Annotated in this window: 56 protein-coding genes and 1 pseudogene (2 of these 57 cut by a window edge); 44 read left to right on the forward strand and 13 right to left on the reverse strand. The window is 42.1% G+C overall.

The features are described 5' to 3' along the window. On the forward strand, positions 1 to 259 hold the final stretch of the coding sequence (locus tag LU276_RS04345) for an ABC1 kinase family protein (RefSeq protein ID WP_284674415.1). Its footprint begins 1,028 nt before the window's first position; the window shows 259 of its 1,287 coding nt (coding positions 1,029–1,287); the start codon falls outside the window, past its left edge; it ends in the stop codon at positions 257 to 259. A 25-nt stretch (positions 260 to 284) separates the two neighbouring features. Here LU276_RS04345 and LU276_RS04350 read toward each other — a convergent pair whose 3' ends face one another. Beyond that, entirely contained in the window at positions 285 to 1,661 is a 1,377-nt protein-coding gene (locus tag LU276_RS04350; protein WP_284674416.1) for a DUF3482 domain-containing protein, read from the reverse strand. 199 nt (positions 1,662 to 1,860) lie between these two features. On the opposite strand from LU276_RS04350, the gene LU276_RS04355 reads away from it, so the two are divergent. The 7 genes from LU276_RS04355 to sodA all read left to right on the forward strand — a co-directional run bounded on the left by LU276_RS04355 (position 1,861) and on the right by sodA (position 8,078). Continuing rightward, positions 1,861 to 3,039, forward strand: coding sequence for a carboxynorspermidine decarboxylase (locus LU276_RS04355; RefSeq protein ID WP_373627345.1), 1,179 nt, complete (start codon positions 1,861 to 1,863; stop codon positions 3,037 to 3,039). 134 nt (positions 3,040 to 3,173) lie between these two features. Next, positions 3,174 to 4,412 carry a saccharopine dehydrogenase family protein gene (locus tag LU276_RS04360; RefSeq protein ID WP_284674418.1) on the forward strand — a complete coding sequence of 413 codons (1,239 nt, stop codon included), beginning with the start codon at positions 3,174 to 3,176 and terminating at the stop codon, positions 4,410 to 4,412. Between the two features lie 85 nt (positions 4,413 to 4,497). After that, positions 4,498 to 5,094 (forward strand): 6-pyruvoyl trahydropterin synthase family protein, encoded by a 597-nt coding sequence (locus LU276_RS04365; protein WP_284674419.1) that lies wholly within the window; start codon positions 4,498 to 4,500, stop codon positions 5,092 to 5,094. After that, on the forward strand, positions 5,094 to 5,522 hold the full coding sequence (tsaE, locus tag LU276_RS04370) for a tRNA (adenosine(37)-N6)-threonylcarbamoyltransferase complex ATPase subunit type 1 TsaE (RefSeq protein WP_284674420.1): 429 nt from the start codon (positions 5,094 to 5,096) through the stop codon (positions 5,520 to 5,522). The genes LU276_RS04365 and tsaE overlap by 1 nt, the downstream gene beginning before the upstream one ends. Before the next feature lie 22 nt (positions 5,523 to 5,544). Beyond that, complete coding sequence (gene miaA, locus LU276_RS04375) at positions 5,545 to 6,615, forward strand: tRNA (adenosine(37)-N6)-dimethylallyltransferase MiaA (RefSeq protein ID WP_284674421.1); 1,071 nt, start codon at positions 5,545 to 5,547, stop codon at positions 6,613 to 6,615. 60 nt (positions 6,616 to 6,675) lie between these two features. Further along, positions 6,676 to 7,302, forward strand: a complete 627-nt coding sequence (gene hfq, locus LU276_RS04380; protein WP_284674422.1) for an RNA chaperone Hfq — start codon at positions 6,676 to 6,678, stop codon at positions 7,300 to 7,302. Positions 7,303 to 7,466: 164 nt separating this feature from the next. Next, entirely contained in the window at positions 7,467 to 8,078 is a 612-nt protein-coding gene (sodA, locus tag LU276_RS04385; RefSeq protein ID WP_284674423.1) for a superoxide dismutase [Mn], read from the forward strand. A gap of 85 nt (positions 8,079 to 8,163) precedes the next feature. Here sodA and mnmC1 read toward each other — a convergent pair whose 3' ends face one another. The 4 genes from mnmC1 to lon all read right to left on the reverse strand — a co-directional run bounded on the left by mnmC1 (position 8,164) and on the right by lon (position 13,731). Further along, positions 8,164 to 10,074 (reverse strand): FAD-dependent 5-carboxymethylaminomethyl-2-thiouridine(34) oxidoreductase MnmC1, encoded by a 1,911-nt coding sequence (mnmC1, locus tag LU276_RS04390; protein WP_284674424.1) that lies wholly within the window; start codon positions 10,072 to 10,074, stop codon positions 8,164 to 8,166. Positions 10,075 to 10,091: 17 nt separating this feature from the next. Next, the gene (locus LU276_RS04395) at positions 10,092 to 10,388 is read right to left on the reverse strand and encodes a YciI family protein (protein ID WP_284674425.1); all 297 of its coding nucleotides are present in this window, start codon (positions 10,386 to 10,388) and stop codon (positions 10,092 to 10,094) included. 203 nt (positions 10,389 to 10,591) lie between these two features. Further along, positions 10,592 to 11,218 (reverse strand): inner membrane-spanning protein YciB, encoded by a 627-nt coding sequence (locus tag LU276_RS04400; RefSeq protein ID WP_284674426.1) that lies wholly within the window; start codon positions 11,216 to 11,218, stop codon positions 10,592 to 10,594. Positions 11,219 to 11,307: 89 nt separating this feature from the next. Then, positions 11,308 to 13,731 (reverse strand): endopeptidase La, encoded by a 2,424-nt coding sequence (gene lon, locus LU276_RS04405; RefSeq protein WP_284674427.1) that lies wholly within the window; start codon positions 13,729 to 13,731, stop codon positions 11,308 to 11,310. A gap of 271 nt (positions 13,732 to 14,002) precedes the next feature. Between lon and LU276_RS04410 the strand changes: the two genes are divergently transcribed. Continuing rightward, complete coding sequence (locus LU276_RS04410; RefSeq protein WP_284674428.1) at positions 14,003 to 15,325, forward strand: Na+/H+ antiporter family protein; 1,323 nt, start codon at positions 14,003 to 14,005, stop codon at positions 15,323 to 15,325. Between the two features lie 151 nt (positions 15,326 to 15,476). Here LU276_RS04410 and LU276_RS04415 read toward each other — a convergent pair whose 3' ends face one another. The 3 genes from LU276_RS04415 to LU276_RS04425 all read right to left on the reverse strand — a co-directional run bounded on the left by LU276_RS04415 (position 15,477) and on the right by LU276_RS04425 (position 18,581). Beyond that, entirely contained in the window at positions 15,477 to 16,940 is a 1,464-nt protein-coding gene (locus tag LU276_RS04415; protein WP_284674429.1) for a M16 family metallopeptidase, read from the reverse strand. A gap of 13 nt (positions 16,941 to 16,953) precedes the next feature. Then, a complete protein-coding gene (locus LU276_RS04420; RefSeq protein ID WP_284674430.1) occupies positions 16,954 to 18,384 on the reverse strand; it encodes a M16 family metallopeptidase in 1,431 nt (476 codons plus the stop codon). 62 nt (positions 18,385 to 18,446) lie between these two features. Continuing rightward, on the reverse strand, positions 18,447 to 18,581 hold the full coding sequence (locus LU276_RS04425) for a hypothetical protein (RefSeq protein WP_284674431.1): 135 nt from the start codon (positions 18,579 to 18,581) through the stop codon (positions 18,447 to 18,449). A gap of 296 nt (positions 18,582 to 18,877) precedes the next feature. Between LU276_RS04425 and LU276_RS04430 the strand changes: the two genes are divergently transcribed. From LU276_RS04430 to LU276_RS04495, 14 genes and pseudogenes are all read left to right on the forward strand, one after another. Next, complete coding sequence (locus tag LU276_RS04430) at positions 18,878 to 19,078, forward strand: hypothetical protein (RefSeq protein WP_284674432.1); 201 nt, start codon at positions 18,878 to 18,880, stop codon at positions 19,076 to 19,078. A gap of 63 nt (positions 19,079 to 19,141) precedes the next feature. Continuing rightward, positions 19,142 to 20,077: a signal recognition particle-docking protein FtsY gene (ftsY, locus tag LU276_RS04435; protein WP_284674433.1), complete on the forward strand. Its 936-nt coding sequence runs from the start codon at positions 19,142 to 19,144 to the stop codon at positions 20,075 to 20,077. A 156-nt stretch (positions 20,078 to 20,233) separates the two neighbouring features. Continuing rightward, positions 20,234 to 20,788: a methylated-DNA--[protein]-cysteine S-methyltransferase gene (locus LU276_RS04440; RefSeq protein WP_373627420.1), complete on the forward strand. Its 555-nt coding sequence runs from the start codon at positions 20,234 to 20,236 to the stop codon at positions 20,786 to 20,788. Between the two features lie 135 nt (positions 20,789 to 20,923). Next, entirely contained in the window at positions 20,924 to 21,952 is a 1,029-nt protein-coding gene (locus tag LU276_RS04445; protein WP_284674435.1) for a quinone-dependent dihydroorotate dehydrogenase, read from the forward strand. Next, positions 21,949 to 22,479, forward strand: a complete 531-nt coding sequence (locus tag LU276_RS04450) for a CvpA family protein (protein ID WP_284674436.1) — start codon at positions 21,949 to 21,951, stop codon at positions 22,477 to 22,479. Before LU276_RS04445 ends, LU276_RS04450 begins: the two co-directional genes overlap by 4 nt. A gap of 11 nt (positions 22,480 to 22,490) precedes the next feature. Beyond that, positions 22,491 to 24,014 carry an amidophosphoribosyltransferase gene (gene purF, locus LU276_RS04455; protein ID WP_284674437.1) on the forward strand — a complete coding sequence of 508 codons (1,524 nt, stop codon included), beginning with the start codon at positions 22,491 to 22,493 and terminating at the stop codon, positions 24,012 to 24,014. A 184-nt stretch (positions 24,015 to 24,198) separates the two neighbouring features. Further along, positions 24,199 to 25,536, forward strand: coding sequence for a lytic murein transglycosylase (locus tag LU276_RS04460; RefSeq protein WP_284674438.1), 1,338 nt, complete (start codon positions 24,199 to 24,201; stop codon positions 25,534 to 25,536). Positions 25,537 to 25,847: 311 nt separating this feature from the next. Continuing rightward, complete coding sequence (pheA, locus tag LU276_RS04465) at positions 25,848 to 26,954, forward strand: prephenate dehydratase (protein ID WP_284674439.1); 1,107 nt, start codon at positions 25,848 to 25,850, stop codon at positions 26,952 to 26,954. Positions 26,955 to 27,028: 74 nt separating this feature from the next. Then, entirely contained in the window at positions 27,029 to 27,979 is a 951-nt protein-coding gene (locus tag LU276_RS04470) for a prephenate dehydrogenase/arogenate dehydrogenase family protein (protein ID WP_284674440.1), read from the forward strand. Between the two features lie 252 nt (positions 27,980 to 28,231). Further along, positions 28,232 to 28,666, forward strand: a complete 435-nt coding sequence (locus tag LU276_RS04475; protein ID WP_284674441.1) for a hypothetical protein — start codon at positions 28,232 to 28,234, stop codon at positions 28,664 to 28,666. A 57-nt stretch (positions 28,667 to 28,723) separates the two neighbouring features. Continuing rightward, a pseudogene (gene aroA / locus LU276_RS04480) lies at positions 28,724 to 30,022 on the forward strand (3-phosphoshikimate 1-carboxyvinyltransferase); the annotation flags it as partial. Positions 30,023 to 30,025: 3 nt separating this feature from the next. Next, complete coding sequence (gene rarD, locus LU276_RS04485) at positions 30,026 to 30,673, forward strand: EamA family transporter RarD (protein ID WP_284674442.1); 648 nt, start codon at positions 30,026 to 30,028, stop codon at positions 30,671 to 30,673. Positions 30,674 to 30,693: 20 nt separating this feature from the next. Further along, positions 30,694 to 31,047, forward strand: coding sequence for a dihydroneopterin aldolase (gene folB, locus LU276_RS04490; RefSeq protein ID WP_284674443.1), 354 nt, complete (start codon positions 30,694 to 30,696; stop codon positions 31,045 to 31,047). Further along, positions 31,044 to 31,490, forward strand: coding sequence for a 2-amino-4-hydroxy-6-hydroxymethyldihydropteridine diphosphokinase (locus tag LU276_RS04495; RefSeq protein ID WP_284674444.1), 447 nt, complete (start codon positions 31,044 to 31,046; stop codon positions 31,488 to 31,490). Before folB ends, LU276_RS04495 begins: the two co-directional genes overlap by 4 nt. 29 nt (positions 31,491 to 31,519) lie before the next feature. On the opposite strand, the gene LU276_RS04500 is transcribed toward LU276_RS04495, so the two are convergent. Beyond that, the gene (locus tag LU276_RS04500) at positions 31,520 to 32,602 is read right to left on the reverse strand and encodes an LpxL/LpxP family acyltransferase (protein WP_284674445.1); all 1,083 of its coding nucleotides are present in this window, start codon (positions 32,600 to 32,602) and stop codon (positions 31,520 to 31,522) included. A gap of 16 nt (positions 32,603 to 32,618) precedes the next feature. Further along, positions 32,619 to 34,574: an ATP-binding cassette domain-containing protein gene (locus LU276_RS04505; protein ID WP_284674582.1), complete on the reverse strand. Its 1,956-nt coding sequence runs from the start codon at positions 34,572 to 34,574 to the stop codon at positions 32,619 to 32,621. Between the two features lie 75 nt (positions 34,575 to 34,649). Between LU276_RS04505 and LU276_RS04510 the strand changes: the two genes are divergently transcribed. The 6 genes from LU276_RS04510 to LU276_RS04535 all read left to right on the forward strand — a co-directional run bounded on the left by LU276_RS04510 (position 34,650) and on the right by LU276_RS04535 (position 38,756). After that, complete coding sequence (locus LU276_RS04510; RefSeq protein WP_284674446.1) at positions 34,650 to 34,871, forward strand: SlyX family protein; 222 nt, start codon at positions 34,650 to 34,652, stop codon at positions 34,869 to 34,871. Positions 34,872 to 35,097: 226 nt separating this feature from the next. Then, positions 35,098 to 36,651 (forward strand): hypothetical protein, encoded by a 1,554-nt coding sequence (locus LU276_RS04515; protein ID WP_284674447.1) that lies wholly within the window; start codon positions 35,098 to 35,100, stop codon positions 36,649 to 36,651. Positions 36,652 to 36,807: 156 nt separating this feature from the next. Continuing rightward, positions 36,808 to 37,491, forward strand: a complete 684-nt coding sequence (gene rpe / locus LU276_RS04520) for a ribulose-phosphate 3-epimerase (protein WP_284674448.1) — start codon at positions 36,808 to 36,810, stop codon at positions 37,489 to 37,491. 1 nt (position 37,492) lies between these two features. After that, on the forward strand, positions 37,493 to 37,810 hold the full coding sequence (locus LU276_RS04525; RefSeq protein WP_284674449.1) for a hypothetical protein: 318 nt from the start codon (positions 37,493 to 37,495) through the stop codon (positions 37,808 to 37,810). Continuing rightward, positions 37,810 to 38,121, forward strand: a complete 312-nt coding sequence (locus tag LU276_RS04530) for a hypothetical protein (RefSeq protein ID WP_284674450.1) — start codon at positions 37,810 to 37,812, stop codon at positions 38,119 to 38,121. The genes LU276_RS04525 and LU276_RS04530 overlap by 1 nt, the downstream gene beginning before the upstream one ends. A 62-nt stretch (positions 38,122 to 38,183) precedes the next feature. Next, a complete protein-coding gene (locus LU276_RS04535) occupies positions 38,184 to 38,756 on the forward strand; it encodes a hypothetical protein (RefSeq protein ID WP_284674451.1) in 573 nt (190 codons plus the stop codon). Between the two features lie 108 nt (positions 38,757 to 38,864). Here the strand turns inward: LU276_RS04535 and LU276_RS04540 are convergent, their stop codons facing one another. Then, positions 38,865 to 39,506 carry a response regulator gene (locus LU276_RS04540; RefSeq protein WP_284674452.1) on the reverse strand — a complete coding sequence of 214 codons (642 nt, stop codon included), beginning with the start codon at positions 39,504 to 39,506 and terminating at the stop codon, positions 38,865 to 38,867. Between the two features lie 373 nt (positions 39,507 to 39,879). On the opposite strand from LU276_RS04540, the gene LU276_RS04545 reads away from it, so the two are divergent. The 4 genes from LU276_RS04545 to LU276_RS04560 all read left to right on the forward strand — a co-directional run bounded on the left by LU276_RS04545 (position 39,880) and on the right by LU276_RS04560 (position 45,830). Beyond that, the gene (locus LU276_RS04545; RefSeq protein WP_373627318.1) at positions 39,880 to 40,929 is read left to right on the forward strand and encodes a D-alanyl-D-alanine carboxypeptidase family protein; all 1,050 of its coding nucleotides are present in this window, start codon (positions 39,880 to 39,882) and stop codon (positions 40,927 to 40,929) included. 111 nt (positions 40,930 to 41,040) lie between these two features. Then, positions 41,041 to 41,700 (forward strand): thiamine phosphate synthase, encoded by a 660-nt coding sequence (locus LU276_RS04550; RefSeq protein WP_284674453.1) that lies wholly within the window; start codon positions 41,041 to 41,043, stop codon positions 41,698 to 41,700. 55 nt (positions 41,701 to 41,755) lie between these two features. Continuing rightward, the gene (gene mfd, locus LU276_RS04555; protein ID WP_284674454.1) at positions 41,756 to 45,301 is read left to right on the forward strand and encodes a transcription-repair coupling factor; all 3,546 of its coding nucleotides are present in this window, start codon (positions 41,756 to 41,758) and stop codon (positions 45,299 to 45,301) included. A gap of 91 nt (positions 45,302 to 45,392) precedes the next feature. Further along, positions 45,393 to 45,830 (forward strand): HIT domain-containing protein, encoded by a 438-nt coding sequence (locus tag LU276_RS04560; RefSeq protein ID WP_284674455.1) that lies wholly within the window; start codon positions 45,393 to 45,395, stop codon positions 45,828 to 45,830. Positions 45,831 to 45,974: 144 nt separating this feature from the next. Here LU276_RS04560 and LU276_RS04565 read toward each other — a convergent pair whose 3' ends face one another. Further along, positions 45,975 to 46,373, reverse strand: coding sequence for a septal ring lytic transglycosylase RlpA family protein (locus LU276_RS04565; protein WP_284674456.1), 399 nt, complete (start codon positions 46,371 to 46,373; stop codon positions 45,975 to 45,977). A 316-nt stretch (positions 46,374 to 46,689) separates the two neighbouring features. On the opposite strand from LU276_RS04565, the gene LU276_RS04570 reads away from it, so the two are divergent. The 4 genes from LU276_RS04570 to ruvA all read left to right on the forward strand — a co-directional run bounded on the left by LU276_RS04570 (position 46,690) and on the right by ruvA (position 50,288). Further along, positions 46,690 to 47,895 carry a phosphoglycerate kinase gene (locus LU276_RS04570; RefSeq protein ID WP_284674457.1) on the forward strand — a complete coding sequence of 402 codons (1,206 nt, stop codon included), beginning with the start codon at positions 46,690 to 46,692 and terminating at the stop codon, positions 47,893 to 47,895. A gap of 210 nt (positions 47,896 to 48,105) precedes the next feature. Then, positions 48,106 to 48,402 (forward strand): entericidin, encoded by a 297-nt coding sequence (locus LU276_RS04575; RefSeq protein ID WP_284674458.1) that lies wholly within the window; start codon positions 48,106 to 48,108, stop codon positions 48,400 to 48,402. A gap of 138 nt (positions 48,403 to 48,540) precedes the next feature. After that, positions 48,541 to 49,575: a class II fructose-bisphosphate aldolase gene (fba, locus tag LU276_RS04580; protein ID WP_284674459.1), complete on the forward strand. Its 1,035-nt coding sequence runs from the start codon at positions 48,541 to 48,543 to the stop codon at positions 49,573 to 49,575. Positions 49,576 to 49,664: 89 nt separating this feature from the next. Continuing rightward, the gene (gene ruvA / locus LU276_RS04585; protein WP_284674460.1) at positions 49,665 to 50,288 is read left to right on the forward strand and encodes a Holliday junction branch migration protein RuvA; all 624 of its coding nucleotides are present in this window, start codon (positions 49,665 to 49,667) and stop codon (positions 50,286 to 50,288) included. Between the two features lie 31 nt (positions 50,289 to 50,319). On the opposite strand, the gene LU276_RS04590 is transcribed toward ruvA, so the two are convergent. Beyond that, on the reverse strand, positions 50,320 to 51,204 hold the full coding sequence (locus tag LU276_RS04590) for a LysR family transcriptional regulator (RefSeq protein WP_284674461.1): 885 nt from the start codon (positions 51,202 to 51,204) through the stop codon (positions 50,320 to 50,322). Positions 51,205 to 51,460: 256 nt separating this feature from the next. On the opposite strand from LU276_RS04590, the gene leuC reads away from it, so the two are divergent. From leuC to LU276_RS04625, 7 genes are all read left to right on the forward strand, one after another. Then, entirely contained in the window at positions 51,461 to 52,894 is a 1,434-nt protein-coding gene (gene leuC, locus LU276_RS04595) for a 3-isopropylmalate dehydratase large subunit (RefSeq protein WP_284674462.1), read from the forward strand. 70 nt (positions 52,895 to 52,964) lie between these two features. Continuing rightward, positions 52,965 to 53,498, forward strand: a complete 534-nt coding sequence (locus LU276_RS04600) for a YbhB/YbcL family Raf kinase inhibitor-like protein (protein WP_284674463.1) — start codon at positions 52,965 to 52,967, stop codon at positions 53,496 to 53,498. A 102-nt stretch (positions 53,499 to 53,600) separates the two neighbouring features. After that, positions 53,601 to 54,251 (forward strand): 3-isopropylmalate dehydratase small subunit, encoded by a 651-nt coding sequence (leuD, locus tag LU276_RS04605; protein WP_284674464.1) that lies wholly within the window; start codon positions 53,601 to 53,603, stop codon positions 54,249 to 54,251. Between the two features lie 12 nt (positions 54,252 to 54,263). Next, positions 54,264 to 55,022: a hypothetical protein gene (locus LU276_RS04610; RefSeq protein ID WP_284674465.1), complete on the forward strand. Its 759-nt coding sequence runs from the start codon at positions 54,264 to 54,266 to the stop codon at positions 55,020 to 55,022. Positions 55,023 to 55,041: 19 nt separating this feature from the next. Further along, positions 55,042 to 56,112 carry a 3-isopropylmalate dehydrogenase gene (leuB, locus tag LU276_RS04615; protein ID WP_284674466.1) on the forward strand — a complete coding sequence of 357 codons (1,071 nt, stop codon included), beginning with the start codon at positions 55,042 to 55,044 and terminating at the stop codon, positions 56,110 to 56,112. Positions 56,113 to 56,293: 181 nt separating this feature from the next. After that, entirely contained in the window at positions 56,294 to 57,256 is a 963-nt protein-coding gene (locus LU276_RS04620) for an energy transducer TonB (protein WP_284674467.1), read from the forward strand. Between the two features lie 35 nt (positions 57,257 to 57,291). Further along, positions 57,292 to 57,671: the 5' portion of a MotA/TolQ/ExbB proton channel family protein gene (locus LU276_RS04625; protein ID WP_284674468.1), read on the forward strand. The gene runs 172 nt beyond the window's last position; 380 of the gene's 552 nt are visible here — the first part of the coding sequence; the start codon lies at positions 57,292 to 57,294; its stop codon lies off the right edge, out of view.

The following is a 57,671-nucleotide window of genomic DNA, read 5'->3' on the forward strand; positions in this document are numbered from 1 at the left end:
TCAAAAAGTTGATGTTACTAAACTGGGTGAAGATTTGCACAGAATGCTTGGCAAAGTCGGTCAGGATAATCAGCCAGAAGCACTCAATACCATGATGCTTGAGATGGCTGATATTGGCAAAAAACATGGCATTCATTTTCCGCAAGATTTTGCCTTGCTACTAAAGCAGCTGTTGTATTTTGACCGCTTTATGGTAACGCTTGCACCTGAAATGGAGCTGTTTGAAGGTGAACGGTTAAAAGTCATCAGTGCCAACTGACCAACTACTATTGACTGCAATGCCATCAATCAAGCGTTGATAAATGCTCTAGTAGGGTGATGCTTAGCTTATCGCTAAGCTCTTGGCGCAATCCAATATTATCTTCATAATACCCATCTAAGCTAGAGTAGTGCGGATAAGCACGAGCTTTTTTTAGTGAGGTTGGTAGCCCATGACTTTGCCATGGCAAGCTGCCACTTGGATTGTCCGTTACCACCGCATGCAGACTGGCATGACCACGATGACGCAAGGCGTGATGTAGATTTTGGGCTCGTGTGGCAAGTAGAGTTAAGGTTGCATCATCAATGGTTAAGGTCTGTATGCCCAATGCCTTATCACGAATGGCATTGGTATTGGGCAAAAGTCCACCAATAATACCACCTAATGCTGTACCAAGCCCTAGACTTGCCCCTAAAGTTGCCACATCGATACCCGCACCTACCACCATACCTGTAATGCTACCACCTGCGGTGCGAATACCATGGCGAGCTAATAGTTCGCCATCAAATATGTCCTGCTCACGACCTTGAATCTCAATATCGTGTTCATCAATAGCGGTGTTATAAAACTGATATAGGTGCAAAAGTTTTTCTTGCATGATATCTTCAGACTGACGCACAGCGTTTTGCATGGCATTTAGGGTGGGGGTGGGGTCTTGGCTTTCGTCAATTTTCTTACTAAAACTTGCGACATTTACCAAAAAATCAGCAATGATAAGAGAGCCTTCTTCTGCCATGTCTTGCCAAGATTCTTGGCGTTCTTGTTGTAGGGTGTTTAGACTGTCCTTTTCAACACTTAAAGTCGCTAAATTCTGCCAAAGTGCCATCTCGCCATCAAAATCAAATGCCACTGTATCAAAGGTATTGACCACATGTAGGGCACGCCGAGACAGCATGAGTCGCCATAGCTGCATATTGTCTTCATTATCTTTAATAAAGTTAAACACAGGCAGTACAGGTGTGCCACTGATTGCCAAAATGGCAAGTTCGTCTTTATATTTTGGTAGTACAGGCTCACGCGCATCAATCACATAGATGGCAATGTCAGCTTGAATCAGACTGCGAATGACTTTGGCTTCTTGGCTAAAATCATCGCCTAGGCGAGCATCACTCTCATCTGTTGCCGATAAAAATGCCAAGAGTCGTTCAATGCCATCATCTCGCCCATTGGTATAAGCCTGCACAAAGTCCATAACCCCTGAGGCATCTTCTAAACCAGGAGTGTCGTGTAGGGTTAGTAGTAGCTTGTTATGCTTACCAAAAATATGCACAGCTTCGACATGCTTGGTGGTGGCAGACTCATTCTTGACTTCGCCAAACTGAGCATCTCTAAGTAGTGTACGCATGAGCGAGGTTTTGCCGACATTGGTGTGTCCGATGACCGATAAGATGGGTGTTTTCATACTATGATGGGTGGTATTATCAATGAATTTGAATTTTATTGTAGCATTATTTGGATTGCTGATGGGTGGGGAATTTGTGAGTTTTTAAAAATTGGTGTGTTCATTGCGATGTTTTGGGCAATCTTGATGAGCTGTTTGAAAAAATTGTGCTTTTGGGAAATTATGCTAAAATGTGGTGGTTTATTTTGCCTTATTTGTCATGAATACAAAGAGATTAGCCATGAACCAAGCGATTGATTTAAACGATTTGCCTACGCCATACTATCTGATTGATGAACACGCAATTACCGACAATCTTGCCATCATTCAAAAACTATGCCAACTGTCAGGAGCAAAGGCATTGCTTGCGTTAAAGTGCTTTGCTACTTGGGGGGTGTTTGATGTCATGCGTCCTTATTTGCATGGCACAACATCATCATCGCTATTTGAAGTTCGTTTGGGGCATGAAGAGTTTGGTGGAGAGACGCATGCTTATAGTGTGGCGTATGCCCACGATGAGATAGATGAGGTGCTCAATCATGCTGACAAGATTATCTTTAATTCTATCAATCAGCTTAACGCCTTTAAAGAAAAAGCCTACAAAAAGGGCATTCCTGTAGGACTTAGATTAAATCCTAATACCAGTAATTCTGCGTTTTTGTTGGCAGACCCTGCTCGCCCGTTTAGCCGATTGGGGGAGCATGATGTAAGCAAGGTGCTTGCGGTGTGTGATGATATCAGTGGTGTCATGTTGCATTATAATTGTGAGAATGCTGACTTTGCAGCGTTTAGTCAGAGCTTAGATGATATTGAGATTAAGTTTGGGGCGATGTTATCTTGCCTTGATTGGGTAAGTTTGGGCGGCGGCATTCATTTTATTGCTAAAGATTATCCGCTTGAGGCGTTGGCACAGCGATTAAAAGACTTTGCGACAAAATATGGCGTGCAGGTTTATCTTGAGCCAGGCGAGGCGTGTGTTCATAATGGTGCACAACTGGTAACTCGAGTGCTTGATGTGATGGAAAATGGCAAAAAGCTGGCAGTAGTGGATGCTGCTACCGAAAGCCATATGCTTGATTTACTAATTTATGGTCAGCCAACCACTCTAACAAGCATCAATGGTCAATCGCTAAATCTATCTGCATCCGAGCATCAAAATAACACCATTATCTATGGTAAGACTTGCTTAGCAGGAGATATTTTTGGTGAATATGCCATTGATACGCCACTACAAGTGGGCGATAAAGTCGCATTTGGGAATGCAGCTGCCTATACGATGGTTAAGAAGAATTGGTTTAATGGCGTGGGTATGCCTGCCATCATCATTAGACGATTAGATGGCAGTATCATTCAGCAGCGACGCTTTGATTATAAGGATTATAAAAATAGTCTATCATGATATGAGTGATTTGTTGTGATGGCGTGGGGCAAACTTTATAAACGGATGCTTGGTGATTTGTCAATTTTGTGTATTTAACTTGTATGTTTGGCTCAAGGTTTTTTTGTGATTGATGGGAATTTAGGAGAAAATATATGAATAAACCCAATATTTTAATCATCGGTGCAGGTGGCGTAGCTCAGGTGGTTGCTCATAAAGTAGCTCAGTATCGTGAGTATTTTGGCACTCTTCATATTGCCAGTCGCACTGTAAATAAGTGCCAAGCCATCAGCGATAGTGTGCAACAAAAACAGCATATTTCCCTACAAATTCATACCATCAATGCTCTCAATGTTGATGAGTTAACTGATTTTATCCGTAGTATTGAGGCAGGTATTGTCATCAATGTTGGTTCGTCCTTTATTAATCAAAGTGTACTCAAAGCCTGTATCACCACAGGGGCAAGCTATCTAGATACCGCCATTCATGAAGAGCCAAATAAGGTTTGTGAAACACCGCCTTGGTATGAAAATTATGAATGGCGACATAAGGCGGCGTGTGAGCGAGCGGGCATAACTGCTATTTTGGGTGTGGGTTTTGACCCTGGTGTGGTTAATGCTTATGCTCGCATTGGTGTGGATTATTTTGATGAAGGGCAGATCACCGACATTGACATCATTGATATTAATGCAGGCAGTCATGGTAGATATTTTGCTACCAATTTTGACCCTGAAATCAACTTTCGAGAGTTTACAGGCGTGGTTTATACTTGGCAAAACTGTAAATGGCAGACCAATCAGATGTTTGAGGTGAAACGCACGGACGATTTGCCAGTTGTGGGTGAGCGTAGTAGCTATCTGTGTGGTCATGATGAGATTCATTCGCTACACAAGAATCTAGATGTACCTAATATTCGTTTTTGGATGGGGTTTGGCGATCATTATATCAATGTATTTACTGTTCTAAAAAATCTTGGGCTACTGTCAGAACAGCCAGTCATGACCGCAGAAGGGGTGGAAATTGTACCACTAAAAGTTGTCAAGGCGTTGTTACCAGACCCAAGTTCGCTTGCCAAAGACTATACAGGGCATACTTGCATTGGCAATAAAATGCGTGGCAAAAAAGACGGCGTCAAGCAAGAAATATTTATTTATAATATCGCCGATCATGCTAAATGTTATCAAGAAGTTGGTAGTCAGGCAATCTCATACACCGCAGGCGTGCCAGCAGTCGCAGCGGCGGTGCTGATTGCCAAAGGGGACTGGAGAGTAAATAAAATGGTTAATGTTGAAGAGCTTGATCCACGCCCATTCATCAACCTACTAAATGATATGGGATTGCCGACCCATATCCAAGATGAGAGCGGTCATCGCTTGTTGTCATTTGATATTTGAAGGTTGGTGAATGAACATAAAAAACCACTTCATCAGTCCAACTTTATGATAAAATGAAGCGACAGACTTGATTTATCTTAATATTATGCGTATTCGTAAACTCTTTAAATTTGAAAATGCTCATGTGGTGCGTAATTGCACCTCTGAGCGTTGCAGTCGTTCTATTCATGGGCATAGCTATCAAGTTGAGCTTATTCTTGAGGCACAGGCTTTTGATGATGGGCAAATGGTCTATGACTTTGGTCTATTAAAATCTCACATCAAAGAACTTATTGATAGCTTTGACCATGCCATCACTTTTTGGAATAAAGATGATCCAAGCTATATTCGTGCCTGCAAAGAACTATCGGCTCGTTGGGTATCTCTACCTGTTTCGCCCTCAGCAGAGCAGTTTAGTCGTGTGATTTTTTATTGGGCGGATAAAGTGTTAAAAAATACTGTCATGCAAAACAATGAACAAGATGTCAGTATTTATTCTGTCATTGTGCATGAAACTGCCACAGGCTATGCTCAGTGCTTTCGTGAAGACATTGACAATCTACGCATGGGTGCATTATCGCTTGATGACTTTGAGTTTAGTGAGCAAGTTCAGGCGGAGTGGAGCGATCCTAAGATGTTTGAAAAACTAAAACAAGAAGAGCGTTTTTTCAATCCACTACCCTTAAGACAGGTTAAAGTTTAATGAAAATTATTTTGGAAAATGAGAAGGATACCGAGCGTCTGGCGGTTGCCTTAGCCAAAATGAACCCTGTGGGTAGTCTGTGGTTGTCAGGTGATTTAGGGGCGGGCAAGACGACCTTTACTCGCTATCTTTTGCGTGCTTTAGGTCATACTGGTGCGGTAAAAAGCCCAACTTATACTTTAGTCGAATCCTATCGCATCAATCAAAAACCTGTCTATCATGCCGATCTTTATCGTCTAAATGACCCAGAAGAGCTTGATTTTATTGGGTTTTTTGAGTATTTTGAAGAGAAAGATTCGCTTGTCATCATCGAGTGGGCAAGTCGTGCCGAAAGTCTTTTACCAAAGCCTGACATACAGCTAAAAATCACAAGACAAGCCCATGATGCTCGATTGGTTGAGATTGTTGGTGTGGACTTATCTATTTAATGCCTTGCTTAACTGATTTGCCATGACTTTAAATTATAAAAATTTGCCTGATAACACTGTGTTATCGCTCATCGCACCCACTGCCAGTGGCAAGACGAACTTGGCTTGTCGGCTGTATGAGACAGGGAGATTTGAGCTTATCTCGGTTGATAGTGCTTTGATTTATCAGGACATGAACATAGGTACGGCAAAGCCATCTGATGGGGAGTTAGCCTGCTTTCCACATCATTTGGTCAACATCATCAAACCCACCAAGACTTACAATGTGGCAAGTTTTGTAGCGGATGTAGAGATGCTGATTACTCAAATTCACCAACAGGGCAGAATACCGCTACTCGTTGGTGGTACGATGATGTATTACATGGCACTTTTGGACGGATTGTCTGCCGTTCCTGATACTGATATTGCCACACGAAAAATGGTGATGGCATGGCTTGATGATAAAGGTGTTGGTGAGCTATACGAGTATTTACAAACACACGACCCAAAAATCTGCCAACGGCTTAAAGTTACCGATACTCAGCGTATTACCAGAGCGGTAGAGGTGTATTTACAAACAGGTGTGCCGATGAGTGTGTGGCAGCAGACCCCAAAAGTCGCTCTTTGCCACAATCCTAAGCAGCATTGGATTACCTGTTCAGTGGAGCCTGACAGAATGTGGCTACACGACCGTATTGCCAAGCGATTGGATATCATGTGGGAGATGGGGCTTGTTGATGAAGTTGTCTCGCTACTTAAAAAATACCCCGACTTGACTGCTGATATGCCGTCCATGCGATGTGTCGGCTATCGGCAGGTGATTGACTTTTTGGCGATATCAGGGCATGAGGTCATGCAGACCAATGAGTACTGGATGGGATTTTCATCACTCATGCAGGCACAATGGCATGATTTTGTTAAAAAAACACAAAAACAGCCTGTAAATCCCCTACAAATGGCTTGTCAAGACATGAAAAATAAGGCATTATATGCAACAAGACAGTTAGCGAAACGCCAATCTACTTGGCAGCGTAGCCTTGCTCGTCTTGAGGGTACTTCATCTTTGATTGTACCGTTTTTTAGCATACAAGAAGTACAAAATCAGTTATTATAATATTAAGCCTGTTTGGGCGGATATTTTTTGCATGAGTTTCTGTTATTTTGGAGAATTTCTATGTCAAAAGGGCAAAGTTTGCAAGACCCATTTTTGAATGCACTTCGTAAAGACCGCATTCCTGTCTCTATTTTTTTGGTTAATGGTATTAAATTACAAGGACAAATCGAATCATTTGACCAATATGTCGTTCTCTTAAAAAACACGGTCAGTCAAATGGTTTATAAGCACGCCATCTCAACCATTGTTCCAACCCGTAACCCTCGTACAGATAGCGTTGTGCCATCAGGTCCTCAGTCAGGCTATCCAAACGCCTCTATCGGTGTGATGTCATCAAGTAGCTATCAAACTAGCGTGGCATCAGGCAATGCGAGTACAGGCTTTGAACGCCAAACAGGTTTTGGTACTCGTCCTGTAGGAGGATTTACACGCACGCCACCATTGGATAACTTCGGCTCTCGTGGATTTGAGCGTGGTGGCTACCCACAGGGTAATGGCATGAATGCAGGCTTTGACCGTGCTGCCTTTGATGAGCGTGGCTTTGATGGCAAAAACTTTGAAAAAAAGCAAAGTCGTAGCATTGAGCGTGGCGGTTTTGATGACAAGGGTTTTAGTGCTAAAGGCTTTGATGAAAGAGGCTTTGATGCTAAATTTGGCCACAATAATGACGAAGGTTTTGATAACTGATCATTGATGGTAATTTTGTCGTTGGCATTTGTTCTATGGCTTAATTTTACTTAAATGAATGAAAGATTATCAAGATTTACTTGATTTTATACTCTCAAACCCTTATTTAAAAAGAGCGGTAAAACGCCGTTCTCTCACTTTTATCTAACAAAGGAAAATATATTATGGCATTTACATTACCAGAACTTGGCTATGCGTATGAAGCCCTAGAGCCACATTTTGACAAAGAGACCATGGAGATTCACCACAGCAAGCACCATCAAGCCTATGTAAACAATGCAAACGCAGCACTTGAAGGCACTGAGTGGGCAGATAGGTCAGCTGAAGAAGTGATTGCTAATCTAGATAAAATCCCTGCCGAGAAGCAAACAGCTGTTCGCAATAATGCTGGCGGTCATGCCAATCACAGCTTATTTTGGACCATCTTAAAAACTGGCACAGAGCTAAAAGGTTCACTTAAAGAAGCCATCGAGCGTGATTTTGGTTCTGTTGATGCTTTTAAAGAGCAATTTGAAAAAGCTGCACAAACTCGCTTTGGTTCTGGTTGGGCATGGCTAGTAAAGCAGGGCGATAAATTGGCAGTGGTCTCTACCGCCAATCAAGACAGCCCATTGATGGGCAAGGCAGTGGCAGGTTGTGAAGGTACTCCGATCATTGGTCTTGATGTCTGGGAACATGCCTACTACCTAAAATACCAAAACAAACGCCCAGACTACATTAAGGCGTTTTGGGATGTGGTAAACTGGGACGAAGCTCAAAAACGCTTTGATGCCTAATCATCACGCCTTTGATGGTCGTAATGACAACAAAAAAACAGCTATTTATGGCTGTTTTTTTGTTGATACATGACTGTAAATAAAGTCAAGCAGAGTTGTCGGTAAGTGGCGTTAGTAGGCGAGTGCGTTGTGGACTGATTTTTTTGATGAGATGGTCGCAAGCGGGTAAAATCTCATCGCACACCATGCCGGCAATAATCTCGCCACATAGTGGTGAAAAGGTAAAGCCCTTTGATCCCATGCCGTACATGGCATAGATGCGATCAGAAACTTTGCCAATAATGGGGTGGTAATCAGGTGTTTGGGCTCTAATACTGGCACGACCTTGTAGTTGCTGTGTGATGGCATTATTTCCTATGCCTAGTGTGCTTGCAATATTAGGTAGGCTTTGAGTGAGTTTATCAATGTTAAATTTATGTTCATCTGGCATGATGGCAGTATGCGTTTCATTGCGAACAAAACTGGCTCCCATCAAAAAACAGTTGTCGCCATCATCGGTGAATTTGGCACAATAGCCATCGTATTTGATGGGGTTTTTGGGTAGTTTGGCGAATGTATCCGTATTTACAGACAGCCATGATATCTGACCACGGATTTTTCGGGGGTTGAATAACTGCTCATGCAGCAAATGGCTTTCAAAGCCTGCTGAAATGACTACTTCGTCCGCTAAAAATGTCTGATCATTACCGTGTAGCACCACCTGTTTTTCATCGCAACTGATGTGCTTAATATCTGCTTGTTGCCAAGAAATAAGTGGCTCTGATAGCACCGCTTGGGCAAGTTTGGCAGGATTGATAAGACCTGCTTTTGGTATGAATGTATGAATTTTTTGATTAGGATAGATGGCGTCTATTTGATGAATCAAGTCATGCGGATAGGGGTTGATGAGTGCTTGTAGTTTGTCAACGCTTTTTTGGGTGGGTAGTAAAAAATCCACCACGCCCAATGGTTCATAAATGCCGTCTTTGGTATTTAAGCTTTGATAAAAACGCACCGCATACAAAAAAGAAATGGTGGATAGATGATGATTGGCTTGCTCAATTAAAGATAGCTTGGGGGCGAATAACGCTCTAGGATTACCAGATGCACCTGATATAGGGGAGATTTTATCATACAAGCTAACTTTAATGCCTCGTTTGCTCAAAGCCCATGCAGAACACAGTCCTGCAATGCCTGCACCGATAATAGCAATGTGCTTAGGGAATGTTGTCATTACTTTATCATTGCAATGCAATTTTCCTGTAATCATCTCTCGTTTTCGCCCAAATCCTTGCTTTTTTTGTACATCAAAACCTACTGCACTCAGACCACGGCGGACAAATCCTGCTGCTGTAAAGGTAGCGATGGTGGCATTGGGAGAAGAGAGCTTGCGGATAAGCCCAAACAGCTCATCAGACCATAAATCACTGTTTTTACTAGGAGCAAAGCCATCTAAGAACCAAGCATCAACTTTTGATGTATTGGGGTGTAATGTCTTTTGACAGCGGTATATGGCATGGAAGCTGTCCAATGCTTCGCCCAACCATAAATCCAACATGATGTCATTGGCGATATTCATGCGATGACACCCTGCAAGTGGCACAGGATAGCAATCAAGCAAACGGCTAACAAATACTGCAATGATGTCATCATGCAACCAACTACTAAGTGCCTTTTGTAAGTCGGCGTAGCTTAGGGGAAATTTTTCGGTGCTGATGAAATGTAGGCGTGCTTTTTTTGCCAGCCTGCCTTGGTGCTTGAGAGTTCGCCACAGTTTGCACAGGGCTAAAAAATTCAGCCCTGTACCAAAACCTGTCTCAGCAACAACAAAGATATGGTTGTCATTAAGCTGTGTCAATCGATGGGGCAAGTCGTTGCCTTCAATAAACACATAATGACTCTCATCGAGACCGCCTGCGTGCGAAAAATAGACATCATCAAACTTTTGTGATGTCGGTACAGTATTGCCAAGATGATCAAGTCGCCATTCAATCACGGCATTATTTATTTGGTTCATGATGACCGTGAATTAGATTAGATTTTTGGTAAGGCTTGGATAAATGGCTTAATATCCACATGGCTATATACACCGCCATGCAAATATGGTTCATCATTTGCCCATGCTCGTGCTTGTTCAATATCATCAAAATGGGCGATGATGATACTGCCACTCATGGCAGGCTCTCCATGATTGATGGGTGTTGGCCCTGCGATGACAAGGCGATTTTGAGCATCTAGGGTGTTTAGGCGTTCAAGATGGGCAGGGCGAATTTCGCTACGCTTGGCGGCACTGTCCGCTACATCATGACCGATAATGACAAATAAAGGCATAAAAATTCCCAGTATGAATTAAAAAGTAGACCAATAAAAAGACTGCCAATTTGATTGTTAGGTATCCAAAAATACCCACCAAAACCCAAAGCAACTGGCAATAAATCTCATAACAATGTATCACTTTAAGGTGTGGTGATTAATGTTGGGCGGAAGTTATTGAGTGTGAGTTGTTTTTAATGAGTTTTTGGTTATTAAAAACATTACTTTTTTGGTTGATTCTTGTCCAATATAAAATGCTTTCGTAATATCACAAACATACCCGCCATAAAACTCATCATCACGATGATGTCGCCAAAGGCAGTAAACTCACCCCAATACTCACCGTCCATAAATACAAAGGCAAAAAAGGCATGTAGTGTCGCCATCAAAGTAAATAATCCTGCCCATGCCAAGTTTAATTTTATCCATCCTTGTGCTGTTAGATCCAAAATTGGAGCAAAAAGTTTTTTGATAATGGGTTGTCTATTTTTATTAAATAACGGTGAAATGGCAAGACCAATGGCAAAAGCTAGGTTAATCAGCACTGCTTTTAATCGAATGTAGTAGTCATCACTCAAAGCAAGTGTTAGTCCACCAAAAACCACTGTCATGACCAGTACGAACCATTGCTGTTTTTCTAGGCGAAATTTTTGATTGATGAATAAATAGCCATATATCAATGCCGTTGCCAGCACCAAGCCTAATGTCCCAACCAGAATGTGATTATTATCCACGCCACCACTTATCCCAAAGATGGCAAGTAGGGGGTGGTTGGCATCTGCTTTATCGGTATTTTTGTAAAGCACATAAAAAATAATCAGCGGTAAAAAATCAAGCAAAGATTTCATGAGTACATTCAATAAAAAAAGATATAGTTTAAATGAAAAACCATAAAAATAAAACCCAAATTTTACTTTGGGCTTTATTTTTGATGGCTTTAGCTGCGTAAAGCCTGTTCTTCTGCTTTAACGGTTAGTGCTGGTTTTAAGGGCATGAGTGGGGCGACCAAAGCGACTTTTAGCACTTCGTCAATCGTCTCAACCGCTTGAATGGTTAAGCTTTCTTTGACATTATCAGGAATGTCGGCAAGGTCTGGCTCATTAGACTTAGGGATTAGTACATGTTTGATGCCACCACGATGAGCAGCAAGTAGTTTTTCCTTTAGTCCGCCAATTTTTAGCACTTTGCCACGCAATGTAACCTCACCTGTCATGGCGATATCCGCACGAATGGCAATGCCTGTAAAGGCGGATACTAAGGCAGTGGTGAGAGCGATACCTGCAGAAGGTCCGTCTTTAGGCGTCGCTCCTTCTGGCATATGCACATGAATATCAGTGTCTTTGAATTTTTCATAACTGATGCCAAAGCGTTCGCCACCTGCACGCACAACACTCATGGCAGCTCGGATAGATTCCTTCATGACATCGCCAAGCGACCCTGTAAAGACAAGTTCGCCTTTGCCCTGCATGGTGGCGGTTTCAATCGTCAGTAGTTCACCGCCCACAGATGTCCACGCAAGCCCTGTAATTCGTCCAACTTCTGGCTCTTTTTCTGCCAAGCCAAAGTCAAAAGGCTTAACGCCCAAATAGTCAGCAATGTTATCGTCCGTTACAGACAATGACTCAATTTTTGTGCCTTTTTTGGGTTTGATGCCATAAGTTTCCACCTGTGAACGCACCGCTTTACGGCTAATTTTATTGATTTCACGCTCCAAATTACGCACGCCTGCTTCACGAGTATAGTAACGGATAATGCTAAGAACGGCATCATTAGTAATATCAAGCTCATCTTTGCCAAGCCCATTTTGTTCTAGAGCTTTTGGTGTTAGATAATTTTGGGCGATGTTCATTTTTTCGTCTTCGGTGTAGCCTGGCAGACGAATCACTTCCATGCGGTCAAGTAAGGCTGGAGGTATATTCATGCTGTTGGCAGTGCAGATGAACATCACTTCTGACAAATCCAAATCTAGGTCAAGATAATGATCATTAAAGCTGTTATTTTGTGATGGGTCAAGCACTTCTAGTAGGGCGGACGCAGGGTCGCCACGATAATCTTGAGCCATTTTGTCAATCTCATCAAGCAAAAATAGCGGATTTTTAACTTCTACTTTTGCTAAAGATTGCACGATTTTTCCTGGCATCGCTCCAATATAGGTGCGTCTATGCCCACGAATTTCAGCTTCATCACGCACGCCACCTAATGCCATACGCACAAACTTGCGACCTGTAGAGCGAGCAATGCTCTCGCCCAAAGATGTCTTACCCACACCAGGAGGACCCACAAGGCATAGGATAGGACCACGCAATTTTTTGACACGAGACTGCACCGCTAGGTATTCTAAAATGCGATCTTTAACATCATCTAGCCCATAGTGGTCTTTATCTAGAATTTCTTTGGCTTTATTTAGATTAATAGAGACCTTGCTTGCCTTGTTCCATGGGGTATCTAGTATCCATTCAACATAGCCACGCACAACGCTTGCCTCAGATGAGCTTGAAGGCATTTGTTTTAGTTTTTTAAATTCGGTTTCGGCTTTTTTGCGAACATCATCGGGCAAATCAGCTTCTTTTAGGCGTTTTTCAAGCTCTCCATCTTCGTCATCAGCACCGTCATTTAAATCGGACAGTTCTGACTTAATTGCTTTCATTTTTTCATTTAAAAAATACTCACGCTGGTTGTTTTCCATTTGCTTACGCACTGTGTCTTGCAGTTCGTTTTCTAGTGTGCGTTCGGCTTTATTGTTGGTAAAAAATTCAGTCAAGGCCACATAGTACGACATCATGTCGTCGTCTTCTAGAATGCTTTGTTTGGCTTCTAGCTTCATGGATACTCGAGTGGCGATGAAATAAATCAGCTCAAGCAGATTGTCAATGCGACTGGCTACTCGGATAATCTCACGAGCGTTGCGTAACGATGCCTCAGCATAATCACTAAAAAGCTCAAGCAAGACTGCATGATGTGCCTCGTGTTCATCATCGGACAGGGGATTGTCAATCAAGGCTTCATGAAAAGTAGCCATCAATGCCTCATCAATTTCATCAATCTGGGCACGATACAAACCTTCAATAAGTACCTTTAGGCAGCCGTCATCATTATCATGTGGCATGGTGCTGATGATGCGACAGACAGTGCCGTGCTTGTGCAGGTTGTTAGTATCGATGTCTTCACTTAAGGAATCTTTTTGGGAGACAACCAAAATGTTGTCGCCAAAATCCTCTTGGGCGGTCTTGATGGCATGAATGGACTGTTCACGCCCCACAAAAAGGGCAATCTGCATATGTGGATAGACCACGACATCACGAACAGCAAGCAGGGGCAGGCTATTTGATTCAACTGAAAAATCTAGGGCTTCATCAGTCATGAAGTTCTCCTTTTTTGTTTATATTATTGTGTGGGCTATTTATGGTGGCAATATGACAAAAATGCAAGCAGAACCCATTTTTTTCTAAAAAAACTTGTCAGACAACTTGCTAAAGGCGGTTTTATTGGGTTTAAGATTGTCTTATTTGGTTAAGTTTTGCTGTCTATTGACAAAAAAAGTAGTTGTACATGATTGATTGTTCGTTTTGGTTAAAATTTTGTATAAAATGAGTTATAATTGTGCAATCTTTTTTTAACTTAAGAAAATAATCATGAATGCAGTATTAGTCGCTATTGTCGTGATGGTTGGGCTGTCTTTAGCTCGAGTTCATGTCGTATTGAGTTTAATTATTGGAGCAATGATTGGCGGTCTTTTGGCGGGCTTGCCGATTGCCGACACTTTAAATGCTTTTCAAGAGGGCTTGAAAAATGGAGCACAGATTGCCTTATCTTATGCCATTTTGGGGGCATTTGCAATGGCGATTGCTCACTCGGGTGCACCCAAGTTGCTAGCAGATGGTATGATTTCTCATTTAAATAATGCAGGTGCAAGCCAAGCTGTCAAGTGGATGCTATTTGCCATCATTTTTGTGATGGCGATATTTAGTCAAAATTTAATTCCTATTCACATTGCATTCATTCTGTTGATTGTACCACCTTTGCTATTGTTATTAAATCGCTTGCAGACAGACAGACGGCTTGTTGCTTGTATTATTACCTTTGGTTTGGTAAATACTTATATGTTCATTCCTTACGGTTTTGGCGATATTTTTTTAAATCAAATCATCTTAAAAAATGTCAGCGACGCAGGCATGGATACGACAGGTGCATCCATCATGCAGATTATGGCAATTCCTGCGTTGGGTATGCTACTGGGTCTTTTGACGGCGATTTTTGTCAGTTATCGCAAGCCAAGAGTGTATCAGGACATACAGCCACAGAGTGCAAACGATGCCCCAAAAACACATAATAAATCAAGTCGCTACCGTGCCGTCATTGCTTTGGTTGCCATCATCATTGCATTCATGACCCATTTATATACAGATTCTTTGCTCATCGGTTCGATTGCAGGTTTTGCAGTCTTCATGGCATCTGGTGTGGTCAGATGGCATGAGGCAGATGGTGTGTTTAATGATGGCATCAAAATGATGGCAATGATTGGATTTATCATGATTAGTGCTCAAGGCTTTGCTGAGGTAATGAAAGCAACAGGGCAAATTGATGTACTGGTTACAGGGGCGATGGAAGTTTTTGGAGATCACAAAGGTTTTGCTGCTTTGGTCATGCTTCTTATTGGACTTGTGGTAACACTGGGTATTGGCTCTTCATTTTCTACTGTGCCTATTTTGGCAGCTATTTATGTACCACTATGCTTGGCATTGGGATTTAGTATGCCTGCAACTGTTGCACTCATTGCGACGGCAGGGGTACTGGGCGATGCTGGTTCACCTGCTTCTGATTCTACGCTTGGTCCAACCATGGGTCTTAATATTGATGGGCAACATGACCACATCAAAGATACGGTTATCCCAACTTTCATTCACTACAATATCCCACTTATTATCTTTGGTTGGATAGCGGCGATGGTTTTGTAGTTTATTTGCAGTTATATTGTCATGATAACAAAAGCATCATTTAATGATTTTGTTATCTGTGGCTATAAATATCAAACAATAAAAAGACAGGGATGGCCTGTCTTTTTATTGTTTGATTGATTTTTATCATCAAAGTGATGGCTAAGGGTGTCTATTGATTATTGAGATTTGTTTTTAAGACATCGGATAGGTCTGGCTTGTCTTGACCGACTGTTACGATGATAAAGTCATCAGGGTGAATGGTCTGCCTTAGGGCTTGATTGACATCATCTAGGCTTGCCTGCTTGATTCGGTCAATCTCGCCATTGGCATAAATATCAGGCAAACCATGTATGTTCATTGTGGTAGCTAGGGCGTGTATGCTAGCATTACTGGCAAAACTCATGGGGTGTTGGTAGGTATGCTGATTGGCAACCAAGTTAAGCTCGTCCGATAAAATACCATTCGTGATGGCATCATCAATCACCGCTCGAGTTGCTTTGATGGCATCTTTTGCCTGACTGGCGTTGGTTGAGAAGCTGATTTGATAATGACCAGCAACATTCATGGCGACATTTCGCCCATAGATGCCATAGGTATAGCCTCGCTTTTCTCGTATCTCATCCATGAGGCGTGCATTAAAGCTACCGCCTGCTAATGCAGTATTTGCCAATGAAAAATGTGTCTTTTGCAAGAAGTCTGCTTGTGTTCGAGCCACTTTTGGTGCCAAATGCCCCATGATGATGCTTGTCTGTGTGCTGTCATGTGGCACATGAATGTGTTTGGCAGTTGCTTTGGTGGGTGAGGGTAGCATTGGTGCTTTTTGACCACTTGGCAAAGATGCACCGATTTGATTGGCGATATTTTTTGCTTCCGCTTGGCTAAGATTGCCTGTGATGGTGATGACGGCATTTTGAGCAACCAAAAATTTATCTCTAAAATTTCTGATGTCATTAACTGACAATGTCTTTACTGTCTGGATATCGCCTGTGGTGAGTGTGGCATACGGATGGTCTTGGTATAGTGCCTGCTGATATGCACGAGCGGCAAGATAGCTTGGGTTTTGTTCGTGTTGTTTTAGACTGCTGATGAGCTCAGATTTTTCACGCTCAAGAGTGGAGGCATCAAAGTTTGGCTGACTGAGCATTTTTTGTAATAAACTGAGTGCATCATATAAAGTCTTATTTTGATTTAAGCTACGCAAAGAGATTCCTAAGGTGTCTTTGGTAGCACCTGCATTTAGGTGAATACCAAGCCTGTCTTTTGCCAATAAAAATGCTTCTTCGTCAAGTTCTCCTGCCCCTTTGGTCAACAGATTGGCGGTCATGTTTGCTACGCCTAAAGCATCGGTACGCACCTGCCTATCAAATGCTGAACCTGCCTGAAAATCAACGCTGATATCAACCATTGGCAATCCATCAAGCTGTGTAAAAATAACAGGTATGCCACCATCAGTAGTAAATCGCTCAAACTTAGGCAGGGTGAATTGTTTTTCTTGTACTTGTTTTAGGCTATCAAGTACGGGTAGTGGCTTGCTAAAGTCAATGCGTTCGGCATTTTGGTGTTCGTTGGCATGAGCTGTACCCATGATGCTAATGAGTAGCGATAGCCAAAGGGAGGATAGTCGTTGAGTCATGATGTATTCCTGGTTATTTATTGTCTGCTGATGGCGTATTGTCGGTTTTGGGTAGTATGTACATGCTAGTCAAATTATCTTTAGTGAGATAGTGCCTTGCTGTTTTTTGAATATCTTGAGGGCTGATGGCTTTTATTTCATCAGGTAGTTTGTCATAACTGTCAGCAGGTAGCCCCATATTCACCAAACCGCCTATCATCTGTGCCTGAGTGCTAATGCTATCTTGTGTAAAGGTTAGAGCAGAGATGAGAGAGGTGCTAATACGCTGCATTTCATCATCGGTAATTGGCGTATTTTTGGCATTCTCTATGACTTGCAAAATGGCGTTTTCGGCATCTTGTAGCGATACACTATGAGCGGGTACGCCTTCAATAAAAAATAGTCCATCGCCCATCTCATAGGAATCATAAGATACAGAAATGCGACTAAACAGCTGTTTTTCACGCACAAGCACACGCTCAAAATAACTAGACATATCGCCATCTAGTATGTATTGAAACAAGGATAGGGCATAAGAGGTGGTCTTATCGCTGGTGGTGAGTGTTGGCACATTAAATGCCATCATCAGGCTTGGTACTTTGACCGATTGATGTGTGATGGCATGGCGATAGCCTTGATGACTGGCTTGCCTTGGTAGTTTTCTTTGGGGTATGTCGGCAGGTTTTTTGTTGCCAAAATATCGCTTGGCAGCTGTTACCACCTCATCATGACTAACATCTCCTACGACAACAAGCGTAGCATTATTTGGGGCGTAATAAGTGTCATACCAATTTTGTAAATCTTGGGTTGTTAGATTGTCAATATCCTGCATACTGCCGATAACAGGGCGTGATTTTGGGCTGTCTGGCTGACTAAGTTTGGAGAATTCTTCATAAGCTTTTGATAGGGGGTTGTCATCAACACGCAAGCGTCGCTCTTCTTTGATGACCTCTTTTTCGGTGGCAACCTCTTCATCTTTTAGGTGCAGATCTCTCATGCGAAAAGCTTCCATTTGCATGGCAAGGGGATAGTAGCTAGCAGGAAATAACTCATAATATGCTGTGTGCGTATTGCTAGTAAAGGCGTTGTTTTGACCGCCAAACTCAGCAATCAAGCGGTTATAATCCGTGCGTTTTAGGTGGGCATTGTCCTTGAACATCATATGCTCCAAAAAATGCGACATACCACCTTTGCCAATCGGCTCATCATCCGAGCCGACCTTGTACCATACTTGTGTCATGGCGATGGGAGAGCGGCGATCGGTCTTGGTAACGATGGTTAGTCCATTGGTTAGCACACTTTGTTCATATGGATGGGTTTGGCGAACATTGTCGGTGGTAACTTTGATTTGACTTGACTGCTCAGTTAGCTGGGGTAGGCTTTGACAGGCGGTCAGCAGAGCACTGATTGCCATGACAATAGGGAGCTTGTTAATGATGGGTGTTTTTGAGATTATTAGTGTCATTGGTCTTATGCCTTTTTTTGTTTAAATGGTTTGGTTTTGTTGGCTACAGTTGAATGGGTCAATTAAAGACCTGTTCCGACCATGACGCTTGCAGTGGGTTTGATGGCAATGCCGTTGGGCGACTGACAAGCACTAAGTAGGCTGATGACAGTTGTTAGCATGATGATAGAAATGGTGTGATTGCGATATTTCATCATAGTTTCCTTGCATTTGAATAAAAGAATAAATAAGTAAATAACGGTCAAATTTACAGTCATGCCAAATGAATCATTTCGCACATGAGATATGGCCGTGCTTGAAATACAGTTCATTTGTCCTTATGTAGTGGCTTTAGCATTATAAATAAAAGCAAATACTCTTGCTAGTAAAACTTACATATCACAAACAGTTTGTCATGATAAAACAAGGTAATGATAAGTTGCACATGGCTTACGGTTATCCTAAGTTGTGATGTGACTAAGTTGTGCTATAATAATGAACAATAGGTAATAACATGAAAGACATCAAAAATACCATTCATCAATCCGATGCCAATCTTAAAGAGTCATCTGATGAGTTAAAAGAGCTTGATGAATTCGTACCACTGACCACACAGCCATCATTGGCTGAGAATGAAGATGATGCACGCCATGAGGTCATTGGTAACGACAATCAGCAAAAAGAGGTGGTTGTACCCATCATGCCATTGGTATAATATAGTATTCTTTTTATTTCCTGAATGCTTGAATAATAAACAAAAATAAACAGTGAGTAACTCATGAGCGAAAAACAAGGCTGGTTTAGCCGCATGAAGCAAGGACTGTCCAAGTCTAGCAAAAACCTAACAGAGGGGCTGATGACTGCTTTGGTTGGTGGTAAAGAGATTGATGATGAACTCTTAGAAGAGGTGGAAGATCAATTACTTGTTGCTGATATTGGCGTTGATGCAACCAATCGCATCATCAAGAGCTTGACCGAACAAACCGCTCGTGGCGATTTGATTTATTCGCATTCGCTATATAAAGCCCTAAAAAAAGAGTTGGTGGAGATTCTTACTCCTAAGGTTGAGCCACTGGTTATAGATACCACCAAAAAACCTTTTGTTATCTTAATGGTAGGTGTTAATGGCGTGGGTAAGACCACCACCATCGGCAAACTTGCCAAACGACTACAAGCAGAGGGTAAATCTGTCATGCTTGCTGCAGGCGATACTTTTCGTGCAGCCGCCACCGAACAACTACAAATTTGGGGTGAAAGAAATGACATTCCTGTGGTAGCACAAGGTCATGGAGCGGATAGTGCATCGGTTGTTTTTGATGCCATGCAGTCGGCTCGTGCAAAGGGTATTGATGTGTTGATTGCCGATACAGCAGGGCGATTGCAGAATAAAACACATCTGATGAACGAGCTTGAAAAGGTTGTTCGTGTCATGAAAAAAGCCGATGAAACAGCCCCGCATGAAACGATGATTGTTCTAGATGCTGGCACGGGTCAAAACGCCATCAATCAAGTGCAGATTTTCTCTGAAGCTGTACCGCTATCAGGCATCAGTATTACTAAGCTAGATGGTACAGCAAAAGGTGGGGTAGTCTTTAATGTCGCCCAAAACACCAATGTGCCGATTCGCTATATTGGCGTGGGCGAAGGAATTGATGATTTGCAATCATTTGATCCAAATGAGTTTGTTGAAGCATTATTTGATGAAGAAAAATAAATTAAAATACCGTAGAATAATGATTTTACGGTATTTTTTTATGATTTGAATGCTTGATAAGGTGTTTGGTTTTTATTTATCAGATGGTTGTTGGCTGTTTAAGGCAGTGGTTAATTGTTTATGTATGTTACAATCGGTTAGGATAAATATATGGCTATCATTAGCACGCATTACACACCACCACATCAGTTGCCCACCATCAGCTTAACCATCAAAGATGGTAGGCTTGTTTTACTAGATTGGTATGATGGCAAGACGCAATGCCTGCTTGCTAAGGTGGGTGAAAGTAGCCTTTGGGTTGGGCATAACTTTCTAGATGCTTTTGATTTAGACCAAGCGGTCGCTTTGATGACAATCAATCAACTGGATGAGTATTTTGCAGGACGCCGTACAGTCTTTGATATACCACTGGATTTGTCTTATGGCACGGCATTTGAACAGTCAGTTTGGCAGGCTTTGCAAGCTGTAGAATATGGCACAACCATCAGTTATGCCACGCTTGCTCAAAACATCAACAAGCCTACTGCCTATCGTGCTTGTGCTAATGCTAATGGCAAAAACCCCATCAGTATTGTCGTGCCATGCCACAGAGTCATCGCATCAGATGGTGGTATTGGTGGTTATACAGGTGGGGTTCACATCAAAAGAACATTACTGGATTTGGAATGTCGCACAATGGCACAGCACAAGGGTGCAATGAGCGGTTACTAATTTGAATTGGGGTGAATTGACAACTCTTTATCTTTTATTCACAAAGTTCATGAAAAGCTATATCGCAGGCGGTGTAGCTGTGTTATAATTAAACGATTTTTCTTTTTACTTATCTGATTTAGGGAGTTTGTCTTTATGTCGTATGCACTACTTCGCCCGCTCTTATTTAATATGGAGCCAGAGTATGCACATGAACTTACCCTAAGTATGCTGGATAAGGCCTATCATGCAGGTCTGCTTGGTTTTGGCTATTCCAAGCAGGCACTACCTACCACTTGCATGGGGGTAAAGCTACTTAATCCTGTGGGATTGGCGGCAGGACTAGATAAGAATGGCTCGCACATTGATGCTTTAAGTGAGTTGGGTTTTGGCTTTTTAGAGATTGGTACGGTAACGCCACGACCACAGTCGGGCAATGACAAACCAAGATTATTTCGCATTCAGCGAGCAGGGGCGATTATCAATCGCATGGGCTTTAATAACGATGGCGTCGATAAGATGATTCAAAACATAGAGCGATCCAAATATCAAGGCGTACTTGGTATCAACATCGGCAAAAATGCCATCACTCCTGTTGAAAACGCCTTAGATGATTATGTTTACTGCCTTGAGAGAGTCTATCCTTATGCCAGTTACATCACCATCAATATCTCAAGTCCTAACACCAAAAACCTGCGAAGTCTGCAAGGTGGCGACGCTTTATCTGCTCTGTTAGATGGCATCAAAACTTGCCATACACGCTTGGCGAATAATTACGGTTTTTATGTACCACTTGCTCTAAAAATAGCCCCTGATTTAGACGAATATCAAGTTGATGAGATTGCTCATACGGTACTATCATTTGACATAGATGGTCTGATTGCTACCAACACAACGCTGTCTCGTGTGGGTGTGGAAGACTATAAATATGCTGATGAGTCAGGTGGGTTGTCGGGTCGTCCTGTGAGTCATATCAGCACAAAAATCCTATCCATGTTTCATGACCGTCTGTTGGATAAGGTGGATTTGATTGGTGTGGGTGGCATTGACGAAGGAGAGCTTGCCGCCAAAAAAATCAGAGCAGGAGCAAAAGCTGTGCAGATTTTCTCTGGAATAATTTATAGAGGTCCTGCATTGGTGGGCGACTGCGTACAAGCGATTGCAAACCATCAGGACCGCACATGAATGGACTGATAGAGTCAATGACTTTCATTGACATTGTCATCTTATTTGTGGTGCTTTTAGATATGTGGCGTGGCTTTGGGGCTGGATTTGTTAAGTCGGTAGTCTCTTTGGTGTCTTGGTTTTTGGCATTAGTGATTGCATCACGCACCGCCAAAGACATTGCCCCCATGCTAAATATCTTGACAGACAATACCGTCTTACAAATTGCAGCTGCATTCTTACTGGTGGTATTGGTGGTCATTGCCATGACGCACGCCGTTGCACTCATGCTAAACAGCATCACCAAAAGCCTGCATTTAGGCTTTGTTAACCGTATCTTAGGTGGCGTGCTTGGCATTATAACAGGCGTTCTAAAAGTATTGGTCATTCTTAGTGTTACATCGCCACTATTGTCTTACCTGCCAAATTGGCAAGATTCTATTTTGGCACAAAATCTACTGCCATTAGCTCCGATTGCCACAGAACTCTTAAAAGAAGTGCTGGGCGAAGCATGGCAACAAATTCAAAATCCTTATCAATCATCTTAATGGAGTGAACTATGTGTGGTGTAATTGGCATTGTGGCACATGAGCCTGTTAATCAGATGTTATACGATGGTCTAACCATGCTTCAGCACCGTGGGCAGGATGCAGCAGGTATTGTTACCTTAAAAGATGGTCGTTTATATCTACGCAAAGACAATGGCATGGTTCGAGATGTGTTTTTAAACAAACACATGGTGCGTTTGGTGGGTAATTTTGGCATCGGTCATGTGCGTTACCCAACTGCAGGTACATCAAGCACTGCTGAGGCTCAGCCACTGTATGTGAATTCGCCTTATGGCATCGCTTTGGCACATAATGGCAACTTAACCAATGCTGATACGCTTGCCAAAGAGCTATTTGAAAATGACCACCGCCATTTAAATACTGGTTCAGATTCTGAAGTTCTTTTAAATATTTTTGCTAATGAATTGCAAAAATCCACCAAGACCAATCTTGCTCCAAATGATATTTTTGAGGCATTACAAGCCGTCTATCAACGCTGTGAAGGTGCTTATGGTGTGGTAGCAATTATTGCAGGGCATGGGCTATTGGCGTTTCGAGACCCAAATGGCATTCGTCCGCTCGTTTATGGTCAAAGAATTGGCGAAAAAGGGGTGGAGTATGTTGTGGCATCTGAGTCGGTCGCCATTCAGGCACTGGGTTTTGAGATGGTGCGTGATGTTGCCCCTGGTGAGGCAATTTTTATTGATTTAGAGCATAATCTACACACCAAGCAGTGCATTAAAGATGTCAAACATACCCCTTGTATTTTTGAGTATGTGTATTTTGCTCGTCCTGATTCTATCATTGATAATATATCGGTGCATAAGGCTCGTATGCGTATGGGCGAAAAACTCGCCCAAAAAATCATTCGTGAGTGGGGTGAAGATCACGGCATTGATGTGGTAATCCCTATCCCTGACACCTCACGCAACTCAGCTCTTGAGCTTGCCACACACCTAAATGTCAAATATCGTGAAGGTTTTAATAAAAATCGCTATATTGGGCGGACCTTTATCATGCCTGGTCAAGGACAGCGTAAAAAAAGCGTCCGACAAAAGCTAAACGCCATTCCACTTGAATTTAAAAATAAAAATGTTCTATTGGTGGATGATTCTATTGTGCGTGGTACAACTTGCCATGAAATTGTTCAGATGGCACGAGATGCAGGTGCTAAAAATGTGTTCTTTGCCTCTGCTGCCCCTGAGGTTAAATTCCCCAATGTTTATGGCATTGATATGCCGTCTCGTAGTGAGTTAATTTCATCAGGTCGTAGCGTCCAAGAAGTCTGCAAGATTATTGGTGCTGATCGTTTGATTTTCCAAGACTTAGATGATTTGATTGAGGCGGTAAACAATACAAAATATAGCAGCGTCAATGAATTTGATTGCTCAGTCTTTGATGGTAACTATGTTGCAGGCGGTATTGATGAAGCTTATCTAAATGCCCTACAAAATAGACGCAATGATGCTGCCAAGAATACAAGCGTTGCCATTGTTGAGACGCCTGTTGATATCACTGGTATCGCTGATGACTAACTGATGTTGTAACCGTTTGTGTGATAAATTAGGTCGTTGTTTTGCGACTTATTCTATGAGCTGGTGTTCATGGTGTTTTATCATTTCAAACTTACTGGTCTTAGCCAAGAATAACCAAAAAATTATTCGACATTTTTTTGATTGTGCGTTAAAGTAGCCCCTTTTTAGTATTTGTGGTAATCTTATGAACTTTAATAAGCCATTATTTATCGTCTCAGCACTAAGCATGGCAGTGTTATCTGCTTGTACCAGTACCACTCCTGTTAAACCACCCATTCAGGTGGTGGGTGCCAATACCCCCACACCAAAGCCAGTGATTGTGCAGACGCCAGTCATACAACCACAAATCAAACCATCTGTGCAGATTCAACAAGTCAAACCACCTTTGCAGATTCAACAAGCACAACAGCACTATGCCAGCTTTGATGAATGGAAACAAGATTTTATCGCACGCACCATCAATCAAGGCTATCAGGCAGATCAAGTCTATGCTTTGATGAATGGTGCTAGCCTAAATCAACAAGTGATTGATCTTGACCGCTCACAGGCAGAATTTACAAAAATGCCTTGGGAGTATGTAAATGCTGCGACATCAACAGGTCGTATCAAACAAGGTCGTGCCAAGATTGCCCAGTACCCAATAACCTTTAATAATGCTGAGTCCAACTATGGCGTACCAAAAGAAATCGTCGCTGCCATTTGGGGTATGGAGTCATCTTTTGGTGCAGGCATGGGCAACATGGATTTGGTGAATGCCTTATCAACTTTGGCGTATGATGGTCGCCGCCGAGAGTTTGCTGAAAGTCAGCTGATTGCCATGCTTGTTATGGTGAATCGTGGCGATGCTAATATCCCACAGCTTAAGGGTTCTTGGGCAGGTGGCATGGGGCATACCCAATTTATCCCAAGTACATGGATTAAAGAAGGTATTGATGGTAATCAAGACGGTCAAATCAGCCCTTGGGGTATTGGGGATTCACTAAATTCAACCGCAAGCTATCTAAAAAATTCAGGCTGGATATCAGGTCTGATGCCTTATTATGAAGTCTCTATACCCAGTGGGTTTAATCATCAGCTCCTAGATACAAAGCAAAGTTTGGATGCGTGGCGACAAGCAGGATTAATCTCAATGACAGATGAGTACTTAGGCGGTCAGGCAATGGCTGAACTATGGCTACCTGCGGGGATACATGGTCCTGCATTGCTATTGACCCAAAACTTCAATGTCATTCGAATATACAACAACTCATCAAGTTATGCTCTGGCAGTATCACTACTTGCCAGACGCATCGGTGGTGGTAGTGGCTTGGTGGCATCATGGCCAACCCATGAAGAGCCGTTGTCTCGTACGCAGATTCAAGTCTTACAAAGAACCTTAACTGCACAGGGTTTTGACACAGGTGGTGTTGATGGTGTTGCAGGGGCAAATACCCGCCGAGCATTTGCTCGCTGGCAGGCAGCCAATGGTCAAATCCCTGACGGCTTTATTAGCCAAGATAGTGCCTACAGTCTGATTTGGTAATCACTAATGGCTATCCTACGGCCATCAGTGATTACATATAAAAAACCAAGCTATCTATATCGCTTGGTTTTTTATATGGGCAATCTTTAGGTTATTAAAAAATCATTAAATCCATATGGGATTGTGCTTTGATAATATCAAGCCAAGCAAACCGATGTCTTTATGCTATTGATGTGTTATTTTTAATCACCTTGTTTAATCATAAAATCGCCATCAATAAAAAAATTTTATGCTTTTTTGGTTAATAATTCTCAAAAATCATGGTATTATTACCAATATTTCATTGACTACTTTAATCTCAAGGAATCGTCATGACAGATAATAACACTTCTTTAGATGCCAGCAAAATCAAAGATTTGCGTCATAAGATTGATGGTATTGACGAGCAAATTCAATCACTAATCAATGAGCGTGCTACCATTGCTCAAGAGGTCGCCCGTGCCAAAAAAGACCACGAAAACCATCCAATCTTTTATCGTCCAGAACGAGAAGCTCAAGTCCTAAAAGCAGTCATGGCTCGTAACACAGGTCCATTGTCTGGCGAAAAAATGGCACGCTTATTTCGTGAGATTATGTCTGTCTGTCTAGAGCTTGAAGCCCCTCAAAAAGTCGCTTTCTTGGGTCCTATTGGCACATTTACGCACGCTGCCGCATTAAAACATTTTGGTAAAGCAGCCACTACCGTACCGCTTGCAACCATCACAGATGTGTTCCGTGAGGTTGAATCTGGTGCTGCCATGTATGGCGTTGTGCCTGTTGAGAACTCATCAGAAGGCGTGGTAAATCACACCTTAGATGCGTTTTTGGGGTCAAGCCTTAGAATCATTGGTGAAGTGGAGATGCCTATTCATCATAACTTCTTGGTGGCAGAACACACCAAAGTTGATAGTCTAAGTCGCATTTATGCTCATCAGCAAACCCTTGCACAATGTCGCCATTGGCTTGATGTCAATTTTCCAAATGTGGAGCGAGTGGCGGTATCATCAAATGGCGAAGCAGCCAAACGCTTACAGCACGAATGGCACTCTGCCGCCATTGCAGGTGATGTGGCAGTGGCAGAATATGGCTTACATAAGCTGTACGAAAATATTGAGGACAATCCTAATAACACCACCAGATTTCTCATCATTGGTCATGAAGCGGTATCGCCAAGCGGTCAAGATAAGACTTCCATCGTGGTATCAAGCCCAGACCGTGCAGGTGCTTTGATTGAGATTTTAGAACCACTCAAAAAGCATGGCGTATCCATGACCAGTATTGAGACTCGCCCAGAGCGTCCAAATAAGTGGGCTTATGTCTTCTTCATTGACATGAATGGTCATATCAATGAGGATAATGTACAGTCCGCCATTGATGAGATTGCCAAGATTACAAAAGATGTGCGAGTACTTGGTTCATACCCAAAAGCAGTACTGTAATTTTTGCAAATAATTTGTTGATTGGGCTTTTTATGTAAAAGCCCAATATTCACAGTTAGCTTAAGGCAAAAATCATGACCGCTCAACATCACCTTGACCATACACCAGTTTTCTTTCAAAAAACCGCCTTTATTGGGCTTGGTTTAATTGGAGCAAGCCTTGCTCAAAGTATGCTTGATAGGCATCTGACCAAAGAAATTGTGGCGTGCGATAACAATCTAGATACACTAAATATTGCCAAAGAAGTCGGCTTGATTGAACATGGTTCAAATAACTTGACCGATATTTTGCCTGATTGTGATTTGGTGATTATTTGTGTGCCTGTGCAGGCGGTGTTACCAATCTTTGAAACCTTAGCCAAAGCAAAGCTTGCAGGTATCCTATCCGCTGATTGTATCATCAGCGATGTGTGCAGTACTAAAGTGAATGTCGTGAATGCCTGTCAGATGGTGGAGCAAAAGTTTGGGGTCAATCTTAACTTTATTCCCGCCCATCCGATTGCAGGGGCGGAGCATTCAGGCGTGCTGTCTCGTCAGTCAGATTTATTTGTCAATCATGAGCTGATCATCTGCAAAAACCATGCTGATGATAAATATTTGCGTGCAATCAAAGCTCTATGGCAGGGCGTGGGAGCAAGAGTTAGCCTAATGACGGCAGATAAGCACGATACAATTTTAAGCTTAACCAGCCATTTGCCCCATTTATTATCTTATGCTTTGACTTATCAACTTGCTAAAGATGATGAAAATTTAAATATTTTTCGCTATGCAGCGGGTGGTTTTCGGGATTTTAGTCGCATTTCGGCAAGCTCGCCGATTATGTGGCACGACATATTTTTGGCAAATAAAGAAGCGGTATTAAAGGGATTGGATAATTATCAAGCGATTTTAGATGAATTAAAATCTGCCATTGAAAATGACAATTCTGATGAATTATTAAACACTTTTGAAACAGCAAAAAACGCCAGAGATTATTTTGGGCGGTTGTTGGTGGAAAAAGAGAAGTTGAACAATTCAAACAATTAACCATTTGATTTTTTGCTTATGAAAAAAACAAAAATGAAAGCCGTTCGCTATAAAAAAGTTCGTGGTAAAAATAGAATTTTACGCCATATAGATGACTGGGCAACCTGCAATCGTCATTTGAATTTGGATTATTTACAAAAACACCAAAGAGACTATGTTAAATTTTGAGTCAAGCCATTTTCAAATTTACATATTGGCAATAGCATTTATCCAGAACCTTATGGGGAATTTAAAGAAAGACTGCTTCGTGGATTGTTTGACATTTATCAATCTTGGAGAAGGCAATTAGACAGCCTAAATAAGCCTTATTATTTAAAAATTTGGCTGTTTGAAAAACATATTTCACGCTCACAAGTGGTGTGTGCTATTGATGATTATTTGTATTTTTATGATAATGCTTTTGAGTTTATTGATAAGCCAAATCTTAATCAATTAAGAAAGTTGTGCGATGGATATTTTGATGATTTTGAACAATTAAATTGGCAAAAAGGCATTGATACACAATATATTGAAAATACTTATTTAGATTTATTGACTGATACGACAAGTCAAGAATTTAAAGAGACTGAAAAATGGTTTAATCAAATCAAAGAGCAGGCTTATTCTATTTATTATATCCAAAATCCAACGGATGAATTACAATTTTATTATTTGTTGGAAAATGATAAAGTTTGGATTGGTGGATAATTCTTTATAATCAAACTAGGAATCCCTATGAAATACAAACTCACCCCAAGCGATGCCTTTACAGGCACGCACAAAGTCGCCCCTGACAAATCCATCTCGCACCGCTCAATTATGTTTGGCTCACTGGCAAATGGCGTAACAAAAGTCAGCAACTTTTTGGAAGGTGAAGACGCCTTATCTACCTTGCAAGCCTTTGCCGATATGGGCGTTAAGATAGAGCGAGATGGCGATAGGGTAACGATTTATGGCGTGGGTATCAATGGGCTTAAAGCCCCCAAAAAGCCCCTAGATATGGGTAATTCTGGCACAAGTATGCGATTGCTCTCTGGGATTTTGTCCGCCCAAAATTTTGATAGCACCTTGATTGGCGATGAAAGCCTTAGCAAGCGACCGATGGAGCGAGTGGCAAAACCCCTGCGACACATGGGAGCAAAGATAGCCACAACAGGCGAGCGTGGCACAGCACCGCTAACAATCACAGGCGGTCAAAAGCTGGGTGCCATACGCTATGAAATGCCAATGGCGTCCGCCCAAGTCAAATCATGCCTAATGTTGGCAGGGCTTTGGGCAGATGGCGAGACAGTGGTCATAGAGCCTGAAATTACCCGAGACCATAGTGAGCGTATGCTAAGAGCGTTTGGCTATGAAGTCAAAGTAACACCCCTTGAACAAGGCAACGAAATCCGCCTAACAGGGGGTGGACAATTAACCGCCTGTGATATTGAAGTGCCTGCGGACATCTCGGCGGCGGCGTTTTTTATGGCGGCGGCGGCAATTGCCAAGACTGGTGATGTTATCTTGCCTAAAGTAGGCATCAATCCTACTCGTACTGGCGTTATTGATATTTTACGCTTAATGGGTGCGGACATACAGCTTGCCAATCAAACACTTGTCGGTGGCGAGCCTGTGGCGGATATCATCATTAAATCCAGCAAACTACAGGGTATTGAAATTCCTTTGCACCTTGTGCCACTTGCTATTGATGAATTTCCTGTGCTGTTTGTGGCGGCTGCTTGTGCTACTGGTAAGACCATTTTGCGTGGGGCGGCAGAACTGCGTGTCAAAGAGTCTGACCGCATACAAGTGATGGCGGACGGCTTGGCGACTTTGGGCGTGGATTGTACGGTGCTTGATGATGGCATTGAGATTGTTGGGCGTGGCGAGCGTGAATGTGTGTTTGGTGGTGGGCAGATTAAAAGCCATCACGACCATCGCATTGCGATGAGTTTTGCGGTGGCAAGCCTTAGGGCATCTGATGAGATTGTCATTGAAGGAACTCAGACGGTGGCAACCAGTTTTCCGAATTTTGCCAAACTGGTGCAAGAAGCAGGGCTTAATTTGCAAGTGATTAGTTAATCCATGAATAACGCCACAAAACCTACCATAGCTACAACTCCAAAAGGGCTGATGACGGCTATTTTGGCGTTTTTGATATGGGGGAATTTTCCTTTTTATTTTAAACTGCTTGATGGCTACCATGCTGTTGAAGTGATTGTTCATCGAGTGGTTTGGACTTTTGTTGTATTGAGTTTTGTTATTATCATTGGCAAAAGGGTGGCTTGGCTTACTCAAATTCGCCAAAACCCAACATGGCTTGGTCTGACTTTCGTGTCGGCTCTTTTGATTGGTACGAACTGGCTTACCTATGTGTGGGCAGTGGCAAATGATAGGGTGTTGGAGGCAAGTCTTGGTTATTTCATCAATCCTTTAATGGGTGTTGGTTTATCGCTCATTTTCTTTAAAGAACGCCTAAGACCTTTACAAAAAATCGCTGTCGTCCTTGCTGTGCTTGCCGTTGGCATTCAAGTGGTTTTATTTGGTGGTGTGCCATGGGTGAGTTTGATTTTGGCATTATCTTTTGCGTTTTATGGGGTATTGCAACGCCAAACGCCTTTTAATGCCATTGATGGTCTGTTTATTGAGACGGCTTTATTGTTGCCGTTATGTTTAATTTGGCTTGGGCTTTTGGTGTATAGCATGGATATGCTTAGTCATAGAAATTCTTAACCTATTTTATGGAAAATTCAATGAATGACATAGTTTTTATACAGGGCTTAAAAATTGATACGGTCGTTGGGGTGTATGATTGGGAGCAAGCCATCAAGCAGAGCTTGGTGATTGATGCGAAGATTAACTGCGACATTAGCCAAGCTACCGTTACAGATGATGTGATGTATGCCATCAATTATAAAACGGTGTGTGAAGATATTGAGCGTATCTGTCATGAGATGAAAGCCAAATTGCTCGAATCGCTCGCTGAGACTATCTGTCAACATATCTTAAAGAGCTATCCTTGTTCTAGCATTAGCCTAACCATACACAAACCTAACGCCATCAAACATGCCCATAGTGTCGGTGTTAGTATCACTCGTAGCAAATGAAGACTTTGGTTATTGGTGATTTATCTACATTCACCCAAATGGTGTCGGTCGTGGTCATTGCGATGGGAAGCAATCATAATCCCAAGTTCTCTTTTGACACCGCTTTTATCGCCTTAAATGAACTTGGTTCTGTGCAGTATTCATCTGTGGTGGTGGGGCAGGACTTTACAAGAAGAACGACCGATGAGTATCACAATGCTTGTGCTGTGCTAAACCTAAACTACTCTCAAGCGTTTGGCGATATTTACCACAGAATAAAACAAATTGAGTGCTTGTGTGGTCGCTGTGTGAATGGTCCGCTTGTGCCGATGGATTTGGATATTTTGGCGGTGTCTGATGGTGAAAAATGGCTGGTTAGCCAAAAAAGACTGCCTTTTAAGGCACATGAACGGGCGGGACTTGATGAAGTGGCGGCATTTCTTTTAAACATAAAAGATAAATAAAAAGCGGATTGGTATTATCCGCTTTTTATTTATCTTTTATTGCTTGGGTGATTGGTTCGGTCGTAGTAATTGCTTCCATCTGCTTGTGTCTTGAATCTTCTGTGAAACCACATCCATTGGGCAATGTCTTTTTTAATGTTATGTTCTATCATATCATTAATACGCTGTGCGTCCGCTAGCTCGTCATCGCTTGGGTAATGATCAATCACAGGCGATAGGCTGATGTGATAATGCGGTCGCTTGCCTGCAGGAAGGGTGTCGGGGGTTTGGCGTATCATGTCAAAGGCGATGAATACAGGGGGATTTTTTTTATTCATGCTGGCAAATCGCCTTTGGGCGGTAATGGTTGCAGACGGCACACCAAAAAATGTCGCCATAATACCATGTTTTAGCCCAAAATCTTGGTCGGGTGTATACCAAATAATCTTGCCTGCTTTTATTCGGTTTATCAATTTTTTTATATCACGATTGGCAATCTGTTCATCATAAATTTGTCGTCTGTTATTAAAAATAAACCATTCCAAAAGTGCATTATTCTGTTTGCGATATACGCAGTCCACTGCAAAAAACTGTGTGGCAATTCGCCCCATTAAATCAAGCGTGGTATAATGCCCACCCAATAATATCACTGCTTTATTTTCTTTTTGGGCAGTAATTAAATGCTGTAAACCTGAAATGCTAAACGTGCGTTTAAAAACATTGGGGCGAAACCATGCGTTTAGGGTTTCAAAAATGCCAATGCCCTGATTGACAAAAACCTGTTTGGCGATGAATATTTTTTCATCATCGGATTTATGGGGGAATGCTAAAGTTAAATTGGTTAGTGTGTCATTTACTCGCCTTGGGATTAGGCGATAGGCTAGCTTCCCAACACCCCGCCCAATGGCAAATTGCATTCGTAAGGGCAGATATAAAAGTGGTAAAAACATCGCTAAGGCAAGCCAGATTCCCCAATATTTGGGATGCAAAAACACCCACTGCCAAGAGGCTTTATCTGCCATACTGGTTTGTTTATGCGTGGTGGTTAAATCAGGCATTTTTTTTATGTTGATTTGTTGGGTGTTATGATTGCCAGAATGACAATCACGCCCACAGCAGTTTTGCTTACTCATTTATTCTCCCCCAAACTTATTTTCCCAGACTCTCCAGCTCTTCCCATCGTTCCAACTTCGCCATCAGCAGGTCGTCAATCTCCCCCAATCTTTTGCTGTATTGGGTGGCTAATGACAAATCGGAGATGAACAATAAACCATCAGCAAGCGTTTCGTTCAATTCGTTTTGTTCTTGTTCAAGCTGTGCGATTTCATTGGGTAGGCTTTCTAATTCTCGCTGTTCTTTGTAGGACAGTTTGCGTTTTTGGGTGTTTGCCGAATTGATGGCATTGCTTGTTGGTGGGTTTTTGGCTTTGGGTTTTTCTTGTTCCAACTTTTCGGTTTTTGGCTTCAAGGAGTTTTTATCAGCTCGTTGTTTTTGTAGTAGGTAATCTTGATAGCCACCCACATATTCTGTTATTACGCCGTTGCCATCTTTATCTGTATCAAATACCCATGTTTGGGTAACCACATTATCCATGAATGCACGGTCATGACTGATCAGCAAAATCGTCCCTTCAAAACCAGCCACATACTCTTCTAAAAGCTCTAAAGTTGCCATATCAAGGTCGTTGGTTGGTTCATCTAGCACCAATACATTGGCAGGCCTTAGTAGGTTTTTGGCAAGCAATGCTCGGGCTTTTTCGCCCCCTGATAGGGCTTTAACAGGTGTTCTGGCACGGTTGGGTGTAAATAAGAAGTCTTGCAAATAGCCCAAAATATGTGTTTTTCTCCCACCAACTTCTACATGGTCAGAGCCTTGTCCCACATTCTCAGCAACTGATTTTTCACCATCTAATTGGTCTTTTAGCTGATCAAAAAACGATATGGATAAATTTGTTCCTAATTTGACCGAACCATTGATTTTGGCACCCTCATCAAGCCCCAAAATGGTACGAATGAGAGTTGTTTTTCCTACGCCATTTTGTCCAATGATTCCCACTTTATCGCCACGCATCAGTAGGGTTGAAAAGTCTTTCACCAACACTTTGCCATCATATTCTAAGGTTAAGTTCTTGACTTCGCAGACAATTTTTCCTGATTTTTCGGCGGTATTTTGGGTAAGTGAAACATTGCCCACGACATCACGGCGGGCTTTTCGCTCTTCTCGTAACTGCTTTAAGGTCCGTACTCGCCCTTCGTTACGAGTTCTGCGAGCTTTAATGCCTTGTCTTATCCAAACTTCTTCTGTAGCCAGTTTTTTGTCAAATTCTTCAAAGGATTTGGCTTCGCTAGCAAGCTCTAGCTCCTTTAATTCTTGGTAACGGTCGTATCCGCCCACGCCCTGCAACACATCATAGCTAGATAATTTTCCCCTGTCTAGTTCAACAATGCGAGTGGCGAGATTATCAACAAATTTGCGGTCGTGCGTGATGAATAGTACGGTCAAATTTTGACTGAGTAAATAGCTCTCAAGCCAGTCAATACTCTCTACATCAAGATGGTTGGTTGGTTCATCAAGCAGTAACACATCAGGCTTAACTACCAATGCCCGAGCCAACAGCACTCGTCTTTTGCGACCACCTGACAACTCAGAAAGGCGGTCGGTGGGGTTTAGCCCCATGTTATCAAGTAAAGTGCGAGCATTTCGCTCCAAATCCCAGCCGTGTAGTGCGTCAATCTCGTGTTGCAAGTATGCCATGTCTTCACAGGTTTTCATATCGCCCATGCCACAGCTTTCGGATAGGGCGTGATAGGATTTGAGTAAATTCGCCACTTTCTCATCGCCGTTCATCACCACATCAAGCAAAGTACCATCATCATTTGGCACATCTTGGGCAAGCATGGAGATACGCACGCCATCAGCAATGATAATCTCGCCATCATCAGGGGTTTGAGTGCCATTGATGAGTTTTAATAGTGTGGACTTGCCCTCGCCATTTCGTCCAATCAGACATACCCGCTCGCCTGCATCAATGCTAAAATTGATACGGTCTAAAATAGGTGAGACACCAAAGGCAACAGAGAGATTTTTAAGGTGGATGAGTATCATAATAGTCGGTTCGGTGTTAAAATAAGACAAATTATAGCAAACTTTTGATTTAATTTTGAATTTTGGAAAAAATAAATGACAGATGTATATGCTCAAATGATTGATCTGCAAATCAAACTTGCCTACCTAGAAAGTACGGTAGAGACATTAAATGAAGTTATTGTTACTCAAGATCGCAAGCTAAAGGACTTGCAAGATCAGCTAAAACTCATTTATCGGCATCTACAAAATCAATATGATGACGATGGGGGTATTGCTCCGTTTGATTTGCTTGCTGACAAACCCCCACACTATTGATATTAATTGAAATAATAAAAAATCATAAAATGTACACCAAGTGAGAAAATGACTTAAATTTATCTCTTGTGTTACTAATGATTTTGTTTTAATATACAACCACGCAAGTTGTTATGATGACAGTTAACAATGATGTCTTGTAAAAAATTATATCTTGCGGATTGGATGGTCTTTAGCTTTTGGTTGTAATGTCTAAGGCCCTTTAAGGAAAAAATGGAGAATAAATATGCGTATTTTTAATCATAAGGCTTTGGCAATAGCCATCGCTTCTGTTGGTGCTATTGGTACGGCAAATGCCGCAGGTCTTGATCGCTCTGGACAGGATATTACTGCATTTTTGCAAGATGGTACTTATGCTGAGGCGGTCTATATTCATGTAGATGCTGACCTTACTGGTTTAGATGCTGCAGGTCGAGCCATCAGTGATATTGCCAAACCTTATGGCTTTTTCCGATATGGCGTAAAAACTGACATCAACGACAGCTTTAGCATCGGTGTTTTGTATGATGAGCCTTTTGGGGCGGATGTTAACTACACAGGTGATAATAACTTTGTATCACAAGGTGCGGGTGCTACCTATGGAGAACTAACCAAAGGTACTGCAGCGGCGTCAACACCAGTTGAGAGTGTTTTGCGAATAGCAGAATGGATGCGAAGTGGTGATCAACAGCTACAAGAGCGTGCCAAAACCACACTAACTCCTAGAGCGGGTGTCGCATACTATGAGAAAAATAAGGAAGAGCTTGATAAAATTAACTCTCATTTGAATGCTGAGCAGATTTCACGGGAGATGCATCTTTGGACATTACAAGGCGAAAAATTCAGAAATGACAGTGGCGTTAAAGGTCTAGATGGTCAGCCTCTTGATGGTAAAGTTGGCAAGAGAATCGGGGAAGAATATTTTAAGCAAGTGGCAGCATTAGCCAACATAACTCAAACCGCTGAAGATCAGAAAGGTCAAAGCACTAATGTATCGATTAGTACCAATAATGTAACCATGCTGATGGGTGCAAAATTTGGTACTAACAAAAACTTCCAAATTTATGGTGGACCTTCCGTACAACGCCTAAATGGTGAGGTGCATTTGCGTGGTGCAGCTTATCAAAGAGCGCAGGGTTATGACGCTAAAATCAGACAAGACCAAGCGGTCGGATGGGTAGCAGGTGCTTCGTATTCTAAGCCTGAGATTGCTCTAAAAGCTGCTTTAACTTATCGCTCTGAGATTGAGCATACTTCTGTCATCAATGAAGTTTTCCCAGCATTGGGCGTTGCAGGCGTAACTTCTCGTGATTTTAGTGTGGCTCTGCCAGAGTCTTATAACCTAGATTTCCAAACTGGCGTAAACCCAACCACACTACTGACTGCCAAGGTTCGTTATGTGCCTTGGGGCAATTTTGACATTCGTCCACCAACTTATGGTGATGCAACCGCCAGAAGTGCTGGCGTAAGATTACCAATCGTTAGCTATGACAAAGATCAATGGCAGGCTGAAATTGGATTGGGTAAGAAGATTTCTGACAAACTGTCTGTTGCAGGTAATATCGGCTATGACAGTGGTTCAGGCAGTCCTGCTACTTCATTAGGTCCTATCAAAGGTTATTATAGCGTAGGTCTGGGTGCTAAATATAGTATTACGCCAGAATGGTCGCTGTCTTTGGGTGGTAAATATCTGAAGTTTGGTGATACCCAAGCTCAACTACCAACCAAAGCAATCGTTGGTAAATTTGAGGATAATGATGGCTTCATCGCAGGTGTAAAACTTGCTTATCATGCCAAATAATTATCTAACAACTAGATAATCTCATATCTAAATAAAAAACAAGCTTTTAAATAAAGGCTTGTTTTTTATGATTTTTGAACACTGTGCTGATTAGGTTTTGGTTGTGAAAAGTACCAAAAAGCATTATAATAAAATTTTTTAATTAGACCTAAATTCATGAAACCATATCTCATTGCTCCGTCTATATTGTCTGCTGATTTTGCTCGCCTTGGCGAAGATGTTCAGGCTGTCCTTGATGCTGGTGCCGATGTTGTTCATTTTGATGTCATGGACAATCATTATGTCCCCAATCTTAGCTTTGGGGCGGTTGTGTGCAAAGCATTAAAGAATTATGGCATCACTGCACCCATTGATGTGCATCTGATGGTATCGCCAGTAGACAGTATGATTGAGCAATTCATTGACGCAGGGGCGGATATCATCACTTTTCATCCAGAGGCGTCCGAGCATATTGACAGAAGCTTAAATCTTATCAAGGATGCCGGTATTCAATGTGGTCTGGTGTTTAATCCTGCCACGCCATTACATTATCTAGATTATACCATTGATAAACTTGACCAGATTTTAATCATGAGTGTCAACCCTGGTTTTGGCGGTCAAAAGTTTATTGATGGCACGCTTGACAAGGTGCGTTCGGTACGCCGTATGATAGATGAGCGCAGGCTAGATATTCGCCTAGAGATTGATGGCGGTGTCAACCCCAAAAACATTCGTGCCATTGCAGAGGCTGGTGCGGATATGTTTGTGGCAGGTTCTGCAATTTTTGGTAAAGATGACTATCAGGCGGTCATCAACACAATGCGTGATGAGCTTGCTTTGGTGGGTAGTCAAGAGAGTTAAAGTGGATAAAAACAATCATCATCAGCTCTCAAGTGTCATTCCTTGGGGTGTTACCGTTGCTTTATTTTGCTCATCGTTGATATTAAGTTTGGCAGGGTATGGGCTTCGTCTCTTGGCAGGTGATGACACGCAAGCGGTCATCAGTCATGCCATCAAAGTTGTACCATTCTTTGTTTTTGTCGTACCTGCATTGATTTGGCTAGGTAGTTTATTACTGAATAAAATGGGCAAGACCACCATTCATCCAAGAAACGCATGGACGCTAGGTTGGCTACTGGCCACTGTCGCCATGCTCTCTATTATGGGGGTGTATAGCTGATGTTAACTCGACTTATTCCTGATAAAATTGTACCATCAGGCATTCCTAAGGGGCTTATTTTAACTTTGATTGTGGCGGTCATGCTGATTGGATTGTCAGGTTTTCGCTTAGGTGGTGGCGATAGATTGCAAGGTTGGTTGCATGTGCTTGAAAACTGGTTGGTTGGGCTTATCATTATTCCTGCTTTGACAGCACTGATTGCCATGCCGATTAAATACCGAGACGAGAGCTTTGATGTGAAAATGGCTTATTATTTGGGTATGTTTGTTTCGTTTTTATTCATGATGGCAAAGTTGCGTTATTGGCGTTAGATATTGAAAAAAGCCAAGTAGTCCTTATATTAGAATAATAAAAAACACTTTGGAGTTGTGCGATGTCTGATAAAGCAGATGATGAGTTGATCAAGCGTCTGATTAAAGAAGCAGAAGCTCTCATAGAAGAAGAGTTACAAAAGAAACTGGCAACACAACAGCCACGCATTAGTCAAGAAGAGCTGTTAGCACCTGACCTACATGAATCAATACACAAAGAGTTAACACAAGATGTTGATACCAACAAGCCTAAACGCCGTGGCAGACCCAAAAAAGCCAAGCCTGCTGATGAAGTTGTGGACTTGGGCGAGAACAAAAAGCCAAAAGTTAAACGCAAAAAACCCATCGCCAAAAGTCTGGTTAAAGAACGCCAAAATGGTGAAATGATGGTCAAAGAAGCAGTGCTTGAATTTGTGGAGCGTGAAGACGGTGTCTTAACTTTACAAGAAGTGGGTAGAGAGCATGAGCCGATGGTTACCATTGCTTTTTCTGAGCAGGCAAAAGCCATCATTGGTGATGATGTGCAGATGGTGGGTCAGAGCATGATTCATGCCGCCATCGCAACCGTCATGCAACGTCAGATGAGTTCGTGGCACGCCCATGTTTATGATGAAATGCCCAAACACTATAGCTAAACGGCTTGATGGGTAGTTGATTTGATGATTGATGACAGCTTGATAATAAAAAGCCACAAAGTATTTTTGTGGCTTTTTATTTTAAAATGATGCTAGATGCCCAAGTGTTTATTTGGTATCAATTAGTCCATGACGCATGGCAAGATGGGTAAGCTTAACATCACTATTTACACCCAATTTCTCAAAGATACGATAGCGGTAAGTATTGACCGTCTTAACACTCACAAATAACTGGTCAGCAATCTCTTGCACACTTTGGCAGTTCACCACCATCATGGCAACTTGTTTTTCTCGCTCGGATAGAAGTTCAAAGGGTGATTGTGTTTGCTCGCCTAGAACTGTATGGGCAAGCTGTTCGGCAACATCGTGGCTAAAATATTTGCCACCGCCATGCACTTTTTTGATGGCTCGAATCATCTCATCAAGTGGCGTTCCTTTGGTGATATAGCCATCAACACCTGCTTTTAGTAGCATGGAAGGATAGGGCTGTGCCGATAGGCTAGATACTGCTAAGACTTTGATGTTTATGTCAATTTGTTTAATACGGCGAGTTGCCTCCACGCCATCCATGTTGGGCATATTCACATCAAGCAGGACAATATTGGGGCGATGCCTACGAGCTAGCTGTACGGCGATATCGCCGTCATCCGCCTCTGCAATTACTTCAATATTGACATCATCATCAAGCATACGAGCGATGCCCATACGCACCAAATCATGGTCATCAACCACCAAAACTTTGATTGTCATGCAGCTCCTTAAGCACTTAATTAAGTCGTGTTATCCTATTTTTGAAAAGTTTAGCATAATTTTACATGATTACAACTGATATTTTTCATTCTTTGGGCGATAAACTGTCCTTTTTTGGTGATTGAAACATTGGATTTTGGGGTGGTTTTTTTTGGATTTTTTATGAAGAATCCATGCTTTTTTGCGTACATAATGTGCCTAAATATGGTAAAATAAAAATAAAGAAAATCTATCTTGTTGTTTGGGCTACTTAGTCGATATTCTAATAAATAGACTGTTGTTCTATTTTGGATTTGTTCAGCTCATCTTATGTTAAAGGTGGATAAATTCAGATTTAAGCTGAGTAAAAAGTCGCTGTTTTTGAGGATTCATCATGAGAAATGTTAAATTAACCAAGCGTCTCGGTATTCATTGTGCTGTGGTGGGCACGATGCTCTTAGGGGTTCAGACTCATGCGTTCACGGTGGACAGTAGCAATCAGCGTATCATCACTGCTTCAAAGGCGACCCCGCCTGCCAGTTCAACAGTACAAACCACGACCACCATCAGACCTGCCGATGTTCAAACGGTGGGTGGGTCATTTGGCTACACGCAAGTGCCAACCACAACCACGCCAACTTATGCTTTATCACATCAAAACGCCCCTTTGTTTGACCAGTTGGCGGTGAGTACCAATTCATCAGCGGTGGCGGTCCTTGACCTAGAATCTGGCAACTTGATTTATTCAAAAAATATCGATGACACTCGCTCTATTGCTTCTATTAGCAAAGTCATGACAGTCATGGTTATTTTAGATGCCGGTCTTGATATGCGAGAAGAAATCACACTCATTCCATCAGACCTAGTCGGTGCAAAAAAAGCCACCACCAACTTGCGTGCAGGCGACACGCTAAGTCGCTCTGAATTTGCATTGATGACTCTTATGAAATCTGAAAACCCAGCCGCCAAAGCATTGGCTCGCACTTATCCAGGTGGTTATGATGCGTTCATTGATGCGATGAATGCCAAAGCTAAAAGTCTAGGGATGTACAAGACTCGTTTTTCAGATTCATCAGGTCTTGATCCACGCAATGTCTCATCAGCCAATGACTTGGTGAAAATGATGAAGGCGGTCAGTCAGGATTCTCGTTATCAGTTGCTGCGTAATTTTTCAACAGCACCAAGCTATGATTTTTATATCGTCAATCACAACTTGGGCAATCGTACTTATAAAGCAAATAATACCAGTCGTTTGGTTCGTTCAGGTTCGCACCCCATTGGTGTTTCAAAGACAGGTTTTATTCGTGAGGCAGGTTATTGTGTCGTGATGGAAACCCATGTGAATAATAAACCTGCGGTCATCGTCCTATTGGGTGCTAATGCTTCACAGTCTCGTTGGAGCGATGCTGAAAATATCCTAACTCAGCTTGCTTATCGCCATTGATATGATTGATACTGATATGAGCCTAGATATGGAAATCTGGGCTTTTTCATTGTCTTGACGAGAGTTTTTAGGCTATAATGGCGTATTTTTATTATTTGTCATGTGTTCAATATGTCAACAACCAAGTCCAATCGCCCCAAACTGTATCTACTAACCAACGATGATGAAATCAGCACCTTGCTTGATAAGCTAGAAAGAGCTTTGGATACAGGGGTGATTTCATTGTTGCAGATTCGCCGAAAGACCACGCTACGCCAATACGATCTAGCCACTGTCTATCAAGAAACTGAACTTTTGGTAAGTCTTGCAGATAAATATGATGTACCTGTGGTCATGAATGATGACTTGCAGTTAGCATCGCACTTTTGTACAGGGCTACACTTAGGACAAAGAGATGGTAGCGTGGCGGTGGCACGAGAGATATTGGGCAAGGATGTTTTTATTGGTCGTACCTGCCATTCAGACATTGCTTTGTTTAAACAAGCCAAAAAAGAAGGGGCGACTTATGGAGCAATGGGTGCGGTGTTTGCATCGCTTACCAAGCCAAAAGTCAGACTGGCCCCCATGCCAACTTTACAAAAAACCGCCAATCTGGATTTGCCATTATGTGTGATTGGTGGCATCGCTTTGGATAATGTCTATCAACTGCGAGATGGGCTGTCGGGCACGCCATTGGAGTACATCGCTGTTACTGCCGATATCATGTCGCACAGCAGTGATACCATCGCTGCCAAGTGCCGTGCATGGCAACTAAAACTACAAAATTGGTAATCTGTTTTGATGTTGCTAGTTTTTGACCTATTTTTTATTGTTTAATTTGATTTTCATGACAAACATCACCATTCACACCCCAAAACTTCAGCCTAATTTTCTAACTCATTATCAGCAGGGCAATGATGCCAGTTTGGCATTTTGGCTTTCAGACCATACTAAGATACAAAATCGGCTACATTTAGTCATTTGCAAAAACCAAGAAGAATTACAAACTCTGGCTAGTGAGCTTGCATTTTTTGGGGTTAAGGTTCATGTTTTTGCTGATTATGAAACGCTGGTTTATGACAATCTGTCTGTTCATCAAGACATCATCTCGGAGCGTATTGAGCTTTTGACACACATGCCAACAGCTGGGGTATTGTTGGTGGCAATTCAGACACTCATGCAAAAAATCACCCCACCAAGTCATCTTTTGGGAAGATTTTTTGATTTAAAAGTTGGCGATGTCTTTGATTTGGCACATGAAAGAATCAGATTGGATAAAGCAGGCTATGAAGCGGTGGATAATGTCTATGTGGCAGGCGAGTTCGCTGTGCGTGGTAGTATTGTAGATATTTTTGTTGTCGGTCAGCCTTTGCCATTTCGCTTAGAGCTATTTGATAATGAGATAGAGTCCATCAAATTATTTAATCCAGACACTCAGCGTACCGTCAGTCAAGATGATTTAGCCAAGCTAAAACAAGATGGTATTTTTGATGATGCCATGTTGCCCAATACAGCTAAGGTTGAACATTTTCGTCTGTTGCCGGCACGAGAATTTGATTTAGACGACAAAGAGACCTTTCGTCAGAATTTTGCCAGTCTATTCCCCAATGCCTCCGCCAGAAAGTTTGAGCTGTATAATGATGTCATGAGCGGTATTTCGCCGGCAGGAATTGAGTATTATATGCCACTATTTTTTGAGTTATCGCAGTGGCAAACTCAAGGAGCTTTATTTAGCTATCTGCCCGATGATGCGATTGTCATTTGTGATGATAGATTGTCTGCTTATCATCACGAGTTTTGGACACAGGTCAATGAACGCCATCATTCTCGTGCTTTTGATAAAGATAGACCTATTTTGCCGCCAGATTTTTTGTATCTGCCAAGCAATGAGTTCTTCCAATCTCTAAAAAACTATCCTAGAGTGGTATTTGGTAATCAAGAAAATGCATCAGCCCCATTTAAAGATGTTATTACCAAAGCTGTTCCAAACCTGCCCATCAATCATCAGCAGGACGAACCGCTTGATGAATTTCTTCGGTTTGTTCGTGGGTGTGATGAGCCTGTACTGCTTGCTTGTGAAAGTGCAGGGCGGCGTGAGATTGTTTTGGAGTTATTAAAAGGTAAGTTAAACACGACTGTGGTGGGTAGCTTTGGTGAGTTTATTGATAAGTTACCAACTTTTACGGATACATTAGCAATCGTTGTTGCCTCCATTGAGCGTGTTTTGTGGTTGATGGGTGAGCATGGTTTTTGTGTCATTACTGAAGCACAGATTTTTGGCAGGCAGGTAAATCATGCCAGACAGCGACGCCAAAACGCCTTATCGCAGGCTTTTTTGATTAAATCAGTCAGCGAAATGACCGAAGGGTCGCTTGTCGTGCATTTATCCTATGGTATTGGTCGCTATGTGGGACTGGTTGTGCTAGATGTGGGAGAAGGTGAGCAAGAATTTATTCATATTAAATATGCTGACGATGCCAATGTTTATGTACCGATTACCAATCTTGCGTTAATCGGTCGGTATAGTGGTACAGACAGTGAGGCGGTGCAGTTGTCAAAAATCGGTTCTGGCAAGTGGGATAAGGCACGCCAAAAAACTCTAACCGATATTTATGATGTGGCAGCAGAGCTACTTAATACTCAGGCTCGCAGAAATGCACGCCAAGGCATTAGCTTTGATATAGATATGGTGCAGTATGAGCTGTTTGCCAGTGGATTTGACTATGAAGAGACGCTTGACCAAAAGCTCGCCATTGACGCCGTAATGTCGGATATGAAACAAGCAAAGCCAATGGATAGGCTAATTTGTGGTGATGTTGGTTTTGGCAAGACAGAGGTCGCCATGCGAGCAGCATTCATTGCTGTGCAAGCGGGCTATCAGGTGGCGGTGTTGGTACCAACCACACTACTGGCAGGACAACATGAGGACAGTTTTAAAAATCGCTTTGCTGATTGGGCAATTAAAATTGAAAGTTTATCAAGATTCGTTGGTAAAAAAACACAAGATAAGGCACTGACTGATTTAGCAGAAGGCAAGGTGGACATTATTATTGGTACGCATAGGCTACTACAAAATGATGTGAAATTTAAGAACTTGGGTCTAATGATTATTGATGAAGAGCATCGCTTTGGTGTGCGTCATAAAGAAAGAATTAAAGCCATTCAGTCTGATGTTGATACCTTAATGATGACCGCAACACCCATTCCTCGCACGCTGAATATGGCACTATCAGGAATGCAAGACATCTCTATCATTGCAACACCACCAGCTAGACGACTGGCTATCAAAACCTTTGTCGCTGAAAAAAATGAACAGACAATCAAAGATGCCATCTTGCGTGAGATTCTGCGTGGCGGACAGGTATATTATTTACATAATGATGTTGCAAGCATCAATTCAGTTGCTGAAAATCTATCCAAACTTATCCCTGAAGTGCGTGTGGGGGTGGCACATGGACAGATGGCAGAAAAAGAACTATACAGCGTGATGAGTGAGTTTTATCACAAAAAAACCAATGTGCTGGTAGCAACCACGATTATTGAGACAGGCATTGATGTACCCAATGCCAACACCATCATCATCAACCGAGCTGATAAATTTGGACTGGCTCAGCTACACCAGTTGCGTGGGCGAGTGGGTCGTTCGCACCATCAGGCGTATTGTTATTTGTTTGTACCATCAATCAAAGGCTTGGCAAGCGATGCCAAAAAACGCCTTGATGCCATCAGTCGTGCCAACACGCTTGGGGCCGGATTCATGCTGGCCAGTGAAGATTTGGAGATTCGTGGGGCGGGGGAGATTTTAGGCAAAGAGCAATCGGGTAATATGCAGACCATTGGTTTTGGGCTGTATATGGATATGCTAGACCGTGCCGCCAAAGCGATTAAATCGGGCAAGACCCCAAGCCTAGAAACACCACTTGATTTGGTCAGTGATATCAATATCCACGCATCTGCCTTGATACCTAGCGATTATCTAGCTGATGTTCATGAAAGACTGTTGTTCTATAAACGCATTGCCAACGCCCAAGAAACCGATGAGCTTAATGACTTAAAAAGTGAGATGATTGACCGCTTTGGTGGTATGCCCACCGCTCTTGCCAATCTGTTTTTGGTACATAAAATGCGAGTACAAAGTATGCCGCTTGGCATCACAAAGATTGATGTAACAGGAAAATTACTAACCTTAGAGTTTAAGGCAGATACGCCGATTGATGGACTTGCCATCATTAGGTTGATTCAGTCTAATAATGGTTATCGCATGATGGGAGCGACAACGCTCAAACACACCTTTAAAGATGAAAAAGATGTGGCTACAAGGGTAAATGCCGTCTTTGAATTGCTTAAATATTTTGAAAATAATTTGGTTGAGATGAAGTTAGCATCGCCTTAAGATGTATAAATATTTAACAATGTTCAATAACAGGTAGATTTGTGCTACAATGTCCATATTTTAGCATAATTGATAATTAAAGAGAAAAGCAATGTTTCAATTACATCCAACACTTGCCAAGGATACTTTTTTGGTGGGGGATTTTCCCTTATCAACTGTCAGATTGATAAATGACTGTCAATTTCCTTGGCTTATTTTGGTGCCGAGAGTATCAGGTATCAAAGAAATCTACGAGCTGAATGCTGCCGACCAAGTGCAGTTCTTACGAGAGTCAAGCTGGGTCTCTAGCCAGATGGCAAAAATCTTTGGTGCAGATAAGATGAATGTCGCTGCTTTGGGCAATCAAGTGCCACAATTGCATTTTCATCATATCGTTCGCTATCAAAACGACAGCCGTTGGCCAGATCCTGTATGGGGTACGCCAGCCATTCCTTATACTGCTGAAGTTTTGCAACACATGCAACAGACACTAATGATGGCTCTGCGTGGGCATCATGAGATGCCTTTTGATTGGAAGATGAGTGTGTAAGTTTTTAAAAACTTAAAAAACACCCCAAAAGCAGTATGTTTTCGGGGTGTTTTTTAAAAATAAACGCTAAAAATTATAAAAGCCCATTAACAGAGCTTTTATTTGTGTGTCATTAAAAAGGTATGAATTTAACCAAAAGCTAAATTAGTAAGGCTCGTTATAAGCCAAGCTAATTCTTTCATCCGACTGAGTATCTAAAGTGTGCTTTTGGACCTTTTGTACGCTGACTTTTGCCAATCCTTGTGATAGTGGGGCAAGTTGAGCAAAAGCCTTTTTACTCAAATCAATACGGTTTGCCTTACCGATACGATCATTGACTCTACAGATGATTGACTCGCCTGTTTTCACATTGGTAACTTCAACATGAGTGCCTAAAGCATGATTATTGGAGGCACAAGTCATGTCTTGATTGCTGAATATTTCACCATTGGCAGTTTTGCGACCGTTGAATTTATCTGCATAATAAGAGGCTGTAGTTGTCTGTGCATGGGTTATTTGTGCAGCCAAAGTCATCGCTAAAAAAGCACTGATACAATTTCGCATTCAATACCTATTTGATTAAAATGAACGCTTATTATAATGTATTTGCATAAAATATGCCATAGCCTTGCATTGTATTTACAAAAAAATAAATGGTGAGCGTACTTAATGAACCTGACTTTTTCTAAGTCATAAGATGCAAGTTGAGAAAAAAATTGATGAGTAAATTTAAGATTTTTTGCAACGCTGTTTCATCGTCTTGTAACCATCAATCTGTCAGCTGGTTGCCTATTTTTGTCATTTCGTTTATAATCAATAGAGACTTTAAAGGTATTGTTTTACTAAACACTTAACCAAAATTCAACATTAAGGTGATGTTATGACAATCTTAGCAATGCAGGATTTGGATCTGGCAGGTAAGCGTGTACTAATTCGTGAAGATTTGAATGTCCCAGTCAAAGATGGCGTTGTTGCTAGTGATGTGCGTTTACAAGCCGCCTTGCCAACCATCAAAGACGCTCTTGCTAAAGGTGCAGCGGTGATTGTTTGCTCGCATTTAGGTCGCCCAACCGAAGGCGAGCCTGAAGAAAAATACTCTTTACAACCAGTCGCTGATTATCTACAAAAAGCGTTGGACTGTCCTGTACATTTTTCTAAAGACTATTTAGAGAATGGTGTTGATGCCAAAGTCAATGAAGTGGTCTTGCTTGAAAATGTTAGATTTAATGCCGGCGAAAAGAAAAATAGCCCAGAGTTATCAAAGCAGTATGCTAAGTTGTGCGATGTATTTGTGATGGATGCGTTTGGTACTGCTCATCGTGCCCAAGCATCAACCGAAGGCGTGATTCGTGCTGCCGCTGCTGACGGAAAGCAAGTCTGTGCAGGCAATTTATTAGCACAAGAGTTAGATGCTTTGTCTCGTGCCTTAGATAAACCGCAAGCACCTGTACTTGCCATCGTAGGTGGCTCAAAGGTATCGACCAAACTTGATGTTTTGCTTAGCTTGGCTGATATCTGTGATGATATTATTGTTGGTGGCGGTATTGCCAATACTTTCTTGGCTGCTACAGGGGTGAATGTCGGTGCTTCTTTATATGAGGCTGACCTTGTGGAAACTGCCAAGAGCATCATGACAAAGACTAATATTTTGTTGCCTAGTGAAGTTGTGGTTGCCAAAAAATCACAAAGCAATTTTGATAATTTCTTAGGCTCGCTAGAACAGGCTGATGCCATCTACAAGCCTGTAGGTGAGATTGATAGTGATGAGATGATTTTAGACATGGCACCAAGCAGTGCTACTAAGATTGCTGCTGCCATCACCAATGCCAAAACCATTCTTTGGAATGGTCCTGTTGGTGTCTTTGAAGTGGATAAATTTGGCGAGGGAACAAAAATTTTATCGCTTGCAATTAAAGATAGCAAAGGCTTTAGTATTGCAGGTGGTGGCGATACTTTGGCTGCCATTGACAAATACGATGTGGCGTCTGAGGTTAGCTATCTTTCAACAGGTGGTGGTGCGTTCTTAGAATTTGTTGAAGGCAAGGTGCTACCAGCCATTAAGGCGTTGGAAGAAGCGAGTGCTTAGGCTGACCAAAAGATGATTGACGATTGATTTTGTTGGTTATCTTATATTGTTTATTTTTTGTTACATTGTTATATAACATCTTGTAAAATCTGACAATTAAAGCTAAACTAGAGCTGACTTAATGCAGTGCTTGATAGATGGTTTGCTGATTATCTACCATCTTTATCAATTACAATAGAACAGATGAAAATAACATACAAGGTATCTATCATGAAAAAATTATTACTTATTGCTACTTTGGCTGGCGTTGCTGTTTTGGCAGCTTGTAGCGATCAGACCAAAGAAAAAGCCGGAGAGACTGTTGAAGCTGCTAAGGCTGACATCGCTGATAAGACAGCTGAAGTCGCCAAAGAAGCAGAAGCCGCTGCACAAAATACCGCAGAAGCAGCCAAAGATGGCGTTCAAACAGTTGCTGATAAGACTTCTGAAGTTGCTAAGAAAGTCGGTGCTGCTGCAGATGCTGCTACTAATGCAGAAGCTGAAGTTCCTGAAGAGCAAAAATACTGATTCATGCAATACTAATCAAAGCCCATTTTTATGGGCTTTTTTGATGATTGTCTTGGAATTGGTAGTTTTTTACTGATAAATATTTAGATTTTTGCTATAATACATTATTTTATCAATGTTAACCATCTGGAGAGAAATATGGCACTTGTATCTTTACGCCAGTTACTAGACCATGCAGGTGAATATGGCTATGGTCTGCCTGCCTTTAATGTCAATAATTTAGAGCAAATGCGTGCCATCATGATGGCGGCGGATAAAACCGACTCTCCTGTGATTGTGCAAGCATCGGCAGGGGCAAGAAAATATGCAGGTGCACCATTTCTACGCCATCTCATCCTTTCTGCTGTAGAGGAATGGCCACACATTCCTGTTGTCATGCATCAAGACCATGGCACTAGCCCAGCGGTATGCCAACGCTCAATTCAGCTTGGCTTTAGCTCGGTAATGATGGACGGCTCACTAAAAGAAGATGGTAAGACGCCTGCCGATTATGATTACAATGTTGGTGTTACTCGTGAAGTTGTTAAGATGGCCCATGCTTGCGGTGTGTCGGTTGAAGGTGAAATTGGTTGCCTAGGCAGTCTAGAGACAGGCATGGCTGGCGAGGAAGATGGTGTGGGTGCAGAAGGCGTACTGGACCACAGCCAACTATTGACTTCAGTAGAAGAAGCTCGTCAATTTGTTGCCGATACGAATGTGGATGCTCTTGCCATTGCAGTGGGCACTTCACATGGTGCCTACAAATTCACTCGTCCACCAACAGGCGATATTTTGGCTATTGACCGCATCAAAGAAATTCACGAAGCTCTACCAAACACCCATCTTGTGATGCACGGTTCAAGTTCTGTGCCACAAGAATGGCTACAAATCATCAATGAAAATGGTGGTCAAATTGGCGAAACTTATGGTGTACCAGTTGATCAGTTGGTTGATGCCATTAAACACGGCGTACGCAAAATTAACATTGACACCGATTTGCGTTTAGCCAGCACAGGTGCAATCCGCAAATTCTTAAATGACCACCCAAGCGAGTTTGACCCTCGTAAATATCTACAAGCTTCAATCACAGCAATGCAAGACATTTGTGTGGCTCGCTATGAGGCATTTGGTGCAGCAGGGCATGCTAGCAAGATTCGCCCAATTTCTCTTGAAAAAATGGTTGAGTACTACTAATAATATTTGTATGATGAACCAGATTAAGGGCATAATTGAGTTATGCCCTTAATTTTATCATTCATTAAAGTTAATAAGGTTGGAAAACTATGATGGGACTGATTCAAGGGGTGGTGTGTTATTTGAATGCACCGTTGGCGTGTGTGATGACAGCAAGTGGTGTGGGTTATGAGATTGAGTTGCCCATACCGTCATTCTGTCAGCTGTCTTTAAATGAACAAACGCAAATTTATACACATTTATATGTTCGAGAAGATGCACAACTATTATATGGCTTTATCCAAAAACAAGACCGAGATGTCTTTAGAAAGTTGATTAAAATCAATGGCGTCGGAGCAAAAATGGCACTAGCCATGCTATCAACTTTATCCGCCAGCGAACTAAAGCAGGCGGTAGAGCAAGAAGATGACTCGGCATTGGTTCGTGTTCCTAGTATTGGCAAAAAAACCGCCCAAAGGCTCATCATTGAGCTAAAAGGTAAGTTGGTAGAATTTGGTGGCGTGGCTGAATTTGGCGGTCATGGGGAGTTTTTTGATGAAAATGTGGTTGAATACAATCAAATGCACATCATTGCTGAGGTAGAAAGTGCCTTGATGGGGCTAGGCTACAAAGAAAAGGAGGCTCAGCACGCAATCAAGCAAGCTCAGCTTGGACTAGAAACCATAGACATCTCAAGCCTACTAAAAGCTACTTTAAAACAGCTTGCCAGTTAGCTAACCAAACTTGGGCTAGGTTGCTTTATTTTTATTTTGCTTGTATGTCAGCAATAGATAGCAAATCTAGTAACGCCTGAGTGCTTGCTGAACGAGTTAGATTTGGGTTGGTAACTACACCTAGATGACGCTGTAGCTCAATGTCATCTGCCATGTCAATTTTAACCAAATCTTGATTGATGAGCGTCTCTGGCAATACCGACCAACCCAATCCGATGGATACTAGCATACGGATAGATTCTAAGGGGTTGGTGGTCATGGTTGCATAAGGACGCAGGTTACTGCGGTTGAACTCAGCTAAGGTAATCTGACTGGTAAAAGTATTTGCTGCAGGTAGTATGGCGGGGTGATGGGCAAGCTGAAGTAGCGTAACCCCGCTCTTTTGGGCAAGTGTACTTAAGGTGCCTGTTACAAAGTATAGTGGGTCTGACCATAAGGTGTGGTAATTCAATCTTAAATCATAGGTCGGCGGTAGTGTCAAAAATGCCAAGCTAACATCACCATCAAGCACGGCTTTATGTGCTTCTTCAGAATCCATGAACTGCACTTCTAGTTGCACTGTGGGGTGCATCTGAATGAAGCGTTTTAGTACAGGAGCGAGATGGTGCAAGCCGATGTGATGACTTGTGCCGATGACTAGCCGACCACTCACCGTTTCTTTGGAATGCTGAAGACTGGAACGACAGGATTCATAATCCTCTAGCCATTTTTTGGCATAAGGCAACAGCTCATGTGCTGCAGGGGTGGCAATGATGCCACGACCAATGGTATCAAATAACGCCACTCCGAACTCGCTTTCAAGATTCTTGATGCGTTTACTTACCGCAGGCTGCGTAATAAATAGTTTCTCTGCCGCTCCAGATATACTTCCTGTTTGCATGACGGTAACAAAAGTTGTTAAATTGATGGTATTCATGATAAATTCCTGTAAATAACTATGCCTATTTTAATAAAAAAAAGTTTGTAAATAAATAAAAATTTTATATTTTTATCAATTGGTCTGGTATGCTGCACAAGAATGCGTATTTTGGCATAAAAAATGGTAAAATAAATAATGAATAATTCATTCCATAATTTTTTTAAAATATAAAAATGATAAATTAGATTTATCATTAACCTATGCTATAATAAAATCATTCATAACCCAGACCATGATTAATTCGGAGAGAACAATGGCAGGCACCAATTCACCAAAGACGCTTTATGATAAATTGTGGGACGACCATTTGGTCAAACAGCGTGATGATGGCTCATCGCTTATCTATATTGACCGCCAATTATTGCACGAGGTAACCAGTCCGCAGGCGTTTGAGGGCTTGGCTTTGGCAAATCGCACCCCTTGGAGATTGTCGGCGAATATTGCAACGCCTGACCATAATGTCCCTACCTCACCCAAAGAGCGTGCAGAGGGCATATCAGGCATTGAAGATGACATCTCTCGCATTCAAGTCAAAACGCTTGATGATAACTGTAGAGCTTTTAATGTCATGCAATTTGGCATTAATGATGAGCGTCAGGGCATTGTGCACGTGGTAGGACCAGAGCAGGGTCTGACCTTGCCTGGCATGACGGTGGTGTGTGGCGATAGCCATACTGCAACGCATGGAGCTTTGGGTTGTTTGGCACATGGTATTGGTACTAGTGAAGTTGAGCATGTGCTTGCCACTCAATGCTTGGTTGCCAAAAAAATGAAAAATATGCTTGTGCGTGTTGATGGTAAATTGGGCAAAGGTGTAACCCCTAAAGATGTGATTTTGGCAATTATTGGCAAGATTGGCACGGCAGGCGGAACAGGCTATGCGATTGAATTTGGCGGTCAGGTATTTCGTGATATGTCCATTGAGGGGCGTATGACTGTATGCAATATGGCGATTGAGGGCGGTGCTAGGGTTGGTCTTGTGGCAGTAGATGATAAGACGATAGACTATGTCAAAGGTCGTCCTTATGCCCCAACCGGCGAGAATTGGGAGCGTGCAGTGGCATATTGGCAGACCTTGCATTCTGATGATGACGCCCATTTTGATACAGTGGTGGTAATCAATGGCGATGAAATTGAACCACAAATCTCATGGGGGACTTCGCCTGAAATGGTCATTCCTGTATCTGCTAATGTGCCAATGCTTGATGACGCACGAGACGATGTCCAAAAAAGCGACTGGGCAAGAGCTTATCAATACATGGGGCTAACAGGCGGTCAATCTTTGAGTGATATTGCTCTTGACCGTGTATTTATTGGCTCTTGTACCAATTCTCGGATTGAAGATTTGCAAGAAGCTGCTAAAATTGTCAAAGGCAAAAAAGTCGCTCCCACGATTAAGCAAGCGATGGTAGTGGCAGGCTCTGGACTTGTCAAAAAACAAGCTGAAGAACAAGGCTTGGATAAAATCTTTATAGAGGCGGGGTTTGAGTGGCGACAGCCGGGCTGTTCAATGTGTCTTGCGATGAATGCTGATAAGCTACAAGCAGGCGAGCATTGTGCCAGCACATCTAACCGTAACTTTGAAGGTCGTCAAGGTAATGGCGGTCGTACGCACCTTGTTAGCCCTGCTATGGCAGCGGCAGCGGCAATTCATGGGCATTTTGTGGATGTCAGAACAGTTGCTTAATGCAGTTAGGCAGTTCATTATCACATGGACTGCCTTACCAAATATCGTCAAATTTTAAAAGGAGCTGAATATGAACGATTTATCTTTAAACCCTTATTTGGAAGTCCGCCAACCCGCCCAACCACAAGGCGAAATGGTATTAAAATGTGCCGACATTAGCGAAGGTAGCACGCTATCAAGCGACTATGTCGCCAATATTTGGGGCTACACAGGGGGCAATGTTAGCCCAGAACTAAAATGGGAAAATGCTCCAAGCGAAACCAAGAGTTTTGTGCTGACCATGTATGACCCAGACGCACCAACAGGCTCAGGGTTTTGGCATTGGAATGCGTTTAATATTCCTGCTGATTGGACTGAATTACCAAAAGGTCAATCTAATGATTTTGGCAATGGCGTTTTGGAATTAAAAAATGACGCAGGATTGGACGGCTTTATTGGGGCATTTCCCCCGCAAGGCGACAAACCGCACCGTTATATTTTTACCTTGTACGCCTTAAATGAAATGCTAGATTTACCAACCACGATTAGCCCTGCGGTATTGGGATTTAATTTAAATGGTAAAGTGTTGGCAACAGCAAGTTTGACGGCTTATTATAGCTGGTAAGTTTAAATTAAAAGATAAAATAAAAGTAATGTGCGTATCACGCACCACTGAAAGAAAAAACTCTTATGTGTGTAATACGCACCTTACAAAAAGGCAAAAATTATGAAACAATACACCAAACAAATCGGTATCGTCGCCCCCTTAGACCGTGCCAATGTGGATACGGATTTGATTATTCCTAAGCAGTTTTTAAAATCCATTAAACGCACAGGTTTTGGCGATAATTTATTTGATGAACTGCGTTATCTGGACGAAGGCTTTTTAGGTCAAGATATTTCTAAACGCCCAAAGAACCCTGACTTTGTATTAAACCAAGAGCGTTATCAAGGAGCAACGATTCTGTTGGCACGAGACAATTTTGGTTGTGGCTCTAGCCGTGAACACGCCCCTTGGGCATTAAATGAGTATGGTTTTCGCACCGTGATTGCTCCAAGTTTTGCCGATATTTTTTATAACAACTGCTTTAAAAATGGCATGCTCCCTGTGATATTAACAGAAAGCGAAGTTGATGAATTATTTAAAAAATGTTTTGAAAATGTTGGCTATCAATTAACCGTAGATTTGGAACATCAAAAAGTCATTAGTCCAAGCGGTAAAGAATATGCCTTTGAAGTAGATGGCTTTCGCAAACACTGCCTATTAAATGGCTTAGATGATATTGGCTTGACCTTGCAAAATGCCGATGATATCAAGGCATTTGAAGAAAAAGCCCGTGCGGAGAGACCGTGGGTGTTTGCTGAATTAAACGCATAAAAGGGATAAAAAATGAGCCATTTTTCAGCAGTTGGATTTATTATTGAGTCAAATGATGACATTGGTGAAATTATTGAAAAAATTTTACCATATGCTGAACATCGTAGTACGCACGATAAGCTAAGTTATTTAAGTTATACCGACCCAAGTGGGGTGCAAATTTGGCTTTGTGGTAATAATGACAGCAGAGAAATCGTCAATGTATTTCCGTGCTTTTCACCAAAAACATCACAAATATTTGGTATGAATGCGGTTGCTCCGATTGAACAAGGACAATTTGGCGATGGCATGGCTTGTGGCTGGCTTAATGTGAGCGAATATGATAAAGATGATGGTTGGTGTGACGGTATCTACCCATTAACTGTTGAACTGCCCAATTATTTGGATTATCAAGCCGATGACAAAATTCGCACCGCTTTTTTGACATTATTTGCTGAAGATGTTGATATTTTTGCTGATGTAGATGCTTTTAATGATTGGCAAAAACGAGATGATAATGAACTTGGTTTTAGTTCGGAATTTTTTTCGCCAAGCGGTATGTTTTCCGATGATGAACAGGACGAACCAACTGCTATTGTCTTAGCAGGACTTACTGTCATTGAAGCTGAAAAACGAACCAATACCATTACAAATCGTGAGTTTTATTGGTGTCGTGCTAGCACCTATGGCGGTGAGTATGAAGCTGTTTTTGACCTTGATATGTTTGATGATGTGCCAAAGTCAGGAAATGTGATTTTCGGTAATTATTGGCTGACAGGGCAATTTGAATAATCTTAAAAAGGAAAAAACTATGACAAAACACATCGTAATTTTAAACGGTGACGGTATTGGACCTGAAATTGTTGCCCAAGCGGTTAAAGTTTTGGATAAGCTGATTGAACAAGGCTTAGAGGTCAGCTACAAATACGCCAAATTGGGCGGAGAGGCTTATGATGCTTATGGCTCGCCGTATCCTACCCAAACTCAAGAGATTGTGCGTAAAGCCGATGCGGTATTATTGGGAGCGGTGGGGTCGCCACAATATGACAATTTAGACCGCCCATTACGCCCAGAGCGAGGGCTTTTGGCAATTCGTAAAGACTTAAATTTGTTTGCCAATTTGCGTCCTGCGATTCTTTACAAAGAATTAGCGAACGCTTCCACTTTAAAGCCTGAAATCGTATCAGGGCTAGATATTTTAATCGTGCGAGAGCTGACAGGCGATATTTATTTTGGTGAACCACGAGGTATTATTACCAACGATAAAGGCGAGCGTGAGGGCTTTAATACGATGCAATATAGCGAGAGTGAGATTCGTCGCATTGCCAAAGTATCTTTTGAAGCCGCCCAAAAAAGAAATAAAAAATTGTGCTCTGTGGATAAGGCGAATGTACTAGAAACCACCGAACTGTGGAAACAAATTTTTACTGATATGGCAAAAGAATATCCAGAGGTTGAGCTGTCTCATATGTATGTGGATAATGCGGCAATGCAACTGGTCAAAAACCCTAAGCAGTTTGATGTTGTTGCTACAGGCAATATTTTTGGTGATATCTTATCCGACCAAGCAAGCATGCTGACAGGCTCCATTGGCATGCTACCGTCAGCAAGCCTTGATGAAAACGGCAAGGGGCTTTATGAACCAAGCCATGGCTCTGCTCCTGATATTGCAGGACAGGATAAGGCAAATCCGCTGGCGACCATTTTATCGCTTGCGATGCTTCTTCGCTATAGCTTGGGCGATGAAAGTCGTGCCAAGCAAGTGGAATGTGCGGTACAAAAAGTGTTGGCAGATGGCTATCGCACGGCAGATATCTATGAAGAGGGTACTAAATTGGTCAGCTGTAGCAAGATGGGGGAGGCGGTGCTAAATGCAATGTAAGTGCATTGCATGAAAGATAAAGCAGAGATCAGATGTCTCTGCTTTTTTATGATATTTTTTTATTTGCAAACTATTCTCATTATGTTATAATAAGTTTTCTTAGATGGAAAATATACCCATTAAATTTTCGGTATGCCGTCCGTTCCTGTCGGTATATTATATCATAAAGCAGTAGGCTAACATGAGTGATGTCAATTCTATCTCTAAAAATAACATCAAACTGATCGCCCTTGGGGTCGCACTTGCATTGCATGGTTTAGTGGCTGCGGGCTTGGCAAAAATGGAATTTCCTGAGCTAAAAACACTAAAAATCACGCCACCTATCAAGGTGGAAATTATTGAGCCTGTCAAAGAAGTCAAGATTGAACAAGTGCTAGATGAGGTTGTCCCCATGCTAAAACCCATCAAGCCCATCACCGCTCCAAAAGTTGAAAAAAATCCTGATCCACGACCACCAGCTCCCAAGCCGAAAGCTGAGCCAGTCAAAGAACAGCCCCAGTTAAAACCCCCACCAAGTGAGCCACGCAAACAACAAGAGCCACAATTAGATCCGCAAGAAGTCAATCGCCAAGCGGAAATTTTAGCAAAGCAACAGGCTGAAGCACAAGCAAGATGGGAGGCTCAACAAAGAGCCGAAGCGGAAAGACAAAGACTAGAAAAGGCTGCCGCCGAAGCAGCACGACAAAAAGCAGAGGCGGAAGCGAAAGCTAGAGCCGAAGCAGATGCTCGTGCAAAAGCTGAAGCAGACGCCAAAGCAAGGGCAGAGGCTGAAGCTGCCGCAAAAGCAAACAACGCATCCAATCATGCCAGTAATCAAATTGGTCGTGGTACAGGCACTCAAATTGGTGATATCACCATTTCTGCCGCTAAAGCGAATGCCAGTTGGCGACGCAAGCCAAATTTTTCCAATGTTGAAGTGAGTGAGAATGCTAAAGTTGGCACCATATCATTTACCGTTCATCTAAAAATTGATGAAAAGGGCAGAATCATCAGTGCCACAGGGGTAAATACTGGCTTGGGTAAGAATGTTGATAGGCAGATTATCAAAGCTATTAGAGCAGCATCTTTTAATCCCTTTAAAGATGAGCGGGGTAATCCAGCTCAAGGTACGGCAGTTTTACCGATGAGCTTTAATATTCGTTAGTTTAATAAAAATTTAGATTTTTATGAGGAAGTTTTATGGATTTTGCATTTTATTGGGGTCATACTGACGCCGTTAGTAAGGCTTTATTCTTCATCTTATTTGCCCTATCTATCATCTCGTGGGTAGCAGGCATTGTGCGTGTTGTACAGTCATCTCGACTGGGCAAACACATTGGCGATGATCTAAGACAGTCCGTCTTGCCAAGTGCGGATGTGGCTGGTTTGGAATTTAGCCAAAGAAAAATGATTGTTGAGCAAAAATTATTGCAAAAAATTGCCAACTATCGTTTTGAGATGGAAAAAGGTCTACCGATTTTAGGTACGACTGCTGCTATCGCACCATTCATTGGTTTGTTTGGTACGGTTTGGGGTATCTTTCATGCTCTACATAGCATCGCTAAAAGTGGACAAGCTGG

The sequence above is a fragment of the Moraxella haemolytica genome, assembly GCF_030177935.1.
GTDB lineage: Bacteria > Pseudomonadota > Gammaproteobacteria > Pseudomonadales > Moraxellaceae > Moraxella > Moraxella haemolytica.

Excerpts from the sequence above, each read along its gene's own strand:
- LU276_RS04350 (WP_284674416.1), bottom strand. The coding sequence starts at position 1,661 with ATGAAAACACCCATCTTATCGGTCATCGGACACACCAATGTCGGCAAA.
- LU276_RS04355 (WP_373627345.1), top strand. The coding sequence starts at position 1,861 with ATGAATACAAAGAGATTAGCCATGAACCAAGCGATTGATTTAAACGAT.
- LU276_RS04360 (WP_284674418.1), top strand. The coding sequence starts at position 3,174 with ATGAATAAACCCAATATTTTAATCATCGGTGCAGGTGGCGTAGCTCAG.
- LU276_RS04365 (WP_284674419.1), top strand. The coding sequence starts at position 4,498 with ATGCGTATTCGTAAACTCTTTAAATTTGAAAATGCTCATGTGGTGCGT.
- tsaE (WP_284674420.1), top strand. The coding sequence starts at position 5,094 with ATGAAAATTATTTTGGAAAATGAGAAGGATACCGAGCGTCTGGCGGTT.
- miaA (WP_284674421.1), top strand. The coding sequence starts at position 5,545 with ATGACTTTAAATTATAAAAATTTGCCTGATAACACTGTGTTATCGCTC.
- hfq (WP_284674422.1), top strand. The coding sequence starts at position 6,676 with ATGTCAAAAGGGCAAAGTTTGCAAGACCCATTTTTGAATGCACTTCGT.
- sodA (WP_284674423.1), top strand. The coding sequence starts at position 7,467 with ATGGCATTTACATTACCAGAACTTGGCTATGCGTATGAAGCCCTAGAG.
- mnmC1 (WP_284674424.1), bottom strand. The coding sequence starts at position 10,074 with ATGAACCAAATAAATAATGCCGTGATTGAATGGCGACTTGATCATCTT.
- LU276_RS04395 (WP_284674425.1), bottom strand. The coding sequence starts at position 10,388 with ATGCCTTTATTTGTCATTATCGGTCATGATGTAGCGGACAGTGCCGCC.
- LU276_RS04400 (WP_284674426.1), bottom strand. The coding sequence starts at position 11,218 with ATGAAATCTTTGCTTGATTTTTTACCGCTGATTATTTTTTATGTGCTT.
- lon (WP_284674427.1), bottom strand. The coding sequence starts at position 13,731 with ATGACTGATGAAGCCCTAGATTTTTCAGTTGAATCAAATAGCCTGCCC.
- LU276_RS04410 (WP_284674428.1), top strand. The coding sequence starts at position 14,003 with ATGAATGCAGTATTAGTCGCTATTGTCGTGATGGTTGGGCTGTCTTTA.
- LU276_RS04415 (WP_284674429.1), bottom strand. The coding sequence starts at position 16,940 with ATGACTCAACGACTATCCTCCCTTTGGCTATCGCTACTCATTAGCATC.
- LU276_RS04420 (WP_284674430.1), bottom strand. The coding sequence starts at position 18,384 with ATGACACTAATAATCTCAAAAACACCCATCATTAACAAGCTCCCTATT.
- LU276_RS04425 (WP_284674431.1), bottom strand. The coding sequence starts at position 18,581 with ATGATGAAATATCGCAATCACACCATTTCTATCATCATGCTAACAACT.
- LU276_RS04430 (WP_284674432.1), top strand. The coding sequence starts at position 18,878 with ATGAAAGACATCAAAAATACCATTCATCAATCCGATGCCAATCTTAAA.
- ftsY (WP_284674433.1), top strand. The coding sequence starts at position 19,142 with ATGAGCGAAAAACAAGGCTGGTTTAGCCGCATGAAGCAAGGACTGTCC.
- LU276_RS04445 (WP_284674435.1), top strand. The coding sequence starts at position 20,924 with ATGTCGTATGCACTACTTCGCCCGCTCTTATTTAATATGGAGCCAGAG.
- LU276_RS04450 (WP_284674436.1), top strand. The coding sequence starts at position 21,949 with ATGAATGGACTGATAGAGTCAATGACTTTCATTGACATTGTCATCTTA.
- purF (WP_284674437.1), top strand. The coding sequence starts at position 22,491 with ATGTGTGGTGTAATTGGCATTGTGGCACATGAGCCTGTTAATCAGATG.
- LU276_RS04460 (WP_284674438.1), top strand. The coding sequence starts at position 24,199 with ATGAACTTTAATAAGCCATTATTTATCGTCTCAGCACTAAGCATGGCA.
- pheA (WP_284674439.1), top strand. The coding sequence starts at position 25,848 with ATGACAGATAATAACACTTCTTTAGATGCCAGCAAAATCAAAGATTTG.
- LU276_RS04470 (WP_284674440.1), top strand. The coding sequence starts at position 27,029 with ATGACCGCTCAACATCACCTTGACCATACACCAGTTTTCTTTCAAAAA.
- rarD (WP_284674442.1), top strand. The coding sequence starts at position 30,026 with ATGAATAACGCCACAAAACCTACCATAGCTACAACTCCAAAAGGGCTG.
- folB (WP_284674443.1), top strand. The coding sequence starts at position 30,694 with ATGAATGACATAGTTTTTATACAGGGCTTAAAAATTGATACGGTCGTT.
- LU276_RS04495 (WP_284674444.1), top strand. The coding sequence starts at position 31,044 with ATGAAGACTTTGGTTATTGGTGATTTATCTACATTCACCCAAATGGTG.
- LU276_RS04500 (WP_284674445.1), bottom strand. The coding sequence starts at position 32,602 with ATGAGTAAGCAAAACTGCTGTGGGCGTGATTGTCATTCTGGCAATCAT.
- LU276_RS04505 (WP_284674582.1), bottom strand. The coding sequence starts at position 34,574 with ATGATACTCATCCACCTTAAAAATCTCTCTGTTGCCTTTGGTGTCTCA.
- LU276_RS04510 (WP_284674446.1), top strand. The coding sequence starts at position 34,650 with ATGACAGATGTATATGCTCAAATGATTGATCTGCAAATCAAACTTGCC.
- LU276_RS04515 (WP_284674447.1), top strand. The coding sequence starts at position 35,098 with ATGCGTATTTTTAATCATAAGGCTTTGGCAATAGCCATCGCTTCTGTT.
- rpe (WP_284674448.1), top strand. The coding sequence starts at position 36,808 with ATGAAACCATATCTCATTGCTCCGTCTATATTGTCTGCTGATTTTGCT.
- LU276_RS04530 (WP_284674450.1), top strand. The coding sequence starts at position 37,810 with ATGTTAACTCGACTTATTCCTGATAAAATTGTACCATCAGGCATTCCT.
- LU276_RS04535 (WP_284674451.1), top strand. The coding sequence starts at position 38,184 with ATGTCTGATAAAGCAGATGATGAGTTGATCAAGCGTCTGATTAAAGAA.
- LU276_RS04540 (WP_284674452.1), bottom strand. The coding sequence starts at position 39,506 with ATGACAATCAAAGTTTTGGTGGTTGATGACCATGATTTGGTGCGTATG.
- LU276_RS04545 (WP_373627318.1), top strand. The coding sequence starts at position 39,880 with ATGAGAAATGTTAAATTAACCAAGCGTCTCGGTATTCATTGTGCTGTG.
- LU276_RS04550 (WP_284674453.1), top strand. The coding sequence starts at position 41,041 with ATGTCAACAACCAAGTCCAATCGCCCCAAACTGTATCTACTAACCAAC.
- mfd (WP_284674454.1), top strand. The coding sequence starts at position 41,756 with ATGACAAACATCACCATTCACACCCCAAAACTTCAGCCTAATTTTCTA.
- LU276_RS04560 (WP_284674455.1), top strand. The coding sequence starts at position 45,393 with ATGTTTCAATTACATCCAACACTTGCCAAGGATACTTTTTTGGTGGGG.
- LU276_RS04565 (WP_284674456.1), bottom strand. The coding sequence starts at position 46,373 with ATGCGAAATTGTATCAGTGCTTTTTTAGCGATGACTTTGGCTGCACAA.
- LU276_RS04570 (WP_284674457.1), top strand. The coding sequence starts at position 46,690 with ATGACAATCTTAGCAATGCAGGATTTGGATCTGGCAGGTAAGCGTGTA.
- LU276_RS04575 (WP_284674458.1), top strand. The coding sequence starts at position 48,106 with ATGAAAAAATTATTACTTATTGCTACTTTGGCTGGCGTTGCTGTTTTG.
- fba (WP_284674459.1), top strand. The coding sequence starts at position 48,541 with ATGGCACTTGTATCTTTACGCCAGTTACTAGACCATGCAGGTGAATAT.
- ruvA (WP_284674460.1), top strand. The coding sequence starts at position 49,665 with ATGATGGGACTGATTCAAGGGGTGGTGTGTTATTTGAATGCACCGTTG.
- LU276_RS04590 (WP_284674461.1), bottom strand. The coding sequence starts at position 51,204 with ATGAATACCATCAATTTAACAACTTTTGTTACCGTCATGCAAACAGGA.
- leuC (WP_284674462.1), top strand. The coding sequence starts at position 51,461 with ATGGCAGGCACCAATTCACCAAAGACGCTTTATGATAAATTGTGGGAC.
- LU276_RS04600 (WP_284674463.1), top strand. The coding sequence starts at position 52,965 with ATGAACGATTTATCTTTAAACCCTTATTTGGAAGTCCGCCAACCCGCC.
- leuD (WP_284674464.1), top strand. The coding sequence starts at position 53,601 with ATGAAACAATACACCAAACAAATCGGTATCGTCGCCCCCTTAGACCGT.
- LU276_RS04610 (WP_284674465.1), top strand. The coding sequence starts at position 54,264 with ATGAGCCATTTTTCAGCAGTTGGATTTATTATTGAGTCAAATGATGAC.
- leuB (WP_284674466.1), top strand. The coding sequence starts at position 55,042 with ATGACAAAACACATCGTAATTTTAAACGGTGACGGTATTGGACCTGAA.
- LU276_RS04620 (WP_284674467.1), top strand. The coding sequence starts at position 56,294 with ATGAGTGATGTCAATTCTATCTCTAAAAATAACATCAAACTGATCGCC.